The 57,671-nt window shown below is 37.9% G+C and carries 54 protein-coding genes and 2 pseudogenes (1 of these 56 running past the window's edge); 13 read left to right on the plus strand and 43 right to left on the minus strand.

What is annotated here, in order from left to right; genetic code table 11:
- Positions 1–194: 194 nt before the first annotated feature.
- The 4 genes from N178_RS25655 to N178_RS02710 form a co-directional block, all read right to left on the minus strand.
- Positions 195–362 (minus strand): Fur-regulated basic protein FbpA, encoded by a 168-nt coding sequence (locus N178_RS25655; RefSeq protein ID WP_080754423.1) that lies wholly within the window; start codon positions 360–362, stop codon positions 195–197.
- Positions 363–593: 231 nt separating this feature from the next.
- A complete protein-coding gene (locus N178_RS02700; RefSeq protein ID WP_045290264.1) occupies positions 594–2,087 on the minus strand; it encodes a sodium:solute symporter family protein in 1,494 nt (497 codons plus the stop codon).
- Positions 2,087–2,284, minus strand: a complete 198-nt coding sequence (locus tag N178_RS02705; RefSeq protein ID WP_045290266.1) for a DUF3311 domain-containing protein — start codon at positions 2,282–2,284, stop codon at positions 2,087–2,089. Before N178_RS02705 ends, N178_RS02700 begins: the two co-directional genes overlap by 1 nt.
- 321 nt (positions 2,285–2,605) lie before the next feature.
- Positions 2,606–3,460 (minus strand): STAS domain-containing protein, encoded by an 855-nt coding sequence (locus tag N178_RS02710; protein ID WP_045290268.1) that lies wholly within the window; start codon positions 3,458–3,460, stop codon positions 2,606–2,608.
- 234 nt (positions 3,461–3,694) lie between these two features.
- Between N178_RS02710 and N178_RS02715 the strand changes: the two genes are divergently transcribed.
- On the plus strand, positions 3,695–4,201 hold the full coding sequence (locus tag N178_RS02715) for a PCYCGC motif-containing (lipo)protein (protein WP_013083117.1): 507 nt from the start codon (positions 3,695–3,697) through the stop codon (positions 4,199–4,201).
- A 99-nt stretch (positions 4,202–4,300) separates the two neighbouring features.
- Here the strand turns inward: N178_RS02715 and N178_RS02720 are convergent, their stop codons facing one another.
- Together N178_RS02720 and N178_RS25660 are read right to left on the minus strand one after the other, a co-directional pair.
- The gene (locus tag N178_RS02720; RefSeq protein WP_013057008.1) at positions 4,301–5,278 is read right to left on the minus strand and encodes a ring-cleaving dioxygenase; all 978 of its coding nucleotides are present in this window, start codon (positions 5,276–5,278) and stop codon (positions 4,301–4,303) included.
- Positions 5,279–5,524: 246 nt separating this feature from the next.
- Positions 5,525–5,635: pseudogene (locus tag N178_RS25660) on the minus strand (acetyltransferase); the annotation flags it as partial.
- A gap of 216 nt (positions 5,636–5,851) precedes the next feature.
- Between N178_RS25660 and N178_RS27370 the strand changes: the two are divergent.
- From N178_RS27370 to N178_RS25665, 3 genes are all read left to right on the plus strand, one after another.
- Positions 5,852–6,055, plus strand: coding sequence for a hypothetical protein (locus N178_RS27370; RefSeq protein WP_237758377.1), 204 nt, complete (start codon positions 5,852–5,854; stop codon positions 6,053–6,055).
- Positions 6,056–6,214: 159 nt separating this feature from the next.
- Positions 6,215–6,751 carry a PIN domain-containing protein gene (locus N178_RS02730; protein ID WP_045290273.1) on the plus strand — a complete coding sequence of 179 codons (537 nt, stop codon included), beginning with the start codon at positions 6,215–6,217 and terminating at the stop codon, positions 6,749–6,751.
- Between the two features lie 127 nt (positions 6,752–6,878).
- Positions 6,879–7,106 carry a hypothetical protein gene (locus N178_RS25665; RefSeq protein ID WP_080890132.1) on the plus strand — a complete coding sequence of 76 codons (228 nt, stop codon included), beginning with the start codon at positions 6,879–6,881 and terminating at the stop codon, positions 7,104–7,106.
- 14 nt (positions 7,107–7,120) lie between these two features.
- Here the strand turns inward: N178_RS25665 and N178_RS02735 are convergent, their stop codons facing one another.
- The 3 genes and pseudogenes from N178_RS02735 to N178_RS02750 form a co-directional block, all read right to left on the minus strand.
- Positions 7,121–8,014: a helix-turn-helix domain-containing protein gene (locus N178_RS02735; RefSeq protein ID WP_045290275.1), complete on the minus strand. Its 894-nt coding sequence runs from the start codon at positions 8,012–8,014 to the stop codon at positions 7,121–7,123.
- A 939-nt stretch (positions 8,015–8,953) separates the two neighbouring features.
- Positions 8,954–9,211, minus strand: coding sequence for a hypothetical protein (locus N178_RS02740; protein ID WP_045290277.1), 258 nt, complete (start codon positions 9,209–9,211; stop codon positions 8,954–8,956).
- A 681-nt stretch (positions 9,212–9,892) separates the two neighbouring features.
- Positions 9,893–10,823 (minus strand): annotated as a pseudogene (locus tag N178_RS02750) (alpha/beta hydrolase).
- Between the two features lie 200 nt (positions 10,824–11,023).
- Between N178_RS02750 and N178_RS02755 the strand changes: the two are divergent.
- Positions 11,024–11,299, plus strand: coding sequence for a hypothetical protein (locus N178_RS02755; protein ID WP_045290279.1), 276 nt, complete (start codon positions 11,024–11,026; stop codon positions 11,297–11,299).
- Between the two features lie 33 nt (positions 11,300–11,332).
- On the opposite strand, the gene N178_RS02760 is transcribed toward N178_RS02755, so the two are convergent.
- The 3 genes from N178_RS02760 to N178_RS02770 form a co-directional block, all read right to left on the minus strand.
- On the minus strand, positions 11,333–12,181 hold the full coding sequence (locus N178_RS02760; RefSeq protein ID WP_045290281.1) for a YihY/virulence factor BrkB family protein: 849 nt from the start codon (positions 12,179–12,181) through the stop codon (positions 11,333–11,335).
- A 189-nt stretch (positions 12,182–12,370) separates the two neighbouring features.
- Positions 12,371–12,574 carry an alpha/beta-type small acid-soluble spore protein gene (locus tag N178_RS02765; protein ID WP_013056997.1) on the minus strand — a complete coding sequence of 68 codons (204 nt, stop codon included), beginning with the start codon at positions 12,572–12,574 and terminating at the stop codon, positions 12,371–12,373.
- Positions 12,575–12,701: 127 nt separating this feature from the next.
- Positions 12,702–13,562, minus strand: coding sequence for a dimethylarginine dimethylaminohydrolase family protein (locus tag N178_RS02770; RefSeq protein WP_045290283.1), 861 nt, complete (start codon positions 13,560–13,562; stop codon positions 12,702–12,704).
- A gap of 208 nt (positions 13,563–13,770) precedes the next feature.
- Here N178_RS02770 and N178_RS02775 point away from each other — a divergent pair, with 208 nt between their 5' ends.
- Positions 13,771–15,942, plus strand: coding sequence for an MMPL family transporter (locus N178_RS02775; protein WP_045290285.1), 2,172 nt, complete (start codon positions 13,771–13,773; stop codon positions 15,940–15,942).
- Between the two features lie 45 nt (positions 15,943–15,987).
- Here N178_RS02775 and N178_RS02780 read toward each other — a convergent pair whose 3' ends face one another.
- Positions 15,988–16,287: a YxcD family protein gene (locus N178_RS02780; protein ID WP_013056994.1), complete on the minus strand. Its 300-nt coding sequence runs from the start codon at positions 16,285–16,287 to the stop codon at positions 15,988–15,990.
- Positions 16,275–16,730, minus strand: a complete 456-nt coding sequence (locus tag N178_RS02785; protein ID WP_033578944.1) for a hypothetical protein — start codon at positions 16,728–16,730, stop codon at positions 16,275–16,277. Before N178_RS02785 ends, N178_RS02780 begins: the two co-directional genes overlap by 13 nt.
- Before the next feature lie 581 nt (positions 16,731–17,311).
- Between N178_RS02785 and N178_RS02790 the strand changes: the two genes are divergently transcribed.
- Complete coding sequence (locus tag N178_RS02790; protein ID WP_045290287.1) at positions 17,312–17,917, plus strand: RraA family protein; 606 nt, start codon at positions 17,312–17,314, stop codon at positions 17,915–17,917.
- Positions 17,918–17,939: 22 nt separating this feature from the next.
- Here N178_RS02790 and N178_RS02795 read toward each other — a convergent pair whose 3' ends face one another.
- The 5 genes from N178_RS02795 to proC form a co-directional block, all read right to left on the minus strand.
- Positions 17,940–18,302 carry a VOC family protein gene (locus tag N178_RS02795; protein WP_045290289.1) on the minus strand — a complete coding sequence of 121 codons (363 nt, stop codon included), beginning with the start codon at positions 18,300–18,302 and terminating at the stop codon, positions 17,940–17,942.
- 38 nt (positions 18,303–18,340) lie between these two features.
- Positions 18,341–18,538, minus strand: coding sequence for a cold-shock protein (locus tag N178_RS02800; protein WP_013056990.1), 198 nt, complete (start codon positions 18,536–18,538; stop codon positions 18,341–18,343).
- A gap of 362 nt (positions 18,539–18,900) precedes the next feature.
- Positions 18,901–20,163 carry a glutamate-5-semialdehyde dehydrogenase gene (locus tag N178_RS02805; protein ID WP_045290291.1) on the minus strand — a complete coding sequence of 421 codons (1,263 nt, stop codon included), beginning with the start codon at positions 20,161–20,163 and terminating at the stop codon, positions 18,901–18,903.
- A gap of 114 nt (positions 20,164–20,277) precedes the next feature.
- Positions 20,278–21,384 (minus strand): glutamate 5-kinase, encoded by a 1,107-nt coding sequence (gene proB / locus N178_RS02810; RefSeq protein WP_029714760.1) that lies wholly within the window; start codon positions 21,382–21,384, stop codon positions 20,278–20,280.
- An 87-nt stretch (positions 21,385–21,471) separates the two neighbouring features.
- On the minus strand, positions 21,472–22,317 hold the full coding sequence (gene proC / locus N178_RS02815) for a pyrroline-5-carboxylate reductase (protein ID WP_045290294.1): 846 nt from the start codon (positions 22,315–22,317) through the stop codon (positions 21,472–21,474).
- Between the two features lie 451 nt (positions 22,318–22,768).
- Between proC and N178_RS02820 the strand changes: the two genes are divergently transcribed.
- Positions 22,769–26,329 (plus strand): CheR family methyltransferase, encoded by a 3,561-nt coding sequence (locus tag N178_RS02820; RefSeq protein WP_045290296.1) that lies wholly within the window; start codon positions 22,769–22,771, stop codon positions 26,327–26,329.
- On the opposite strand, the gene N178_RS02825 is transcribed toward N178_RS02820, so the two are convergent.
- The 3 genes from N178_RS02825 to N178_RS02835 are packed head-to-tail and all read right to left on the minus strand — an operon-like array spanning position 26,326 to position 30,178.
- Complete coding sequence (locus N178_RS02825) at positions 26,326–26,946, minus strand: hypothetical protein (protein WP_045290298.1); 621 nt, start codon at positions 26,944–26,946, stop codon at positions 26,326–26,328. The genes N178_RS02820 and N178_RS02825 overlap by 4 nt on opposite strands.
- On the minus strand, positions 26,943–27,650 hold the full coding sequence (locus tag N178_RS02830; protein WP_310648984.1) for a cobalamin B12-binding domain-containing protein: 708 nt from the start codon (positions 27,648–27,650) through the stop codon (positions 26,943–26,945). The genes N178_RS02825 and N178_RS02830 overlap by 4 nt, the downstream gene beginning before the upstream one ends.
- Positions 27,644–30,178: an AAA domain-containing protein gene (locus N178_RS02835; protein WP_045290302.1), complete on the minus strand. Its 2,535-nt coding sequence runs from the start codon at positions 30,176–30,178 to the stop codon at positions 27,644–27,646. The genes N178_RS02830 and N178_RS02835 overlap by 7 nt, the downstream gene beginning before the upstream one ends.
- Before the next feature lie 301 nt (positions 30,179–30,479).
- On the opposite strand from N178_RS02835, the gene N178_RS02840 reads away from it, so the two are divergent.
- A complete protein-coding gene (locus N178_RS02840; RefSeq protein WP_080890134.1) occupies positions 30,480–31,502 on the plus strand; it encodes a LysM peptidoglycan-binding and 3D domain-containing protein in 1,023 nt (340 codons plus the stop codon).
- Positions 31,503–31,522: 20 nt separating this feature from the next.
- On the opposite strand, the gene N178_RS02845 is transcribed toward N178_RS02840, so the two are convergent.
- The 4 genes from N178_RS02845 to N178_RS02860 all read right to left on the minus strand — a co-directional run bounded on the left by N178_RS02845 (position 31,523) and on the right by N178_RS02860 (position 33,695).
- Positions 31,523–31,999 carry a GNAT family N-acetyltransferase gene (locus tag N178_RS02845; RefSeq protein ID WP_045290303.1) on the minus strand — a complete coding sequence of 159 codons (477 nt, stop codon included), beginning with the start codon at positions 31,997–31,999 and terminating at the stop codon, positions 31,523–31,525.
- Between the two features lie 2 nt (positions 32,000–32,001).
- Positions 32,002–32,208, minus strand: a complete 207-nt coding sequence (locus N178_RS02850; protein WP_045290305.1) for a zinc ribbon domain-containing protein — start codon at positions 32,206–32,208, stop codon at positions 32,002–32,004.
- 165 nt (positions 32,209–32,373) lie between these two features.
- Complete coding sequence (locus tag N178_RS02855) at positions 32,374–33,195, minus strand: MBL fold metallo-hydrolase (RefSeq protein ID WP_045290307.1); 822 nt, start codon at positions 33,193–33,195, stop codon at positions 32,374–32,376.
- Positions 33,196–33,485: 290 nt separating this feature from the next.
- Positions 33,486–33,695, minus strand: a complete 210-nt coding sequence (locus N178_RS02860) for a cold-inducible protein YdjO-related protein (RefSeq protein ID WP_014460174.1) — start codon at positions 33,693–33,695, stop codon at positions 33,486–33,488.
- Between the two features lie 144 nt (positions 33,696–33,839).
- Here N178_RS02860 and N178_RS02865 point away from each other — a divergent pair, with 144 nt between their 5' ends.
- On the plus strand, positions 33,840–34,289 hold the full coding sequence (locus tag N178_RS02865; protein WP_013083086.1) for a MarR family winged helix-turn-helix transcriptional regulator: 450 nt from the start codon (positions 33,840–33,842) through the stop codon (positions 34,287–34,289).
- A gap of 63 nt (positions 34,290–34,352) precedes the next feature.
- Here the strand turns inward: N178_RS02865 and N178_RS02870 are convergent, their stop codons facing one another.
- A complete protein-coding gene (locus tag N178_RS02870; protein WP_016764045.1) occupies positions 34,353–34,772 on the minus strand; it encodes an organic hydroperoxide resistance protein in 420 nt (139 codons plus the stop codon).
- Positions 34,773–34,928: 156 nt separating this feature from the next.
- On the minus strand, positions 34,929–36,137 hold the full coding sequence (locus N178_RS02875; RefSeq protein ID WP_033578936.1) for a DNA polymerase IV: 1,209 nt from the start codon (positions 36,135–36,137) through the stop codon (positions 34,929–34,931).
- Positions 36,138–36,301: 164 nt separating this feature from the next.
- Here N178_RS02875 and N178_RS02880 point away from each other — a divergent pair, with 164 nt between their 5' ends.
- A complete protein-coding gene (locus N178_RS02880) occupies positions 36,302–36,880 on the plus strand; it encodes a DedA family protein (RefSeq protein ID WP_014460178.1) in 579 nt (192 codons plus the stop codon).
- Positions 36,881–36,928: 48 nt separating this feature from the next.
- Here N178_RS02880 and N178_RS02885 read toward each other — a convergent pair whose 3' ends face one another.
- Genes N178_RS02885 through N178_RS02900 form a run of 4 tightly spaced genes read right to left on the minus strand, consistent with a single transcriptional unit; the run spans position 36,929 to position 40,690 of the window.
- Positions 36,929–37,408, minus strand: coding sequence for an RNA polymerase sigma factor (locus N178_RS02885; protein ID WP_028413409.1), 480 nt, complete (start codon positions 37,406–37,408; stop codon positions 36,929–36,931).
- Between the two features lie 16 nt (positions 37,409–37,424).
- Complete coding sequence (locus tag N178_RS02890) at positions 37,425–39,434, minus strand: DUF6449 domain-containing protein (RefSeq protein ID WP_045290309.1); 2,010 nt, start codon at positions 39,432–39,434, stop codon at positions 37,425–37,427.
- Positions 39,409–40,308, minus strand: coding sequence for an ABC transporter ATP-binding protein (locus N178_RS02895; RefSeq protein WP_045290311.1), 900 nt, complete (start codon positions 40,306–40,308; stop codon positions 39,409–39,411). Before N178_RS02895 ends, N178_RS02890 begins: the two co-directional genes overlap by 26 nt.
- A complete protein-coding gene (locus N178_RS02900) occupies positions 40,301–40,690 on the minus strand; it encodes a GntR family transcriptional regulator (protein ID WP_013083081.1) in 390 nt (129 codons plus the stop codon). The genes N178_RS02895 and N178_RS02900 overlap by 8 nt, the downstream gene beginning before the upstream one ends.
- Positions 40,691–41,030: 340 nt before the next feature.
- Between N178_RS02900 and N178_RS02905 the strand changes: the two genes are divergently transcribed.
- Positions 41,031–41,903 (plus strand): selenium metabolism-associated LysR family transcriptional regulator, encoded by an 873-nt coding sequence (locus N178_RS02905; RefSeq protein ID WP_045290313.1) that lies wholly within the window; start codon positions 41,031–41,033, stop codon positions 41,901–41,903.
- A 311-nt stretch (positions 41,904–42,214) separates the two neighbouring features.
- Here the strand turns inward: N178_RS02905 and N178_RS02910 are convergent, their stop codons facing one another.
- The 3 genes from N178_RS02910 to N178_RS02920 form a co-directional block, all read right to left on the minus strand.
- The gene (locus N178_RS02910; RefSeq protein ID WP_013056967.1) at positions 42,215–43,414 is read right to left on the minus strand and encodes an MFS transporter; all 1,200 of its coding nucleotides are present in this window, start codon (positions 43,412–43,414) and stop codon (positions 42,215–42,217) included.
- Positions 43,415–43,644: 230 nt separating this feature from the next.
- Complete coding sequence (locus N178_RS02915) at positions 43,645–44,022, minus strand: PH domain-containing protein (protein ID WP_045290315.1); 378 nt, start codon at positions 44,020–44,022, stop codon at positions 43,645–43,647.
- Positions 44,023–44,086: 64 nt separating this feature from the next.
- Positions 44,087–46,234, minus strand: a complete 2,148-nt coding sequence (locus N178_RS02920; protein ID WP_045290317.1) for a YhgE/Pip domain-containing protein — start codon at positions 46,232–46,234, stop codon at positions 44,087–44,089.
- 110 nt (positions 46,235–46,344) lie between these two features.
- On the opposite strand from N178_RS02920, the gene N178_RS02925 reads away from it, so the two are divergent.
- Entirely contained in the window at positions 46,345–47,520 is a 1,176-nt protein-coding gene (locus tag N178_RS02925) for an alanyl-tRNA editing protein (protein ID WP_045290320.1), read from the plus strand.
- A gap of 41 nt (positions 47,521–47,561) precedes the next feature.
- Here the strand turns inward: N178_RS02925 and N178_RS02930 are convergent, their stop codons facing one another.
- The 8 genes from N178_RS02930 to recQ form a co-directional block, all read right to left on the minus strand.
- A complete protein-coding gene (locus tag N178_RS02930; protein WP_045290322.1) occupies positions 47,562–48,485 on the minus strand; it encodes a 1,4-dihydroxy-2-naphthoate polyprenyltransferase in 924 nt (307 codons plus the stop codon).
- 342 nt (positions 48,486–48,827) lie between these two features.
- Entirely contained in the window at positions 48,828–48,962 is a 135-nt protein-coding gene (locus tag N178_RS27740) for a hypothetical protein (RefSeq protein WP_272946309.1), read from the minus strand.
- A 132-nt stretch (positions 48,963–49,094) separates the two neighbouring features.
- Positions 49,095–51,707: a helicase-related protein gene (locus N178_RS02935; RefSeq protein ID WP_045290324.1), complete on the minus strand. Its 2,613-nt coding sequence runs from the start codon at positions 51,705–51,707 to the stop codon at positions 49,095–49,097.
- Between the two features lie 238 nt (positions 51,708–51,945).
- A complete protein-coding gene (locus tag N178_RS02940; protein WP_045290326.1) occupies positions 51,946–53,307 on the minus strand; it encodes a purine-cytosine permease family protein in 1,362 nt (453 codons plus the stop codon).
- Positions 53,308–53,327: 20 nt separating this feature from the next.
- Complete coding sequence (locus N178_RS02945) at positions 53,328–54,776, minus strand: aldehyde dehydrogenase family protein (protein ID WP_045290328.1); 1,449 nt, start codon at positions 54,774–54,776, stop codon at positions 53,328–53,330.
- An 82-nt stretch (positions 54,777–54,858) separates the two neighbouring features.
- Entirely contained in the window at positions 54,859–55,842 is a 984-nt protein-coding gene (gene speB / locus N178_RS02950) for an agmatinase (RefSeq protein ID WP_045290329.1), read from the minus strand.
- 217 nt (positions 55,843–56,059) lie between these two features.
- The gene (locus N178_RS02955) at positions 56,060–57,442 is read right to left on the minus strand and encodes a sigma-54 interaction domain-containing protein (protein ID WP_045290330.1); all 1,383 of its coding nucleotides are present in this window, start codon (positions 57,440–57,442) and stop codon (positions 56,060–56,062) included.
- Positions 57,443–57,550: 108 nt separating this feature from the next.
- Positions 57,551–57,671 carry the 3' end of a DNA helicase RecQ gene (gene recQ / locus N178_RS02960; protein WP_045290331.1) on the minus strand. The gene runs 2,015 nt beyond the window's last position, so only the last 121 of its 2,136 coding nucleotides appear in the window; the start codon falls outside the window, past its right edge — the gene reads right to left on this strand; its stop codon occupies positions 57,551–57,553.

Here is a 57,671-nt window from a genome sequence, read left to right on the forward strand (position 1 = left end):
ATTCGCTTATTTCTTAAGTGTTGAGTTATAAGTTTGAGGAATACGCTTGGAAATAGCGAGGTTGTAAACGCACCGGAAGAAAAAGAAAAGTGCCTGCTTTCAAACAAAAAAGCCGCGGAGGAACAAACTGAACAGCTGGTGTTTGCACACATATACGAAATCAGCTGAATTTCTAATAATCTGGGAGATTTTAATTATACTTCTCTTACCTTTTGGCTTTGAAGATCGTGATGCGTTTGTTCTAGTTCACTTAAATTCAATTCGTACAAATGTCTCCCGTCTTCTGCTTTAAAGTAACCCGATTCAATAATTTGATTCATTAAAAGATCTTTCTTTTGCTCAAATGCTTTTTCAGATGTCATGTTATCATCTCCTTTTTTAGGTGAATATCTTTCATAGAAAAGACGTACACCGCTTGTGGCATACGTCTTGCTGCTTTTCACACTCGTTACCTATGTTTAAAAACAACGCAATCGTTACATTTTATCGAGAAGGCTGCTCTTTGTATGTCTTGCAGCCATATTGAATATTTTGGTGATGCACTATTTTTATACCCGTCATGATGTTCTTAAAACGCAATTGGAAAAAGATTTTCACAAAATTTGTTTTCCATCTACTGCCCCGCTTTCAAAATGCGGCTGTGCTGCAATTTTTTTCGTTGCTAAACTGACCACCATTAATACAACTAAATTAACAAATAAAGAAATAACGCCGACATTTGTATCTTTAATGATTTGTGGCAACGCAGGAAACAATGTGCCAAGCGTTGTTTCAGTAATCGTTATATACATCACAGACGCAATGCCGGCAACAATACCTGCACACGCCCCGTATTTAGTCACGATATTGTTTTTCATTAAACTAAAAATGAAAGCAGGAAACAGCTGCGTCACAATGCTATAGCCCATCAGTAAAAGCGTTACAATCGTATTTCCTCCATAAAGCGTAAAATAAACTGAAACAAGTGCAATAACCGGTATGAAGCATTTAGCCAGCATCGAAATTTGTTTGCCCGTCGCTGAGGGAACAAGAACGGCATAAACGTTTTTAGATAGTGACGTAGAAGCTGCCATCAAAAGCATCGATCCAGGCACAAGTGCTGTTAATAAACCAGCCGCGCCAATAAAGCCGACAATCCACGGATCAAATGTTTGAATGGAAAGACGAAGCAGTGACAAGTCCGCTTCTGCACCTTGTAGTCCAGGTACCTGCATAAGAGCAGTAAACCCTACAAAAAAGACAAAAAGCAGCATTAACGTATAAATAGGACTTATAATAGAATTCTTTCGAAATACATTCTCGTTTTCAGCTGAATATGTTGCATTAAACGTATGCGGCCACATGTAAAATCCTAATACGGTGAGCATGACTGTAGAAATAAACCACGAAATACTCAGCCCTGTCTTGGGAAGAGTGAGAAACGTTGGATTTGCTTGATGCACAGCCTCAAACATTGGCTGTAAGCCTCCGTAGTAATGAAACGGCATATATATTCCTAAAAATAATACGACAATAAAAATCATAATGTCTTTGACAATAGCCGTCCACGCAGAACCGTGTATGCCTGATATCATTAAGTAAACCGTTAATGATATGGCGCCAATCCAAATGGATGCGGTTGAAGAGATAGAGCCATAAGAAGCTTCAGATACAATAATACCTAAGCCTTTAAATTGTAAAATAATATAAGGAACAATTGCCAGCACCCCTGCGCAAGAAACAACGATGCCTAGAAACGGGCTGTTGTATTTTGAAACAAAAAAATCGGGCTGAGACATGAGCTTATGTTGCTTCGCATATCGCCATATTTGCGGACCAATCCAATACCCTAACACGTACGCTAAAGAAATATAGGCTAAAATATAAAATGCTGGCCCTCCTTTTCCATATGCCCAAGCGCTTCCTCCTAGAAACGTAAAAGTAGTATAGATTTCACCCGCCATCAAAAAGAAGACAAAAATAGTTCCAAAACCTCTGCCGCCTACGCTCCACTGTTCTAAATCCATTTTTTTGCCCCGCGTAGCTCGAATTCCAAGATAAATAGCTAAAAGTAAAAAACCAAAAATAATAATCAGAGCGGTATTCATTATTTATCTCCTCCTTTAACAGCAGGATCGAGCTTGTACACAATGCCCATAATAAAAGACGTAAGGATTACCCACATAACAATCCAAAAAAGAAAAAAAGGCATTCCTAAAATAAACGGCGTCACTTTGTTAACAAGTGGCAATAAACCTAATATTCCTACAAACGGAAGCAGGCAAAGAAGATAAATTATTTTCATAGAACTCCTCCTTAATCACACGGCTTATCGGTACTTATCTAGGACTTTAACTATTTCATTATGTACTTCTCTTATTCTTCTCTTTACACCTCCATTCTTGAGCTAAACGAGACGTTTGGCATAGAAAACCTCCGTTTGTTTGCTCCTTAGTATCTTCCATTTCTCCCCAGGTGAAAAGCAGTTTGTAAGACATGATTACAAACTTTTGAATGCAGCAGAATATTATTTCATATTTTCATATACAGAATATAGACAAACAAAAAAACGGAACTGAAAGTAAAGGGCTCAAACAGTTCCGTTTCGATCTAGCATTTCTATACTTTATTCTTTCTCTTTTTTCTTTACACCAAGCGAAGAGAGAGCTTGTTTTAAATGTCCAAACGTTTCAATTTTATTAAAACTAATTCCTACATTAACAGCCGTCTGAGCCATGTCAGGGCTCAATCCTGACATAATCGCATGGATGCCTAACAGCTGCAAAATGTTAATCAAATCAAAAAATTTGTGAGCGACATACGTATCTACATAATTTACACCTGATAAGTCAATGACTAGGTGCCTTATATGTTTTTCTGCACATCTTTTTGGAACAACCTCGATAATAGAATCACCTTTGATTTCATCAATAAGCCCTACCAAAGGCAAGACCGCGATGTGGTCTACAATTGGAATAACAGGAAAACTCGTTTCGTCGATTAGCTCTTGCTGAAGACTTATTTTTTGCCTTGTGATTTTATAATACTGTTCGGAAAATTCATTAATGAGTTTATCAAATGTTGTGTGATAAACTTCACTCCAAGACAGTATATCTTCTTTTGTAATAGATGAATGTATCAGGCTATATGCTTTGACATACGTCCAAATAATTTTTCTTGTTTTGCTTAGTGCTTCTACTACCTCGTAAATCGGCGTATCAAATTTAATTCTGCTGTTTACTACTTCCGTCGTCCATTTCATCATACGTTGTTTGAAAATCTCTTGATCTTCAAGAAAGCCGCTCGCAATTGTTTCGATCGTATAAAGATGCTGCTCGCGCAGCTTTTTCTCAACTGAAGCATCTGCGTCCTTTGAGTAAATTGATCCTTTAATATTACTTCTTTGGCGCAGCCATTCTTCACTGATAGAGGCTGAATTCTCTAAAATATATTCAAAAAGACGTTGATTTTGTTCACTCACTACTGTTTAACCTCCGTTCACTTTCTCCTTCTGTCCAATTACTTACAAAACGCACCTTATGTTAAATTCATGCTTCATATTTTTTCCTCGCCCACCTCTATCATACACGATAACCGCTCTGCATACTTATAGAGAATTAGATATAAACAAGCAAGTATTTGATTATCTACATAGATAAACTGCCGTGTATGATGCAACTATCATTTATTTTTACATGAAAGGATGTTAATTGTATTGAAAAAATCAATTATTTTGTTGGGAATTCTCGCTACAAGTATTGGATTATCCGCTTGCTCAAACAATACAACAACTTCTTCTGCTACAAATTCTTCTGCACATTCAGGTCATGAACATCATAAAGCTGCAGTTGCTGATATTCGCGAAGAGACTCCAGGAGCAGATGTTTTACCACAGTTTTTGAAGAACCAGCCTAAAGACATGAAACTAGTTTATCTGTCCGTTGCTAAAAATCGTGAACTACTTGAAAAAATCCCTTGCTACTGCGGATGTGGCATGGAAGCGAATCACAAAAATAGCTATGACTGCTTTATTTTTAAAAACAAAAGAAATGGAGCAGTTGTCTGGGATGATCATGGAACAAAATGCGGATTGTGTATAGAAATTGCAGCTAAAGCTATGCTCGACTATAACCGAGGCAAATCAATAAAAGATATTCGCAAAGACATTGATGAAAAATACAAAGAAGGCTATGCACAACCGACTCCTACTCCTTCCTTGTAAAACATTGACATTTTTTACGTTAAACATTCGCGACAGATATATGTAAAAGCAGAAAACATCAAAAAACACTCAAATAACTATTTGAGTGTTTTTTGTGTACTATTCTTTCACAAACTCTTTTGTACTTCTTACTGTATCAATCGGACGCACGAGCTTCTCAATTTCTGCACGTTTTGGCTCCAAAAATGGAGGCAGTGATAATTTTTCTCCGAGCGTTTCGTAAGGTTCATCTCCCATAAATCCTGGTCCATCTGTCGCAAATTCAAATAAAATTTGCGGAGCCACTCTTGCATACAACGATTCAAAGAAGTGACGATTCACATAACCAGACGTATGGAAACCGAAGCTTGGCATTCGGTTAATCCATTCTTCAAGAGCCTGTCGATTTTCCACGCGAAAAGCAACGTGATGAACAGTTCCAAAACCTTGCTGAGCCTGCGGAAGTTTTTCATTGTGTTCGACTACTACTTGCGCACCGTTTCCTCCTTCTCCTACTTCAAATAGGTGGAGATCTCCTTCTTGAGCAATCTCTTTAAATAAAAGGACTTTTTCCATCATTTCTTTAAAGTAATTAAACTCGGCAATACGAATAAAGATAGGACCGAGTCCCGTAATAGCGTATTGAAGAGGTACAGGGCCTTTTTGCCAAGGAGTGCCTGATTCAACTCCTTGATTTCCTTCATCGGAAATTAACTGATACTGCTGATCATCAAAATCAACAAACGAAAGCGTCTTTTTCCCAAATAGCTCTTGAATTCCCGTATGCTTTACTTCTAAGCGATCAAAGCGCTTTACCCAATAGTCTAAAGCCTCATCATTTGGAACGCGGAAAGATGTTTTTGAAATTTCATTTGTTCCGTGAAAACCTTTTGGAATGCCTGGAAAATCAAAAAAAGTCATGTCCGTTCCGGCGCTTCCTTTATCATCTGCAAAAAACAAATGATACGTTTGAATATCATCTTGATTGACCGTTTTTTTAACTAAGCGCATACCTAACACATAGGTGAAAAATTCATAATTCTTTTCTGCACTGCTTGTAATAGCCGTTACGTGGTGTATTCCTTTTAAGTGGTTCATTCTACATTCCTCCGGATAAATCGTCTAGTTTATCATTTATTATTTATCTTTAATTTAAATATCTTTAATTAAAGATAATATACCATGATTAATTTTCCTTTGTCAATAAAGTATGGATGATCTCGGAAGGAAATATGTAGGTTTTTACATTTTATCAAAATCTCATAAATGAAGACGGACCAAATCAGCAATAAAGCATCGTATAAACAAAGAGTTTTTACAATTCAAAAGCTCTTTGTTTATTCTTTAATCTTCAATACGTTTAATTGTAACTGCAGGATTGCCTCCGACTATCACGTTATCAGGAACATCTTTTGTCACAACGGCACCTGAAGCAATTACCGTATTGTTGCCTATTTCCTTCTTTAACCTATACTGATTCATTTCTCTCACACGCTATCATGTTTTTAACCCTTTGTCCGGTATTCGCTGAGATCATCACCCACCAGGCAAACATCAATTAATTCAATAACTCCCGGCAGCTAACTTTTTTAATCTTTTTATATAAAAGGAATAGTAAGAAAAAACTTCATCACATATACTATATAAATTTATATAAAAGGCAGGGATATCATGAAAGCACAGCGCTTGGTAGATGACCAAAAAGGAACGTACAGCAAGGAAGTTCAAAAGCACTTCAAAATAAAAATAAATGGAAAAATTTACACACAACCCTTGCCGCAATCACCTTCCTCACCCCCTGTGAATAAAAAAACCTTAAATATAAACCTCAAAATAAAGTTCTACGCACGTATGATAAAAAAGATCAAGTGGTAAACGGCACACAAGAAAAGCTCATAAAATCTGCAAAAACTAGATTAACTAAATATGAAAAGCTTCTATTAAGCAATCAGCTTTCAGAATCTGCGGCTCTTTACTCACCTTTTGGGTTAGAAGAGCTCGTACGAATGGCTAGTAGAGAGGAGTGAACGATTTGTGTTGGATGAAAAAGTAATTATTGATACAAACATTTGGGCTTCACATGCGCTTAATTATCCAGAAGTTGTGGAGTATATTAATGAACTTATTTCAAATAATGCAGAATTTTTAATGCCTACCGTTGTAGAAATGGAACTTCTGTCGCATTGGGAAGTAGAAACAAACCCTCAAGTCAAAGCAGTAAAAAATCATTATATTTACGATATGACAGATAAAATTGTAGACGTTACAAGTGAAATTGCACAGCTAGCAGCTCAAATTCGCAGAAAAGCTAAAATAGAATCCAATAAAAAAATTAAAGGCCCAGATGCGATGATTGCCGCATCTGCTTTTATACATAATGCAAAACTGATTTCCAACAACAATAAAGATTTTGCTTGGATTACATTTAATTTCAGCTACCGAGGCCAACCATTATCTTATGTAAATCCTATTAAAGACACGATTGCTTACGCTTCCTTTATTAAAAGCTTCGAACTGCCTACTTTGCCTCACGCATCAGATACCTTACAAAAAAATAAAAAGGACAACTAATTTCTTTTTTGTTAAAACACTCCTTATCTCCTGTCAAATTTTCAAAAGGGAAATTTGATGGGTACATACTCCAATTCTTTCTATAATGAATACAGTAAAAAGCATAAAAACTTAGGCGGTGAAAAGAGTGAATTATCAATATTACCCGGAACAACCTTTAGAAGAGTATCAATATGGCTATGATTATTATTCGAATCCCCATGAAGCTGACGAAAGATTCCCTTATGGTTATTATCCATATCCTCGCCCTCGTCCATTTTATCCTTACCCTTATCCTCGTCCTATCTATTACCACCCCCCTTACTTTTACCCTCGTCCTCGTCCGTTTTACCCACACCCAGTGTATTGGAGATAAAAAAAGAAGAGCGATCAGCTCTTCTTTTTTGTTTCTTGATATTTAGACATCTCTTCTTTAATAATAGTGACAAACGCTTCATTTTGCTCAATTTCAAAAACGGTAATAGCTTTTTCGAGGTAGGCTATTCCTTCTTTAAGCTCACCAAGCTGACAGAGTGCCTCTCCAATTTGATAGTGCAGTTCTCCCAATAAATAAAGCGTCTCATGCTGAATACACAGCTCTAGTCCTGCTTGTGCATACTTAACCGACTTTTCATAACGTTCCATTTGCAAAAGCGCACGCGATAATCCATATAAAATTCGAATTTTGACAAGAGGATCTTTTAACTTAGGAAGCAAAGCAATATGCTGCAATCCTTCCATAAACGTACTGAACGCTTTTTTTAAATGACCTTCTTCTTCATAAATAATGGCAATACTATTTAAAATAGCAATCTCTTTTTCTGAATAAAACTGTTCGCTCGTACGCGTGAACGCAATGGCTTTTTCCAATTTACGAAGCGCTTGTTCAAATTTATTTCCAATATAATAATCACATATGGCTTCGTGCCATAGGAAAAATTGTGCGTGAAAAGGATCTTGAAACATAGGATTATCTTTTTCTTTGTTCACCATATGTAACACGGTTTCATAATCGCGTTTTCGTATATAATGCCTAATGGTCGATTTAATTTCTTTTGAATAATCGTTGGGCGTTAGCTCTCCTGCTTCAAAGAAATAATTCATCGGAACCCCTAAGCGTTTCGATAAATGATAGAGAACTTCACTGCTTGCATGAATTTCACCTTGTTCAAATCGATGTAGCTCTTCTTCTGTACAAATTCCTTCTGATAACTCGACAGTTGTCATTTCCGCAATCTTTCGCAGATCTTGAATCAGCTGACCTACTTGTTTTTTATCATTCAAAAAATCACCTTACTTAATGTCGTCAATAAACTCTGTGAAAACAACGTTCCATTACGTTTTTATAAGTCTATTGTACCATTTAGGTGGTTTTTTTATCAATAGAAATAAGAAAATAATTCCAAAGGAAATTCTTGAAATTATAATTAAATTATTTCAAACAACCTCCAGCTTCTTCTTTAGTCATATCCCCTCTTTGTACAGCAGTCATAACTTGATCGCAATAGTATGATGTTTGACTATATCCTTCTTCATCAATTTCTTTTTGAATCTGTTCCTTTGCTTCATCGGAGAAATTAGCATCTTGTTCAGCAATGATTTGAGCTTCATATGCTTCTTGTTCTGCCTGTTCTTTAGCTAATCTTTCTTCTTCTTCCTTATTCAGTTCCTCCTCAATCTCAGCCTCTTCAGCCCATGTTTCAGCTTGATTTGCTTCATAATTATCGATTGTTTCTTGACTAACTGGAGATTCCGCTTCCTTCTTTTGCTCTGCTTATTGAGCTGATACACGTTGTTCTTCGGCAATCTTTTGTTGTCTTTGTTGTTCGGCTATTTCTACTTGTTGTTTAGCTTCCGCTTCCTCTTTTGCTTTTTGTTCTGCTAATTCTTTAGCCTTCCTTTCTTCTTCAACTTTTGTAGCGTACGCACGGAAATCTTTCTGTTCATCTTGAATTTGTATAGATTCAGATTTCTTATTTAATTCTATATGGGTTACTAGATTAAAAGGCTTTCCCTTCCTTATCTACTCTCTGTTCCTTGTACTCTTAATGATTATCTTTTTTGCACTTGTCACAATATGTATCATAAGCTAATTGACAACATTCCTCTGTGTTACATATCTTAGATGGCTTTTTAGGCATGTTGTTTAGCCACCTTTTTTACCCTTTATTATTTAGCACATATTTTAATTTGCATACTATAGATATAATAAAAAGCCACTCTTCAGAGTGACTTAGCATTAGATTTATTCTTTACTTCTTCAGGTACATAATCTAGGAGTGTGGATATTATCATATTAAAATGCCATGGAGTAAGGTTATTACCAGCCCTTTCTTTTAACTCAGTTCTTAGTTTTTCGCCCCATACTGGATATTTATTATTACTTTGTGCTTCCTCTAACATATGATCTACTACATTTATTACTTTATAATACTCATTTTCTTTTACACTGATATAATAATCTTTTTGTTCATAATCCATAACTCCATCTCCTTTTAGTTACTTATCATTTTCCCTTCATTAACCAAATCAAACTTGTTAATTACCTAAAATAAAAAGTCGACCCTATGATTGACTTTCTCCACTGAATTAAATATCATCCCTTTCAGTCGCTTTAAATACTGCTTTAATTTTGTAGGTATCTTTCTTACCTTTTACGGCAGTAACTCTTGTAATCAGTTCAATAATAACCCCTGAAACTGAATGGTATTGCAGGTCCTGAAATAGGCGTCTGCCCCCCACCCAAAAATTTTGGAGCTTTCGCAGGATACCCTAACGGATAATTTCCCCACCAACTGTCAACTTCACCACTAGAATTCAGTACATATCCAGTAGGACGTCCAAAAGAAGGCATGAAATAAGGGTAGAAAGCATAGTTAAAAGGAGTATAAAAATTAGAATAGAACATTTAATCACCTACTTTGTTTCAACTTGTAAAAACCTTCATTAAGATATGAAATCTTTTCTTTTATTGTGAAGCATCATTTTCAATAACTTCTATAACATTGTCTTTATTTATAACATTGAAATAACTTTAAAAGAGATAATAGGCTATTTTTTTGACACTCTTTTTAACCTTTTCTCCCTCCAAATACAGAAAAAACAGCACATCAATGTGCTGTTTTTTTCAAGTTACTATGCTTTATGACACTATATATATCCTTAAATAGAATCAAATACTTGACGCAGTTGAGCTGCGCTTTTATTGATCGCCTGCTGAGCAAGCGGGACAAATTCATGAAACCCTAAAAACCCGTGAATCATTGTTTCATAATTTTCGTAGGTGACGGGAACACCGTGATTTTTTAATGCGTCCGCGTAGTCTTTTCCGCTATCTCTTAGAGGGTCGTACTGTGCTGTAAGAATGGTAGCGCTCGGTAGACTTGATAGGTCGTCCAGTAATACCGGAGCGTTATAGGGATGCTGTTCTTCTTCTTTATTATTTAAGTACTGAAGGCGAAACCAATCCATAAGATCTTTTGAAAGAAGATATCCTTCGGAATTTTCCTTCATAGATGCAGGGTGCTGATTTTTAAATCCTACAGATGGATAAATAAGCAGCTGATGAACAATGGATGGACCTTGTCTTTGTTTTGCTAAAATGCTTACAACCGCAGCAAGGTTGCCACCGGCACTGTCGCCCCCGAGGCAATTTTGTTGAATCGATATTTAATTGAGACGCATGAGCTGCAATCCAGTCCAAGGCGTCATAGGCATCGTTCACCGCAGCGGGAAATTTATCTTCAGGAGCAAGGCGGTAATCAACAGACACTACAATACAGTTTGTTTCATTTGCATACGATCTGCATATGGAGTCATGAGTATCTAAGCTTCCTAATACCCAGCCACCTCCGTGATAATAAACAAGCGCGGGAAATGCCCCTGTTCCTTCAGGTTCATACACTCGTATAGTGAGCGTACGTTCATTTAATTGGATTTCTTTATTATATACTTTTTTAACTGCTTCTTTGGAAGGAGTTAAAGACATCTTTTCCATTTCTCTCAGCTGCGGGGGTGTAACGTCCTCTAAAGAAGGACGGGGCATTTCATTATATTGATTTAGAAATATTTGAATATGCGGATCTAACGGCATTCTTCTTCTCTCTCCTTTCAAGGTAACTCTATATGTAATGATGAATGAAATTTCAGAAAAAATCCAATATATTGTCTTCTCAGCAGGCTTTTGTTTGTTTTGATTAAAAATGGGTATAACAATTAAATAAAGAGGATGATATTCGTATATATTTTATTCTCACCTATATAAATATAAATACGTACAAAGGAGGCACAACGATGATTATTGTGTATATAAGCTTAGCTGTTGTTTTGGCATCACTTGCGTATCTTATTTACGCAGGCGTAGCATTTAATAAAAAAATCAAGCCAACTGTGAACTCTGTAAATGCCACTTCTCAACATCTTCAAAACGAAACTGATCATATCAAAGAAAAAACAAATCATTTAAAGGTAACGCAAGCAGCGATTAAAACCGATGTACAGTACAAAAAAGATTCGGTCAAATATACAGCCAACTCATTTAAACAGCTTGTTAATAGCTTTAAACGTTAAAAAAGGAAACCTCTATAAAGGTTTCCTTTTTTATTACATCGCCTGAGACGTATCTTTAGGAGGCGCAGCCGTTTTGTTTCGGTGATAAATAGCGTTAATCTCTCCTCCAATAACGAGAATTAACCCCGTTAAAAATAGCCAAAGCATCAGAACAATCACGCCTCCTAAGCTTCCATAAGTAGCAGAATAATTACCAAAGTTGCTTACGTAAAATGAGAACCCTAAAGATGTCAGCTGCCATAGCAGCGTAGCAGCGAGCGCTCCGGGCCATACGTGGGCAAAAGGAAACGTTTTGTTTGGAGCTAATCTGTATAACACGGATAAAACAAGTACCATAATGCCGACACCGATAATCCAGCGCAGAATATTTAAAATCACTGTTGTACCTGAAGGAAGAGAAAACCATTCGCTTATCCAATTTAACAAAACCCCTCCGAACACTGGTAAAAGAAGCGATACAACAATTGTTACAATCAATCCAATTGTTAAAAGAATGGACAAGCCTCTTACTTTAATAAACGAGCGCTGTTCTTTCACGTCGTAGGCTTGGTTCATTGCACGGATAAAGGCGTTCATACCGTTTGAAGCGGACCAAATGGTTCCTAAAATCCCTACAGTCAGTAACCCGCCGTTTGGTTGGCTCACAAATTGAGCTACGTTATCTTTAAAGATTGCAGCCGTTTCTCCCGGCATAACGCTTTGAAGAAGATCGATTGCCTCTTCCGGTTTAATCGATAGATACGGAACAATCGATATCAGTAAAATAAGCATAGGGAATAATGATAGCATATAATAATAGGCTTGCTCAGCCGCTAGTCCCGTTGCTTGGTCTTCTTGAATTTCTTTACCAAGACTTTTTCCAAATGATAATAGCTTTTTCATGATAAACCTCTACTTTCTCTTTTTTTGTTCTTTTCCCATTTTATGCACTTTTCAACCTTGAAAGTGGAGAATTTCAGGCAAAATCTCAAATTAAGCGACCAAGAGAAAGTAGAATGATGTTTCCTACACAAAAAAAGTTCCGGCTCAAAAGAGCCAGAACTTTTCATCAAAGTGTTTATGTAGAGCAGACTAGCGAATGTGTCCCTGTGCACCGCTTAATTGCTGCTGCGCCATTGCAACAAGATGCTTCGTCATTTCTCCACCAACAGAACCATTTGCGCGAGCCGTTTGTTCCGCGCCAAGCTGAACGTTAAGTCTTCCCGCGATTTCCGTTTTTAACTGATCAAGAAGCTGTTCAGCACCTTGAACTAAAATAGGATTACGATTTGCCATGTTTATCACTCCTTTCCTTCAACAGCTTATATAGGTTAATGTTCCTTTCACTTGAAATTTTATACAACATCCTTCAAAAAAAAGATCCCTGGCTATCGCCGAGATCTTTTTTTCTTTTTAAGCTTTTTTATACTCGTTCAAGAGGCATTGTACAGCAGCGGAAAGAACCGCCGGATTTAATAATTTCAGATATATCAACTTCAATTACTTTATAGCCTCGTTTCCTTAACTCTTCATTCACTTCTGTATTCATTGGAAGACTGATCACCCGTTGATTACCGATTGATAATACATTGGTTCCCATCGTAAACTGCTCTTTTTTTGTTACTTCAATTAAGTCATATTTCATGCGAAGTAAATTTAATTCTTTTTCATGTAAAGCTGGTGAAAATACGAGTGCTTCTGTAGGTGATAAAATATTTAACACACAATCAAGGTGAAGATAAGACCGATCAATAGGAATCGGAACAACCTCATACGCTGGAAGCAGCTCTTGGATATGCTCCACGCCTTCTTTACTTGTACGGTCGCTGAGTGCAATAAAAATAGCTTGTCCATCAATCAGCACGTCTCCCCCTTCAATAGGATGGTCCGGTACCTGATGAAAGGGAATACCTTGGTGCTGCAGCCAGTCTGCTAGCACTTGCTCTTCTCCGCTTCGAATTTCGCTGCCCATTTTCGTGACAATAATGGTATCTCCGAGCGTATAGCCAATATCCCGCGTAAATACTTGTTCTGGAAATGGCTCTTGTGCAGATAGCCCGATGACTTCCACTCCTTCTTTTTGAAGGCATTCGACAAATTGACGGTGCTGCTTTGAAGCCAAGCTCTCATCAATATTTTCGTCCGCATAATGCTTTTGTGTTTCATTAATAATTTCTTCAATCTTCATATATGTAGGCGGGCAAACAATCACACGTTTTAATGTATCATACTCATTTTTACACCCATAACGATTCGTCATTTTAGCTGGCTGTTTCATTTGCATCTTTTTATATCCCCCTTCGTGCATTTATGTACAGTGTTCCCTAAATCGCCTGAAACATAAACACGATTTTGCTAAGGAAACAACCCTGCGCCCCTATATAAAAAAGCTTTTTCAAGCAAGAAAAACAAAAAAACACAATACTTCTTCTAATTACAATAACTGTTAGTATAAAATAGTCTAGTAACTGTACAGAAAATTGGAGGTTAATATGAATAAAGTAGCGAACGCATTATATGCGGGCAGAAAAATTTTATTACTACTGTGGATCATCCTAATTGTCGGATTTGGCTTTTATGCGGCTAAGCTTCCTTCCGTGCTGGGAGGAAACGGATTTGAAATGAAAGGAATGTACAAAGATACAGAGCAGCTTTTAGTTAATAAATTTGATGTTAGCGAAGCTCAGATCATCGTTTTGTTTGAAAAAAAAGACGGAGTTTCTGACTCCAAATTCCAGCAAACGATCGCTCAGTATATGCAAAAAGCAAAGGACAAATCAAACGCGTCGAAAGTCGACATCCCAACGGCTTCTAACAAGATGATAAAAGGAAACACAGCGTACGGAATTATCCATTTTAATCACGATGATGGAACAATGGATAAACGAGTAGAAAAGATCAGAACTCTTTCATCTGAAGAAAAAGAAGTTAGTGTAAAATTAACCGGTCGTCCTATTATTGAAAAAGATATGAATACAGCAAGCCAAGCTGATTTAGCAAAAGCGGAAGCAATCGGCCTTCCTGTTGCTTTAGTTGTGCTTCTTCTAGCTTTTGGCGGCGTGATAGCCGCTGCAATTCCTCTTATGATAGGAATTGTAACCGTCGTTACCACCATGGGCGTTGTCTATTTCTTTCATCCGTACACAGAGCTGTCCATCTTCATTTTAAACGTGATTCCAATGATTGGATTAGCTCTTAGTATTGACTTTGCCCTTTTATTTATTAATCGCTTTAAAGAAGAAATTCAAGCAAAGTCGGTAGAACAAGCAATCAAAATCACCATTCAAACAGCGGGACGCTCAGTCATCTTCTCAGGATTATGCGTATTTATTGGATTAGCGGGAATGCTGTTTATTCAAGTTGATATTTTTCAAAACGTCGCTCTTGGAGGAATGGCTGTTGTTTTTATTGCTGTATTTTCAGCTCTTACACTGCTTCCTTCCATACTTGCTATATTAGGTACACGCATTAACCGTTTACGCATCTTAAAAGTCAGTGAACAAGGCGGTCAGTCTAGGTGGCGTTCATTCGCTACATTTGTCATGAAAAAGCCTGTAACTATGACGATTGTTTCTCTTATCATTCTATTAGTAGCACTTATTCCCGTTCGAGACATGCATCTAGAAATACCTTCTTCAGAAGCGCTGCCAACAAAATACGAGTCCCGTCAAGCTTTTGACACGTATAACGATACGTTTACAAATAAAAACACGGCCGACGTTTATTTTGTGTTAGAAGCTAAGCAAGATATGCTGAATGAGAAGTCTTTAAAAAATGCCTTTACTTTTATAAAACAATTAAAAGAAGATTCGTTAGTTAAGCAAGTCGATTCTATTTCTACCGCTTTAAGCGTAAAATCAAGTGATCAGCTTCAAGCTATGCTGGAAAACCCGCAGATAAGTGCGCAAACAAAGCCAGCTGTAGATTCGTTCATTAACGGACATTATATGCTCATAAAAGCTACGCTAGATACAGACCAAAACTCAGATCAAGCGAAAGATTTTGTTCGAAAATGGAAAGAGAAACGTTCACCTTTCACCGTTCATATTGGCGGCTATCCAAAATTTGAACAAGAAATATTCGATGAAATTTATGAAAAAGCTCCGTATGGCTTGGCTCTTGTTTTATTTTCAACGTATGTCATTTTAATGATTGCTTTTCGTTCTGTACTCATTCCTTTAAAGGCTATCATTATGAATATTTTAAGCTTAACGGCTACGTTTGGTTTACTTGTATGGCTGTTTCAAAATGGACATTTAGGTCTTACCCAATCCAATATTGCTTTAGTGCTGCCAGTCTTTGTTTTCGGCCTCGTATTTGGGCTTAGCATGGACTACGAAGTCTTTTTGATTTCGCGCATTCACGAAGTGTATCATCAAACCCGTGATAACAATGTGGCAACGGTAGAAGGCTTAGCTTCCACTAGTAAAATCATTACGAGCGCTGCTTTAATTATGATTGTGATTACAGGAGCCTTTGCTTTTACAGACGTAACGCCTGTTAAACAAATGGGGGTAGGAATTGCTTTAGCTATATTTATCGATGCAACGATTGTCAGAATGCTTCTTGTCCCTTCTCTTATGAAATTGCTTGGAGATGCCAACTGGTGGTTTTTTACTAAAAAACGCGATAAGTCTAGTTCCAACGAACAGGTAAAATCATAATAAAAAAACCCGCTCACTTGAGCGGGTTTTGCATTGAAGATTTCTTTATCGACTTAATTTAGCAAAAGCGATAATACCTTCTTCATCGTCTAATTCCAGTTCTAGTCCTGCTGCGTATGGGTCTACGTTCATTTCCGTATCCAGCCAAAAGCGCAGCGCTTCAATAATGTTCAAAGTAATATGAACCTGTTTACGATCATGCACATATGACTCTGCTGAAAAGCCGTAGTCATCATCATACATTAGCTCAATCTCTACTTCTTGAGGCTGAACTTGTTTTTTTTCTGCGATATACAAACACATCGCATTGATAATATCTTGTTCAGAAATTTTTATTGTCTCCAAGATTTCACTTCCTCATTTTTACGCTTGTTGCTACGTACGCTTTGGAATAACTTTACTACAAGAAGAATTAAAGCTACAATTACAAGCATGTTTACCATAAAGCCTAAAATTGGGCCTAATGGTCCTAAGCTAGATAGTAAGCTTCCAAATAATAAGCCAGCAATTCCTCCCATTAAAAGACCTTTCATCAAGCCGCCGCGCTTTGAGCCAGCCGCTGTACTTTTAGATGATGAGTTTTTAGACGTATTGTTTTGCTTAACTGAATTACTGTTATTGTTTTTAAATAAGCTTGATTGGTTATTGCTTCCACTGTCAAAAGAGCGCTTTCCTGATTTATACCCTTTTGCACTTGCTACGTTTGAACCGTCATGAATAAGTGATCCACCTACTGGTGAAAACACAACCGCTAATGCGATAAATGCGGCCAATAATTTTTTTACCATTGCTTTCCCTCCACTAAATGACTAACGTCACATATGTTTTTTCATATATGATTTCCATATATGTTCCTACGTTTCATCATACCAAAAGGTTTCACTTTTTTATATAAAAATGCATCAAGCTCCATCAAATGTTCACAGGATTAAACATTTGCACGTATTTCGTGTGTATATAAGACTATTTAAGTGTAAATCAAAGACATTCACAAAACTAACAAAGGTTCTTCCTTCATCCTCATTAAATACAGCTTATTTTACACTTTGTGGAAAATATTATCTAAAGCCACTTTTGCAGAGTTCTTTGGTTTCTCCCCTTCTTTCATAATGTTTTTATAGGCTATCTTCTCCTTTGTTACTAATTAAAGGATATATGTGCTTATATGACGAATACCATACGAGAAACAGCGCCTCAAAGATATAATACAATGCATTAAAAATTGGCTCTGAAAGATTCTAGTGCTGTACGTTTGCAGTTAATTAATTGGTGGTCAATGCTTCACGTTATCTACTTGCCTTCTCATAAATAAGAGCTTTCTCTTATATGAATATGTATAGATAGACTAAAGTTAAAAAGGAGAGATACGATGTTGAATGAACAGCTCCCATTATCAACAGCAAATTTATCAGATGCAATGGAAGGTGCCAACCACTTGGACTTTTCCATTAAGCCATTGCAGCGTCATTACAAACTATTTGGGCCGGCTCTTACCGTAGATACGCCTGCTGGCAATAATTACTCGGTGCTTGAAGCGATTCGACTAGCGGAGCCCGGAAGTGTGCTCGTTATCGATGGAAAAAGCTACTGTAACCGTGCCTTAGCAGGAGATTTCGTAGTAGCCATGGCGAAGCTTGTTGGAATAAACGGTATTGTACTAGATGGTGTTATACGAGATCAAGAAGACATTGAAAAACTCGATTTCCCCGTATTTTGTAAGGGCTCTACGATCGCAGCAAGCAGCAAAAAAGAAAAAGGAACAGTAAATGAAACCATTTCATGCGGGGGCGTGAAGATTCACCCTGGCGATTTTATTGCAGGTGACGACGGTGGAGTCATTGTCATTCCTAAGGATGAAGCCGAAGAAGTTTTAGCAAAAGCACGAGAAAAATGGCAAAAAGATAAAGACAGAGAAAATGAAGTATTAATTAGCAAAGAAACGGTATATACGTATTTAGATAACGCCCTAAAATAAAAGACCTCCGCTTGGAGGTCTTTTATTTGTCATATTGTAAAATTTCTAATCGATTTCCGAACGGGTCGTGGACAAAAAAACGCTCTCTCCCTGCAATAGGCTCTTCTTCAGAAAGAACGCATCCCCAATGTGCCAACTTATGTCTAAGCGTCTTGATATCTTCCACGACAAAAGCAGGATGCGCTTTTTTAGCAGGTATGTAGTCATCTTGAATACTGATATGAACTTCTTGAGTCCCACATTGAAACCATATGCCGCCTCTGTGCCTTAAATTTTCCGGCTTAAGAACAGTTTTCATCCCTAAAAGATTTTCATAAAAATTTCTTGCTTCTTGCTCGCATCCTTCTGGACCAAGAAGCTGAACATGATCAATTCCCAGAAACATCCACAAACTCCTTTCAAAAAACGTCTTCCTAAAAGTTATTAATCAATGACTCTAGGATTATGAATAACCTGGAGTTCTTTTACAGCTTGCTTCATTTCGCTTTTGCAAATTGGACAAGTTGGCTGATCTCCGCTTTTAAAGTTATCTCGAACCCAACAATTACACGTATCTGATGTACATTCCCAAACTTTTGTTTCTTCAATAACAGCCGGCTCTAAATTTTTACGATTATACATACACATCGTCTCCTTTAAACAGTACTTTTTAAGTGGATAATAAATGAAGATTAACTTAGCGTGTAAATGCGGTAAATGGTGCAAGATAAAGTGATACTATACATCCGTAAATCAATCTTTGAGGAATACATACGGCGTCTTGAAAGACTAAAATAAAAATGAAGTTATAACAAAGCAGATAGCAGTTGCTTTTCTTAAAACAACGGGATAGTCTGAAAAGAACAAAAATGAAGATCACAAAAATTATATATTTTACTATTATAACAGAGTTTATAATTTTTTACAAATCAGCTCCCATTTACTTGTTTTTCTTTTCATAAAAAGAAAAAAGCGAGCACATAATTCTGCTCGCTTTTGATTTCTTATCGAGTTTGTCCGTTTCCACTCATAATATATTTAATTGTCGTAAGTGCAGGAAGTCCCATTGGACCGCGTGCATGAAGCTTTTGAGTCGAAATCCCAATTTCAGCTCCAAATCCTAAAGCCCCTCCGTCAGTAAAACGCGTAGATGCATTATGATACAGTGCAGCTGCATCCACTAAAGACATAAAGCGTGAAACGGCTTGTTCATCTTCTGAAATGATGGCTTCAGAGTGTTTTGTGCCATATGTTTCGATGTGGTCAATCGCTTCATCTACACTCTCTACTACTTTCATCGCGATCGCTAAGCGCAAATACTCTTCAGCCCAGTCTTTTTCAGCCGCTGGTTTTGCTCCAGGAATTTCAGCTACTGTCGCTTTGTCACCATATACTTCAATATTATGATCGTTGAATGCTTGAATTAATTCATCTTTATGAGAAGCAAGCCAGTTTTTGTGCACAAGAACCGTTTCTGCTGCGTTACACACGGCTGGTCGATCTGTTTTAGCGTTAATCAAAATTGGAATGGCCTTTTTAACATCAGCTTTTTCATCGATATAGATATGGCAGTTTCCGACTCCCGTTTCTAACACGGGAACCGTTGCGTTATTGACGACTGCTTGGATCAATGAAGCCCCTCCGCGCGGAATCAGCACGTCAATATGCTCTTTCATTGTAAATAATTCTTGGGTAGCCGCACGATCTGTACTTGAAATAAACTGTACCGCTTCTTTAGGAATTGGCGTTTCATCAAGAGCTTTATGAATAATGTCCACGATAGCTTGGTTAGATGAAATAGCTGAAGAGCCGCCTTTTAACACAATGGCGTTTCCAGATTTCAACGCTAGCCCTGTTGCATCTACCGTTACGTTTGGACGTGCTTCATAAATCATTCCGATAACGCCAAGGGGCACACGTACTTGTTTTACATCTAGACCGTTATCCAATGTCCAGCTTGATAAAATATCGCCTGTTGGATCATCTAGCTCAGCAACTTCACGAAGGCCGTTTGCAAACTCTTTTACACGTTCCGCTGAAAGAGCAAGGCGGTCCATAAGCGCTTCGTCAAAACCTTTTTCTTTCCCGTTTTTTAAGTCTACTTCATTTGCTTTTAAAATATACTCCGTGTTGTTTTCAAGTGTAGAAGCAATGGTTAACAGCGCATCGTTTTTTTGCTCTGTTGTTAGTAAACTTAATTGCTTAGCTGCTTTTTTTGCTGAAATAGCTTGTTCTTCTACTGAATACTTTTCATTTGTTTGTAACACCAAATCACTCCTGGATTCGTTTTAGTTTTGTTTGATTTTAAAGTGTGAGGCATAAGAGGTAAATGCAATCATGCAAAGAAAAGGAAGGGCTCCTTTTCTTTACAGCATGCTTGCTTACAAACCAACCGGTACTGGAATTTCTAAGTGACACACTAGACCTTCGCTGTCTACAATCGGTTGATCAATTGGCTCGTTTAAGGCAAGTTCATCAGATGAATAATTTGTCACGCCAAGAGCCAGCTCATTTTCGTCTTTGTCTAGAATACGTACAACTGCTCGTTCACTAAAGTGGCCTTTAATATATTTAACGTGCTCGCGAAGTAAAGGCTCTTTATCTTCAATAATTGCACGCTTCGCGGCATCTTCGACTACTATTTCCCCTTCAGGACCAGAGTTAAACGCAATCCACTGCTTTTTCTGATTAAGGTTCGCAGAATCATCTTCAGATTCAAAATACGTTCCTGTTGCATCGCCGTCAACCGCTTGTGTTAAAATGTTTGGCACGCCAGCTCTTCCTAAAAATGCTGGAATTCCTGACGCCATAGCGATTTTGAACGCGTCAATTTTCGAGCGCATACCGCCTGTTCCAACTGAACTTCCTGAATCTCCTGCAGATTCTTCGATGTCTTGCGTGATTTCCCCTACGTGAGGAACTAATTTTGCATTTGGATCCTGGCGAGGGTCCGCGCTGTATAAGCCATCGATATCCGATAAAATAATAAGCAGGTCGGAATCCACTAGTCCAGCAACTTTAGCTGAAAGTGTATCATTATCGCCAAATTTTAATCGATTGATGGTTACCGTGTCGTTTTCATTGACAATTGGCACAATGCCGCGTTCTAACAGCACGTTAATTGTATTTCGTGCATTGTTGTAACGATTTTCGTCTGAAAAATCGTCTCTCGTAATTAAGATTTGAGAAGCAACGTATCCATGTGATAGAAACAGTTCTGAATAAGCCTCCATTAACAGTCCTTGACCGATTGAGGCAGCTGCTTGTTTTTCAGGTAAAGAGCTAGGTCGCTCTAAGCAGCCAAGCTTGCGGTATCCTGCAGCTACAGCTCCTGATGAAACCAATAGTACTTCATGGCCGCTATCTTTTAAGTCTACGACTTGATCCACAAGGCGCTCAAGCTTCCGTCTGCTGATTTCACCGTGTGAACTTGTTAATGAACTACTTCCAATTTTAATTACAACCCGCTTCTTATTGTCGGGACTCATCAAATCACTCCTAGTGTGTTCTGTATGTTTTCTTGTTTATGATTATTTTTTTGTGGTGAGGAATTCACGAAGAAGATAAGTGACGAATTAATTAGTACTTGCCACTTTTTGTAGTTGAGCACTCATTTCTTTTGAACGCTTTGATGCTCCTTTGACTGCTTGCATCATTGCTTCTCCGCCGCCGCCGTGTTTAGCTAAGGCGTCTAAACCAGCTGCTGTTGTACCGTTTGGAGACGTCACATTTTCACGAAGCTCCGTCGGCGTTTCATCTCTTTCCATCATCATTCTTGCTGCACCGTAAATGGTTTGGGCGCCAATTTCACGTGCTAGCTCAGGATCGAGACCTTCTTCTTTAGCTGCTTTTTCGATATGCTCCATAAGGAAATAAAAATAAGCGGGGCCACTTCCGGCAATTCCTGTGAAAATGTCCATTTGAGGCTCATCAATCACGTACACTTTTCCGATTGCAGAGAGCAGCTCTTTTGCTGTTAACACAGCATCCATTGCAGCATATTGACCTGGTGATATAGCCGTTGCTGATTGCTGAATCATACTTGATGTATTCGGCATAACTCGAATGACCTGCTGTTCATCATGCAACAACTCTTCCATGTAAGAAGACGAAATCCCTGCAAGAACAGATAGGACAAGCTGGTCTTTGTTGATTTGAGGCTTTAATTCGTTTAATGCCTCTTCAGCGCCTTTTGGCTTCATCGCTAGAATAAAAACGTCAATGTCATCTGTTTTCAGCTCGCTGCGCTTTACTGCTTTGATACCATATCTATTTTCAAGTTCCTGCAGTCGCGCATCATTGCTTCGATTCGTTACGATAATATTTTCAGCGGGTAATTTCTTTGCATTGACCATACCAGAAATCATCGCTTCTGCCATTGATCCAGCACCTAAAAAAGCAACTTTTTGTTTTTGATCCATCAAATCTCCCCTGTCATTTGTTCGTATTTTTGTTCTCGTTTCTTTCAACGGTTCCTATAGTAACATGCTGAAAAAGAGTGTCAAGTTGAATTTAACCGTTTTTTTCCTCCTTGAGCGTATAACCTTATGCGTATGTAAGCGCAAACAAAACTTTTTTAAATATTTTTTTCTGCAAAAAAAACGATTTTTTTTATAAAAATACGTTTATATAAAGAAAATCGGGGCATACTATGTAGTTTGGACTTTAAAATTTTTTTGCGAAAAATAGAGGAATTTTGAAAACGTTATTTGAACAATATAATAGGTTTGCTAAAATGAACCTATGTACCAGCATCTTGGTTTTTTAAAAAAAATTTACTTTTTGATGTAAACCACACCGTGCTGTCGACATTAAAATAAACAAAACGACATACAATCTAGGAAGTATCGAAACATTATTGGAGGTTCTATTATGAAGAACAACTCGTTTTCTACCGTTCCATCGTCTTCAGAAGGAATAGAGAAACAGGATTTACACGTTGTGGGAATTGGCGCTTCTGCCGGAGGGTTAGAAGCTATTGAGCAGTTTTTCGCTAATATGCCTTCACCAAATGGAATGGCGTTTATTATTGTGCAGCACCTTTCCTCTAAATATAAAAGTTTTATGCCAGAACTTTTAGCAAAAAAAACAGGAATGAATATCAAACTGACACAAGACGGGATGACTTTACAAGAAGACACAATTTATTTAAATCCTCCCCATCATTATGTGACCGTTGTGGATCATACTCTTCGCCTTCGTCCTTATGAAGAAAATGATCAGGTGAAGTATCCGATTGACGCCTTTTTTCATTCTCTGGCTGCTGCAAAAAAACACCGGTGCACAGCCATTATTTTATCAGGAAAAGGAAATGATGGAACAGGAGGAGCAAAAACGATACGAGAATATGGCGGAACTGTACTTGTACAAGATGAAAGCACAGCAAAGTACAGAGATATGCCTCTAAGCGCTATTGATGCACACCTTGCTGATTATATTCTTTCTCCTGCTGATATGCCTGACCTTGTGCAAACGCATGTCAGCCAAACTGAATTTACATATAATGAAGAAACGCTGCAATACATTTATTCATTAATAAAGAAGAAAACAGGCATCGACTTCTCTATGTACAAAAAAAATACGGTGCTGCGACGACTTGAAAAGAGAATGGCTTTACTCGATCCTCCCTCTCAAACGATGGAAGAGTACCGGGACTATTTATGTAAAGAAGCCGAAGAAATCGTCGAACTGCAGCGGGACTTGCTGATTGGAGTGACGCAATTTCTTAGAGATAAAGAAGCATTCTCTATTATTGAAGAACAGGTCATCCCTCAATTAGTTGAAAGAAAGATTCATAGCCAAGAAGATGAAATCCGCATCTGGGTAGCAGGTTGTTCTACTGGTCAAGAAGCATACACGTTAGCTATTTTGCTTCATGACTATTTATCAACAATCAACCGTTATTTCGATGTCCGAATCTTTGCTACGGACATCGATCGTCATGCAATCAAAAGAGCGAGTCAAGGCATTTATGAAGAAGCGGAAGTTCATTCCTTCTCAGCAGCTCAGATTAATGAATATTTTGAGCAAACAAAACACGGTGGTTATCAAGTTAAAAAAACAATCCGCAAAATGATTGTTTTTGCCCCGCATAATATAGGAAAAGACTCGCCTTTTGTAAACGTTGATTTAATTAGCTGCCGAAATATGATGATTTACTTCCAAGCTGAACTGCAGCAGCGCATTTTGTCTCTTTTTCATTTTTCTTTGACAGAAGAAGGCGTACTTTTTCTAGGTCCTAGTGAAACAACAGGAAATTTGTCTGATTTGTTCCGCCCTATTAACAGCAAGTGGAAAATATTTAAGCGTTCCGGACAGCCCAGCCGACAAATTACGGGAGCTTTTAATCTTTCAAAATCCAACTTGCATGAAGGTGATTTTTCTAGCGTACCGCTGCCAAGTCAACTTTATAAGCCGCTTCCTTCACTCAAACTAGATGAGATGTATCAGTCAATGATTGATCACTTTATGAGCCCTTGTCTTGTATTAAATGAATACAACGAAGTGATCTTTTGTTCAAAAGAAGCGACTCAGCTTATTAACGTTCCTGTGGGGAAAATTAATTATACAATTTTCAAAATGGTTCCCGTTCACGTCTCTTTAGCTATTGGAGCAGCTATTAAACGCGTAAAAGAGCAAGGTATGAGCGTGTGCTGTCAGCACATTGAGTTTGTCATAAACAACGTGCAGCGCCGTTTTAATATTACGATATCTGCTCTTCCAACAAATCACTCTCTTTACTTACTTATGTTTGATGAACAGACAGATAGTGCCATTATTGATAAGGAAGAGCCCATGTTTCTTAATCAAACAAGCTCTATTAGTGAGCTTGTAGTAGATTTAGAGCAAGAGCTTCATTACACGCAGCAGCATTTGCAAACGACGATTGAAGAGCTAGAAACAGCAAATGAGGAGCTAAAGTCCACGAACGAAGAACTGATTGCTTCCAACGAAGAGCTGCAGTCCACAAATGAAGAATTGCAGTCTGTTAATGAAGAGTTAATTAGTGTTAATAACCAGTACGAGCGAAAGATTGAAGAATTAACGGACTTAAACAACGATATTGATAATTTATTAATCAGTACAACCATTGCTACCATCTTTTTAGACGAGCAGCTGAATATTAAATTATTTACGCCGGAAACGAAAACAGTGATCAACGTTCTTCATCAAGATATCGGAAGACCTTTCTTTCATATTTCGCATAATTTTAGATATGACCATCTAATCGAGGACGCAATGCACGTTTTAAGAACAAATAATACCCTTCAAAAAGAAATTCAAAGCTACGATAACCAATGGTATAGCATGAAAATGATGCCTTATCGTACGAACGAGAATTTAATTAATGGTGTAGTTATTACGTTTATTAACATTACAGAAATTAAACGATCAAATGAAGAATTGGCTATTACATCATTTGCAGTAGCTCACAGTCCTACAGGCATCTTTATTACCGATCATCAAGGTAAAATTAAGTACATTAATCAAAAATTCATGGAGCAAAAGCATGCGCCGCAGGAAGTATTTGGACTGCACCTCTATGACTTATATACAAAAAAGCTAGGCGTTAAAAGATTCCCTAAGATTTGGAATGAAGTATATAGAGGAGAAAAATGGAACGGAGAAATTTCCTACGTTCAAGAAGACGGAGAAACCGTTTGGGAACAGTTAGCCTTAATGCCTGTTAAAAATGATCAGGACGAAATTATCCATTACATTGGGTTAAGCGAAGACATTTCACAGCGCAAACAGTCGGAAATGATGCTCAAAAATTCAGAGATGCTGTCAGCACTTGGACAGCTGGCTGCCGGCATTGCCCATGAAATACGAAATCCTCTTACATCATTAAAGGGCTTTTTGCAGCTTATGATGCAAGAAGAAACGTATAAAAAAGAATATATGGATGTCATGATGTCCGAGTTTAACCGCTTAGAACTGATTATTAGCGAACTGCTCATTCTAGCCAAACCCGAAGTCGTAAAATATGAAAATAAGCAGATAAATTTAATTCTTCAAGACGTATGTACACTACTGCATACACAGGCCATTCTTAAAAATATTACTATTTCAACAGATTTTGAAGAAAAATTACCTGTTGTTCATTGTATTGAAAAAGATATGAAACAAGTATTTATCAACATGGTGAAAAATTCTATTGAAGCGATGGATGACCCCGGGTCTATTCTAGTGGTATCTAAATTTGATCCAGATACAAATCAAATAGTCATCCAAGTGATAGATGAAGGAAAAGGCATGCCGAAAGATCGATTAACGCGAATTAGCGAGCCTTTCTATACAACAAAAGAAAAAGGAACTGGATTAGGATTGATGGTGAGTCACAAAATCATTAGTAATCACAAAGGAAGCATTTCGTATGATAGTGAAGAAGGAAAAGGAACAACGGTAGAAATTCGATTGCCGCTTTCTTAATGTACTTTGTTCTTCTGTCTTAAACAGTCAAGCTCCTGATTAATTAAATCTTGAATGTCAAACAAATGTGTAGAAACCAATTCAATATATTCTCCTTTTCCTGCTTCAATTACGTCGGAGCGGATAATACTCAGAAGGTCTTGAATGGTTAGCACATTTGTTTTCATTTCTCGAAAATGACGCTGAAGATCAACTAGCTGCATTTGTTTCGCCGTTTCTACATCTGTTTCCCTGACTGAAAAATCTTGGTTTACTTGTGATGAGTCTTGCATAAGCATAGAGCGAAACTGTTGAAGAGTTGATTGAACACTCGTCATATGCTCGTGAATAGGATAGCAGAAAACTGCGTGCAGTGAATGATAGGCTTCAGGCTTAAAATGAAAATCAAAAAGAGCAACCGGGTTAGAAAACGTGCGCATATTTACTTCGATTTGCACTTCTTCCTTTCCCTGGAGTGCTCTTTTTACTTTTTCTTGACTGTCTTCATCAATTAGGTCTAAAAAGTTCTGAACAGGCGGGAAATTTTTTGTAACGCTTGGTGTAAATTCAATTATTTCGTTGTCTTTATTAAGTAAAAACATTGGAACCGGAATGTGTTGAATCGGCAAACTGATCATATTTCTTCCCCCATTGCTAACATTTTATCTTGCAGCGAACTTTCTTTATTATTGATTAGAAGCCAGTCTTTAAAAGCTTGAATATGAGTAATGAATATGGTTTTTGAAGATCCTGAAGCCGACAAATCGTGCTTATTGAGAAGCCTGCTGCCCACTAATACAAGAGGACTTTGCGGCATATTTTCAATCTCAGCAATGTATTTCTGTAAATCCGGCAGCAAATGCACTTGTGAGACGGACAAACATACTACATCAGGGTCCCACTTCTCGATACTTTTTAAAGCGAACGGCAGCGGCAAATTGGCTCCTAAGTTTTTAACTTCCCATCCATGTTCTCTCATAAGTCCTGCAATCATTTTAATGCCTAAGTAATGCTCTTCTCCTTCAATGCAAAAAAGAAGGGCCCGATTACGCTGAAGCAATTGCTGCTGTGAAAGCTGAAAGCGAGTTAACACATAGTCACAGGCTGCAGTAGCCAAATGCTCGTCCGCGACTGAAATTTTATTTTCTTGCCACCTTTTCCCTATCTCATACATCGCTTCTGTCAGAAACGTATATACGTCGGTTGAAGAATGGCCTTCTTCTATATATATAGCAATGAGCAGCCAGCTTTTTTGAACGTCTCCTTCTAGCAAACAATCAGCTAAAGCCGCTGCATTACGAGAGTAAACGATAAGATCACGCCCTTTTCTTAAAGTTACAATAAGTCTCTAGGCAAAACTTGCTTTTTGCAAGATGGACAACATGCGTAGACGCCTTTATTTTCATCGTAATCTACGTTTAGCGGCTGCTTGCATGCTCTACATACAGCATGTACATAGTTTAAATATTTTTTCACTAATAAACGTGTTGCCCCACTTGTTTTCCCGCAATAATAACAAATAAACCTCACTTTTCCTTTTTTTGTTATCTTCACTTCTCGCATATGCTGACAGGACTCACAGCGATCCCAGCTGCGAAGGTAATCGCTCAAAGAATATTGTGGTTTATTTGTTTCTATATACATTTTTGTTTCTTGATTTCTTATTTTATCTTCCGTAAAGTCAATTGACCGAAGAAGCTGTTTAGCACCTAGCTTTGACTCAATTCTAGCTGCCATAAACGCTTCATTCTTTCCGCCATAAGGCATATTGATCCATATAGTGGATTCATCGATAATAAGCAGTGACATCGGAACAGGAGATGAAATGATATGAGCACCGTCAATTCGAACTTCTTTTGGTTCACGAGTAAGAACGGTCACTTCCCCTTTAAACGAATGTAACATATCCCGTATTTCTTGAGAGACAAAGGAAGCATAAGGAATACACAATAAAATCTGCTGCTGAGCTTGATATAAGTCTTTTTTTAACTGACTGCTGTTCGATGGATGGTACCAAATCAATTTAGGATGCTGAATGACTTCTTTTAAAAATTGCTGAGGTTGGGATACTTTTTGATTTTCGTTAAAGTGGTTGACCAACTTCCATAACGCTCGCTCTTTTGGTACACGCTGCTGGACAAACGACTCGTCTGAAAGCATAAGGAATTTTCCTTTTGAACGGGTCACCGCTACATTTACTAATCGGTCGCTATTTTCATTTATTAAAAGTAAACCTGGTTTTGACTGCGGCTTTGTATCGACCGTATCAAAAATCATGATATCTCGTTCCGCGCCTTGAAATTTGTGTACGGTTGCTGCAATTATATCGCTAGCTGGTTCAATATCTTGAAGAAATGCATTGACCAATTTAGCTTGAGACTTATAAGGAGTCACATAGCCAATAGTAGCCGAAGAAGCTTTGCGTGCCCGCAGCATCAAACTTACCGCCAAAACAGCCGTTATCACATTATAGCGTGAGCCGGAAACAACATCTCGCATAGCGGAAGAATGCAACTGACCAATGTTAAGCATAAGCGCTGCTTCATGAGCAAACGGCCGGCTGCTTGCTACTGCTTCTCGACTTGTTGTGACAGATGGATGATCCCCTACTCGATTGCTGTAAATATAGCGATTTGTAAAAGCTGAGATATCTTTATGCATTCTTCTTTGCTTCGTCAACATAAAAAGATGCGGGTGTATTTCACCGCTTTCTACTTGCTCGACAAGACCCGTCTGCTCAAATAAATCTCGCTGCAGCCACTTCTTCACTTCAGCATGAGAAGATTGAGATACCGGGGGAAGCTGTTTAAAATCGCCGCATACGACAATTCGTTTTCCCAACGCAGCTGCAAAAGCAATTTGCGGTGCATATGCCATGCTAATTTCGTCTACCACAACCATATCAAATTCACTTTGATAAAGTAATCGGTCAATAGCCGCTTTTGATAAAGTAGTGCCTACAATATACGCTTGATCAAAAACATTTTTCTCCGCTTCAATCCACTTGTTACGAAGGGCGTTTAGCTTTTTGTTCACTTGCTGAAGCTGGTGAGCTCTATTAGGATACCTGCTTAAGTAAACTCGTTCTTCTTGTAGCTCCCGCATCTCATGAGCTAAATCCGGATCATCTTCTTCAATGACTTCTTCTACTTTTATATTTTCTAAGCCGCTGCTTTTTGTTGCTCCGTATCGAATGAGTTTTCCTTTTTTCCAAGCTTCTTTCTTTTTTAACTGACGTGCAGTTTCTTGCAGCAAACCGTCCACCGCTGCATTACTATGAGATAATAAAAGGATCCGCTTTGATTTCCGGTAATAGCTTGCCGCGATTTTGGACAGCGTATATGTTTTTCCCGTTCCAGGAGGCCCCCAAATATAAGTAGTACGATTATAACGCGCTCGCAGCAACACTTCATGAAGAGCGTTCTTAGACGTATACTCCTTATGACGAACAGGACTATCGCCTCTCATAAGACGTTTGATTCTCACTATTTTTTGCTTGTAATCTTTCGCTTCCGTGAGTCTATCAATAAGAGCCTGCAATAATTCCCATGGTTCGTTATATATATCAAGTTCGTCTACTTCTTGTCCAATAAACGCATCTATTTTAAGGTACAAATCAAACCCTTCTGTTCCGATAACTTCTCCTTTACTTTCTTTATGCTGGTGAACAAGGCGTACCTGAGCTCCATCAAAAAGGTATAAATCGGCTGTGCGTTCAAACCGGTAAAGATACGCATCTCCCTGCTGCCCTAAGTACTCTCCTTTTCCTACCGTATACTTTTCTCCGCCGTGTTTCTTCATATAATTAATCTCAATTGAAAGTGCGTGCACCCATGCTTTTAAATATGAAGAGATAGAGCGTTTTTCCATAGATGTCTAACTCCCTTTTCATCCGTTCATTTCTAACTTGTCTATTCTATCATGTCATTTGAATATAGCATAGCTTCTTTCTTCTTCATTTTTATAAAAGCAGAACACCTTTTTTACTATTCTATCTCTCCAGACAAATTAAGACTTTTTTCATCATAATTGTAAAAAAACCGCGTTTTTTCTATAACTTTAGACGTATTGTTACAAACTTGTAATATAAAACCTACCATTTTGTCATGAGTTTGTTACATATTGCTGATAGAATAAGAGACAACTATTGGAAATAAAGGAGAATTATTAGATGAAAAAACACATTTTTACATTAGGGGCCACAGCTTTAGTATCAATTGGAATTGCAGACGCAGCATCGGCTGACACAGACACGCATAAAGTAAAAGCTGGAGAAACGTTATTTAGCATCTCACAGCAGCATAATGTAACAGTTGAAGACTTAAAAAAGTGGAATGATCTTTCTTCCACATTAATTTATGCAAACCAAACATTACAAATTGGATCTACATCTACTGACTCTTCATCTAGTTCAACTCCAACTACAACATCTTCAAATCATACATATACAGTAAAATCAGGTGACACGCTTTACCGTATCGCTAAAAACAACGGTACTTCTGTACAGCAGCTAAAAGATTGGAATAACTTATCTAGTCATTTAATTTATGTGAATCAAGTATTAAAAATAAGCGGAACAGGAACAGTTTCATCATCACCTTCAGCACCTGTACAAGAAAAAACAAACGAAACGCAGGCATCCCCGGCTCCTAGCAACAGTAAAAGTTACAAAGTTCAGCCTGGAGATACAATGTGGAGCGTAGCACAGCGACACGGCATTTCAATTTCTCAATTAAAACAGTGGAATAACTTATCGTCTAATACGATTTACATTAATCAAGTGCTACAAGTAGGCGGACAAGCTGCAGTTCAAGCAAAACCATCAACGTCAGCGACTACTGCTCCTTCGACACCGTCGACTTCAACGCCGGCACCTGCTCCAGCGCAAGAAAGTAAGTCGGTTTCGAAAGAGATTACAGTTGAAGCAACAGCTTATACTGCTTACTGTGCGGGCTGCAGCGGAATCACTGCTACAGGCATCGACCTAAGGTCAAATCCTAATCGAAAAGTAATTGCAGTTGATCCTCGCGTGATTCCATTAGGTTCTCGCGTATACGTAGAAGGTTACGGAGAAGCAATTGCTGGAGATACTGGCGGTGCGATTAAAGGTACTCGCGTTGATTTATTTATGGCATCTCAAAGCTCAGCTTTAAATTGGGGACGCAAAACGGTAAAACTTCAAATTTTAGATTAATCACTAAAAGCAGAAGCATGTTAGTCGCTTCTGCTTTTTAATTTTTTTTCAAACATAATCATATCGATAGCTTGCAGGCCATTCTCGTAAATCGGTGGAACGTACTGCAAAAAGAAATTCTTTTTGACACCCCTTTGATAAAAGCCTGCCTTTTTATAAAATGCTATGTTTTCAAGGCTGGAGTCCGCTGTTCCTACAATCATTTTAGAATATTTGTTACGTTCATACAGTACTTCTAACTTTTTAATGACTTTGCTGCCGATTCCTTTTCCTCTGTATGCTTCTTTTAAACCGATATTCTTTACTTCTACTGCCCGTTCCTCTTCATCGGGGAGGCACTGCACAACTCCTATCTCCTTCTTTTCATACACAATGGTAAATAAGGAACCTTCATTTATATACGACTTCACTACTTTTTCGTCTTCATCCCCTATTAATAGCAGGTTCAAATAGGAAGTGCGCCGGTCTTTATCAATTTCAATAAGGTCGATACACATTTTCATCCTCCAAAAAATAAGTCAATAATATTGCTGCCTCTTGAAGATGATTTATTATATAGCTCTGAATACCCGCAGCTCGTGCAATATACCACCGTAAAGTGATTGTGCTGAACATCTAAGTATCTAGACAGCCCCGTTCCCGTTGTAGCAATTTCTTTTGTTTTTGCTTCTGTATGTCCGCATTTTACACAACCGTTTTTCCCCATTGTCATACTCCTTTATAAATAAAATAACTTCTTATTTATATAAACGGATATAAAAGGAAAAAGTTTCATTAAATTGATAAATAAAGGGAAGTAAGAAACCGCATCTCCAACAGAAGATGCGGTTTCTTACTTTTAATATCGACAGGATGACTGTACACTCGATTTCTATAACAGCAATTCTCTTTTCATAATTTCAACGTTTTTCTGATGACATTGTGCCGTGAAATCAGATGGAAACGCCAATTTATCGTTTAGCTTATCGAGCGCTTCTTTACTGTCTTCTTTCACTGCAGCGTGCAGTTCATCTAAATAAGAGCTGGCCATCTCCACTCGTCTTTGAATTTCAGCTCGGTGATGTGTCGTTTTTCCGTGTCCGGGAACTAGCGTTAGATTTTGGTGCTTAGCTAAAATGTGTCGCGCAGTAGCAAGAGTGTCGCGGTAATCGTTTACACTTTCATATATGTACGGATATTCAAAGTCCGATAAATAATCCCCTGCGATCCATATTGAATTATCGACAATCATAAATAGTCCATCGTTTGTATGACCTTTTGCAAAATAACAGGTAATAGATGTTTCACCTAAGGTAATGTGCTGTTCATTTTCGGTTACCACAATATCCAGCTCCGGGAATATAATATCATGAGATCTTTTTATATAATAGTCATGATCAAACTGCTTAATCATTTGAACTTTTTCTTCTTTGTCCGGATGATTTTTTAAAAATTTGCTGCCGATAAAGGTGGCATTTAATTCTAAGAAAGCGCCATACCCAATGACATGATCAAAATCTCCGTGAGTAAAAAATACATACAGCTTGCGATGATTTAAGATCTCTTGAACATGCTGTTTAATTTCATTAATTTCGTGAGGAAGCCATGTTGGATCCACAACAATGACACAGTCTTTTGTTTCAATCACTGCAGATGTTGTTTGAAATAGCGCGCTTTCAAAAACCGTCATTTGCTCCGTTTTGTATTGAATCATAGAGAACAGCTCCTTATTTTTTCTATCACCTTTATTATAGCGGAAATAGAAAGATCAGGGCGCGTATGACGATTTATAAAACGAAACTATGCAAGATGTGATAAAATGCGGAACCAGCCAAACAATGAAATCCAAATAGGAATACTAAATAAGGTTCCCCAAAATAAACCTTTCAAAAAGTTCCCTTGATTCATTCTGATATTCCTCACCTTCATCATATGTTGGTTCTTAGTCTAGCTCAGCTTAATGAAATTTTAGTGAAAAATAAAAAAGAAGCAGCTGCTTCTTTTTTATTTATTATAAAATTGGTGGTCGTACTTAATTTTCGGCAGCTCGCGTACTTCCTGCGACATTCCTGTTCCGCACATCGGACAGTTATAATCAACCGTAACAAAATCTTCTCTCATCCACCCATTACATGATTCAGATTGACACGCATATACAGTCGTATCCATCATTTGATCTACTTCTTCTTCTACGGCTTTTTTTGCAAAATACATGTGCACAGCTCCCTTTTTTTCTTAGTATATGTAAAATTCCCATTTTTTATTTACAGCTTGATCACTTTTTCATCCAGCGTTATTGGACACCCCTATTTAATTGTGTATAATTAAATAAAAAGCAATAGACTGGAGGCAACATGAATGGAACAACTTTATAAGCAGCTGCAGCTAGAAAATCAGCTTTGTTTCTCAATTTACGCCACGTCTCGAGAAATTACAAAGGTGTACAAGCCGCTGCTCGATAAATTAGGAGTAACCTATCCGCAGTATTTAGCCCTTCTTGTTTTATGGGAACATGAAACACTCAGCGTGAAAAAAATGGGCGAACTTCTGTATTTGGATTCAGGCACCCTTACTCCTATGCTAAAAAGAATGCAGGATCAAGAATTAGTGATTCGTCAGCGTTCTCATGAAGATGAACGCGTTGTTTTTATTAGTTTAACCGAAAAAGGAAAAAAATTACGTGATAAAGCTTGTCATATTCCAGAAGAAGTTTTTAGCATGACAAATAAGTCACAGGGAGAATTAGAAAAGCTGAAAGAAACGCTGCAGGAGTTACTGCAATCACTGCATACGTACAATCAAAAATAGACCATATAAAATTGCACATAAAAAAAACGCCTGGATGTAAGAAAAATCCAAGCGTTTTTTTATTTACTCAACCGTTGTATTTAACGTTACGTTAACATTTCCGCGCGTTGCTTTAGAATACGGGCAGAATTGATGTGCATCTTCTACTAGCTTCTCAGCTACTTCTTGTGAAACGCCTTTAATATGAGCGTTTAACACCACGCCAATTTTGAAGCCATCATCAGTGTGGTCTTTTAGTAGACTTACTTCTGCAGTAATAGACGAATCAATGTCTTTTTTTTGTTTTTTAGCGATTAAATTTAAAGCGCCGTCAAAACAAGCAGAATATCCTGCTGCAAACAGCTGCTCGGGATTTGTTCCTTCTTTTTTGTTATTTGGAGAAGGATTTACAAGGGTTAAATCAATAATACCATCATCTGATTTAACTCGACCATCTCGGCCTCCAACCGCTGTTGCTTTAGATGTAAATAGTGCGTCTGACATAAGATCACCTCATAGATTATTTTATGTAATTTCATTGCAGACAATTAAAAAAGTCGCAATCAAATTCATTTTGTAATCACTTTGATTACCGTGATAGTAATGTACTTCCCCTTCTATAATGAGTGTAAACCTATTATTTTATACAAAAAAAGAGAGTTACCTCTCTTCTTTTCCTCTTTGTTTTTTTAAACCGCTTTGAATAATGTTATCTCCATATTTTTCACGCAAACTTTCGACCGCTTTGTATAAAGGCTCTTTTTTTGCTTGTTCTCCGTATGTAAACAAATCCAGCTGTTCTTCTTCTTGGAGCTGGTGACTCACTTGAAGAGCAGCTACGCCCAATAAACGAATCGGTTCTCCGTTCCAATGCTTTTGAAATAATACCGCACTGTAATGAAAAAGATCGTTTGGCTCGCTAATTGTTTTAGAAATAGTTTGGCTTCGAGTAATGGTTTTAAAATCACTATATCGTATCGTTAACTGAATCGTTTTGCTTACAACTTTTTTCGCTTTCATACGAGAACTCACTGAGTGCGATAGTTTATTTAAAATAGGCAGAACTTCATGTTCATCTACTGCATTTTGAGATAGCGTCGTAGAGTTTCCAATTGATTTAAACTGTGATTGGCGATCAGGGTTCACCTGTCGATCATCTTGGCCCCACGCTCGGTCTCTCATAACTTCTCCTTTTACTCCGAGAGTTTGTTTAAGAAGACCGGGAGCGGCATTTGCTAGATCACCGATCGTCACCACCTTAATCGCATTTAGCTTTTCAGCTGTCTTCTTACCGATTCCGTGCATTTCCTCTACGGCTTTTGGCCAAAGAACTGTTTGGACATCTCTTTTTCGAAGAACGGTAATTCCTAAAGGTTTTTGCATATCACTTGCCGTTTTGGCTAAAAATTTATTCGGTGCGATTCCAATTGACACAGGAATTTGCAGCGTCTGTATTAAATGCTGCTGAATGGACTTTGCTATGTCAAGAGGAGAGCCTAATTCAGCACAGTTTGTAATATCCAAATAGCCTTCATCAATTGAAGCGGGCTCTAAAAGAGGTGAAATGGTTACTAAATAATCAAACATGTTTTTGGACACTTGGCGATATAATGGAAAATTAGGCTTTATAACAACCAGCTCGGGGCATTTTCTTTTCGCTTCCCAAAGAGGCATAGGCGCATACACTCCGCGTTTACGAGCAATATAGTTACAGGTTACAACAATTCCTCTTCGTTCTTTTGGATTGCCAGCAATAGCAAGAGGCTTATCTTTGAGCGTATGATCATGTGCGGTTTCAACAGATGCATAAAAAGCATTGGCATCAATATGAAGAATAACTTTGCCGTTTTTAGGGTACATCATTTTCATACTATCACCTCTTTCTGTATAATTAATCCCCGAAAGAAGAACGTACATTCTTATTTATTATAACTCTTTTTTCCTAAGTTGTGCGCACCTATACTTTATTTTTATTTTGAGCGAACACTGTGTGTCACTCTCTCGTATTCTAATGAAGAAAGGAGGAAGAAAATTTGATTGATCAGCTTATCGGAGCCATTAACCAATTAGGCTACGGATATTTCTTTTTTATCATTTTAGTCGGAGCAAACCTTACTCCGATTCCTGACCCAGTATATATTATGCTTGCAGGCAGTCAGGCTACGTCTCCATCCGTTCAGTATATTCCAGCTTTTATACTTACGTACAGCGGCATGATGCTTAGCTTATACCTTAAATTTTTGATAGCCAGCCTGTTTTCAGCTCAGGCGCTTGCGCTATTAAAACGCCCGCGATGGGAAAAGAATGTCATGAAAGTTGAGCGAACGATTCAAGAATATGGATCTCACGCCATCATCGCAAGCTACTTTTTACCAGGAATGCGACATGTGATGCCTTTTTTTCTCGGAGCAAGCGGAATGAAGCATCGTCATTACATTAAAGTCTCATTTTCTTTTGGTTTCATTTGGACGCTCGCTTTATTTATTTTCGGTTCCTTTTTTAATACGACATCTTCTTATACTGATGTGATTGAGATCACTTTAGCTTTTTGTGCGATCAGTTTGATTATCTATGCCGTCCAAAGAAGAAAAATACGAAAAAAACAGCAGTAGTTTGTGTAAAAAAGTTCTTTTTCACAAACTGCTGCTGTTTCATTTATATTAAATGACTTCATTATATCCCTTTACAAAGTATTTGCGCGCGCGGTAAAGAGCTGATTTTAACGTAGTCATCTGCATATTTAATAACTCGGCAATTTCTTCATATTTAAATCCTAATCCATATTTTAATAGAAGCAAATTGCGATACTTAGGATTCAATTGATTTAAAATCGCCTGACATTCAGCCGCTTCTTCATTTCTGAGCACCTGCTGAATAGGCGTATACATAACGGGTTCTTCTTTGTAAGAAGACGTATAGCGGTCTTTCACTATTTTACGCCTTCCTAAATCACAGCGTTTATTTAATGCGACGCGAAACATCCAAGCTTTTATTTTTTCAGGATCGACCATTTCTTGTTTTTCTAAATATTTTAATGCTACTTCTTGCGTAATATCTTCGGCGTCTTGTCTATTCACACCATTTTTTAATAAATAAGCCAGCACCTGATTTAAATAATCTTGTAATTCCTCGCCGCACATAATAAGTTCTCCCTTGTTATTTTAGTTTTTCTTTTAGTTCGATTGGCAGTTCATTTTCATTCAACATATAAACCTGAGGAGTATCTACTTGATCTTTGTAATAAAAAGCAACAAGATAATCTCCCGTGTCTCGTAAGTTCGCATGTTGAAGAAGTGTTTCTACCTGCTGATTGTTGTTTACTTTAATTGCTTTCTCATCCTTCGTTAGAGATGTAAACTCTTCTTGAAGACGATAATCGTTTTTAAGATGAGAAGAATTTTTAAACACTTCGGTTTTTTCTACGTCCTTTGGCATGAGACGGGCACGTTCATATAAACCCTCTTTTTTCAGCCATGCTTCTACTTCGCTATAAGACTTATCCCAAGATGCAGTTTGTACGTACTGTCCTTTTCCATCCATAAACTCAATTGAAGCCCAGCTTTCTTTTGTGCTGTACATTTCATCAAACGTTTCGTTCATCATCGACTGTTTGACTACGTGTATAAGTTCTTGTACTTTATCTGGATTTGTAATGTTGATTGAATTTGACTTTCCTTGAACAGAAAAACTCACGCTTTTAATTTTATCCGTGTTTTTTGTTCGTAAAAGCGGATGGAAATTTTCTTTGTATTCTTTTGTTTCTGCAATTTCTTTATAAAAAGCTTTATAGTCTGAAAATGGAATAAAGTATTCTCGGACCATTTGTTTTCCATTTTTTAATTTATAAGCAAATACAGCCATTTTCCCGTTTCTGCTTTCTATTTCACTTTGTTTATCAGGATCCAGCTTCTTATTTTTAGATGCTGTCATTTGTTTTTGCAGCTGACGAACACTCTGAATCGTTTCTTTACTTGTATAGTAATATGGAGCTTCATAATAGCCATTCATTCCATTTGCATAGTTTTCAGGTTTATCAGTCAATGGATATATATCTTCATCGAAATATACACTTTCAATCTCTGAAGCTGCTGGTACTTTAGTAGAATAGCCGAACACATCTAGATGAATGATAAAGCCCACAATAGCTGCAGCTATAACAAACCCTAGATATCCTTTCCATTTCGTAAAGATACGCCACGTTTTATTTAAAATGATTTGAGCAACTGTATAGCCTATTAATGAACCAATAATATAGCCCACGACCATCCATGAAAATTCACCTTTCATGCTAATAAAGTAAAATCCGCCTAACATGAGTGAACAAGCAGTTACTCCGTATACGAATACCGGTTTTAACCAGCTAACTGAAATGGTTTGCGTAGCAGCTTCTACTTTTCTTTTTTGGTAGGTAATTAAAGCAATGATGTAAAATAAGACAATGAGTCCAATATAAACAAGTGCACTAGTAGAAAAGCTTTTATGAGCTACCATTTGCGCTACGTGTGAAAACGGAACAAGGCTGTCAACATTTTTGTTCACATAATAGTCATACGCATAGCCGTACCAGTAAAACTTTACATTGGATATAGCTAAATAAGAGATTCCGCCGGGTAGAAGAAATAGAACGTATAAAAAAATTCCCTGGAGGACAGACATGCCGGTGAACATTCCCGCTAAAACAGTTCCAGTCAGCACAAATAAGTTAATTAAAATACTGTAACCGACCCAGCTTAGAACATCTCCTGTGGTATAAACATCCTCAACGGTTAACACTCCTTTAACAGCAAAAGTAACGACTCCCGTAATTAAAATAGGAACAACTAAAACCAACGCGCCCAGAAGCATATTTTGATGAAACAGCGTAGAACGCTTAATTGGTAAACTATGAATATAGTCAGCCGCAATCTTCGTTTGTATATATCTAAATAGGAAAATACCAAGTAATACTGGTACAACAAACATAAACACAAATTCCAGCCCATCCAATACGTTAAATAACGTATCTGGTTTCTCTATATAAGGCTCTACCTTGCCTGTGAAAGTAAAAATCAGTTGTAAAGGTAAAGCGAATAGCAGTACTAGCAAGTATACAAGCCCAATCCATCCCACGTTTCTCATGGATTGAATCCACATGCCGCGGTTAAACGATGATGTTTTCGATTGCATAACCCACATCCCCCATTTCATAAATAAAGATTTCTTCCAGCGTAAGTGGCAAGATGTCAAAAATTAAAGGCTTATACGATCGAACTTTGTTGACTAAGTGATTTTCTTTTCCACGAACAATACAAAGTAAGACGCTTCCTCGTTTTTCTTGATATAAAATGTCTAGCGTGTCATAAAGCGCTAGCGGCACATCTCCTTCAAATGCAACTTGAACTTTGTGCACATCAGACTTTAAATCATCCAGCTCTTTTTCAATTAATAATTGACCGTGATGCAAGATGCCTACATGATCACACAGATCTTCCACTTCTCGCAGGTTATGTGACGAAATTAAAATCGTCATTTCCCGTTCTGCCACGTCTTGAACAAGAAGGTTTTTAATTTTTTGACGCATTACCGCATCTAAACCGTCGAGCGGCTCATCTAAGATAAGTACATCAGGCATAGCAGATAGCGCTAGCCAAAAACCTACTTGACGCTGCATTCCCTTGGACATTCTATGTACCTTTTTATGTAATTGAATTGGGAAAGCTTCTTTTAATTTTTGGAACCTCTCTTCGTTCCAAGTCGGATAGACGCTTCTATAAAAAGACGCTAATTGCTTAATCGTTGTTTGAGGGAAAAAATAAAGAGAATCTGGCATAAAAATAAGACGTTCTTTTAAACCAACGTTTTCGAATACTCCCTCGCCGTCTATTGCGATTTTCCCGTGATCCTGCTTGTAAATACCTGCAATGATTTTTAATAGCGTTGTTTTTCCTGCCCCGTTGGAGCCAAGCAGTCCGTAAATAGATCCTTTTTTTATAGAAAGCGTGACGTCTCTTAGAGCTTCCATTTCTTCAAACTCTTTTTTTATCGCCTTCAGTTCAATCACTATCGCTTCCTCCTTTTACTGCTTTTTCAGCCTGTGAAATAAGTGATAGAATTTCATCTTTGTCCATCCCTAAATACATAGCTTCTGCCAACAGTTTTACTAATTCTTCTTTCATCTTTTTCACCTTCTCGTTATTTAGTGTATCAACTTGAGGCGTTACAAAGCTTCCTTTGCCTGGAACTGAATAAATATAATTCTGATGTTCTAGTTCACGATACGCTTTTTGAATTGTATTTGGATTAATCGTTAATTCTTTTGCTAGCAGCCGAACAGATGGAAGCTTTTGATCAGCCTTAAAGACTTCATGGATAATAAGCTCTTTCAATTTATCTACTAATTGCTCGTATATCGGCTTGCGACTACGAATATCTAGATCAAACATAGTCTGCCTCCCTTCATCTACCCAAAATCATGATGTGTGTACTAGGTGTATTAACTGTATTACTCATCGTATTACAGTTAATATTATAGTATGTTTTTGGAAAAAACAAGTACTTTTTTTACTTTTGTTACAAATAGATGACAAATAAGTGTTTAATAGCATTATAGAATAAGTGTAAATAATTAGTTTTAATTCTAAAAATAGCGTGTACTGCTTTTGTTATAAACCTCTAAGTCGACAACTTATTTTACTTTTTTAACCAAGTGCCTCTAGTTATTACAATAGTAATGTTTTATAATGTTTATAATTAATTTTTTTAATACAAAAGGAGCCATATTTTATGTACTATGATGCGTTAAAGACGTTTGTTTCTGTTGTAGAAGAGCAAAGCTTTACAAAAGCTGCGGAAAAATTAATGATTTCACAGCCAAGCGTAAGCGTACACATCAAAAATCTCGAGAAAGAATTTCAAACGTCTCTATTTTTGCGTTCACCTAAGATGTTAAAAATCACACCCAGCGGCGAAATTTTATACGACCGTGCTAAACAAATGATTCAAATATATGAGCATACGAAACGAGATATTTATGAACACCATCATCGTGTCAAAGGAATGCTAACGATTGGCGCCAGTTTTACGATTGGCGAATATATTCTTCCTTCCTTTTTAGCAAAGCTTCGTGAACAATATCCTGATATTGATGTAGAAGTGACTATCGGTAATACAAAGGAAATTGCTCAGCTTGTTCGTCATTTCAAAGTAGATGTAGGACTTATTGAAGGTCACACGGAAGAGTCCGACTTACATATTCAGTCCTTTATGGGCGATGAACTTGCCATCGTTGCGTCAGTGGATCACCCTTTAGCTCAGCTTAAAAAAGTAGAAATCGATGATTTACAAAATCAGCGGTGGGTAGCGCGTGAAAAAGGCTCGGGAACAAGAGAATATTTAGATCACGTTCTAATGTCCAACGGTTTAAAAATGAAAAGCATGCTAACGATCAGCAGCAATCAAGGCATTAAAGAAGCCATCGTTCATAATTTAGGGATGTCTGTGCTTTCGCTTTGTGCTATTAAAGAAGATGTAGAACAAAGGCACCTATCGATTCTCAACGTTAACACCGCTCCTTTTAAGCGCCGTTTTTCTTATATCTATCCTGCTAACAGCGCTCATAAAAAAGTAGCGGAGCTTTTTATTCAGCTTTTAAACTAAGAAAAGAAATTCCGACATAAGTAAATTACTTCAATCTAAAGACTAAAGTAGCTAGTATAAATCACTTGCGACACCGCAGTTGATTTCCGTGCAAGACTTCGCTTTCCCGCAGGAGTCTCCGTCTTGCCCTCCAATCAACAACTAGAAGCAACTACATACATAAAACTAGCGCTCACTATCAAAATCAAAAAAATCCGAACGCGTTTGATTCTTAATCAAGAATCAAACGCGTTCGGATCTTCCTTTACCTAAGATGCTCTTGCTCCAGCCTCTTTTTAAGATAATAGCCATACATGTCTTTTCATTCTTTCTTAGTGGACATGAGTCTGCTGAGCCGGCATTTTTGACAAACGAACAGCTAGGAAAAAGGCTGTTGTAAGAAATACACCAATTAGAGCAATCACACCTTTCCAGCCGTACGCACTCCAGCATAATCCAGCCACCGTCCCGCCAACACTTGATCCTGCATAGTAAAAAAACAAATACAAAGACGAAGCCTGAGCTTTGTCATGAGTGGCTCTTCTTCCTACCCAGCTGCTTGCAATGGAATGACTTCCAAAAAAGCCAAAGGTCAGCAGCAAAAGCCCGGTAATTTTTATCCATAAAACCGGATGCAGCGTAACGATTGAACCTATAAGCGTAACAGCAATCGTACATAACAGCACTTTCTTCCGACCATATCGATCCGCCAGCGTCCCCATCCAGACCGAGCTGAATACTCCAACAAAGAAAATAACAAAAATAAAACTTACAAGCGTATGATTCCAAGAATACGGAGGAGCGGATAAAGCGTATCCAATATAATTGTATAAAGCTACGTTACTTCCAAGCAGCGCAAAACCAATAGCAAAAAGACACAGCATCCCTTTATCTTGAAGATGACTGCGAAGAGAGCCGGTAAGCTGCCTAAGTTCAAATGACCGGGAAGTAAAGTTCTGTGAATCAGGCAAATTCATAAAAAAAACAAATGTGGCCAACAAGCTGATTGCGCTTACAACGTCAAGAGCTACCGACCAGTTAAAATACTCCGTGAGCACTCCTGTCATAAGCCTTCCTGCTACGCCTCCAAAGGCGTTTCCGCTTATATAAATCCCCATCGCTTTTCCTAAACTCCCGGGTTCAATTTCTTCTCCTAAGTAAGCCATGGCCACAGAAGGCAGCCCTGCTAACACGATTCCTTGAATAACGCGAAAAACTAACAGCGTTTCAAAGGTAGAGCTAAATGCTGTCATGATGCATAGCAATGACGCAAAAATCAACGATAGGCCCATCAGTTTCTTTCGTCCCCACACTTCCGATAAAGAACCTAAAAAAAGCATACTAACAGCAAGCGTGATGGTTGTTAACGAAAGAGATAAACTCGCAAACGCCGGGGATATCCCAAATTCTCTAGAAAATTCGGGTAAAATGGCCTGTGTACAATATAAAATCGAAAATGTGTTGAATCCTGCTGCAAAAAGCGCAACATTTGTTTTGCGAAAAGCTGATGTTCCAATTACGGTATAACTCACAGTTGGTCACTTCCTTTTTTCTCTAAAAAAAGCATATCACGGTTTTTTTATTCTGTATAATTCATTATGTAAATCGTTTTCATGCATTTCAGTAATGAGTAAAATGACAATAGGAACTGACAACAGCCTAATTATTTTCAAACAGCTGCATGCGAGAATGAAGATGTTATCCTCTCCCGTTTCACAAAAGCATAAAAAAAGTCGAGCCAATTTTTCATGGCTCAACTTTTTTAATCTAATACATAAGATGCTAATACTTTTTGCACGTCGTAAACGCTTTTATCTTTACGAAATTCTTTTGAGATTGGCGCGCTAGAACCTGATACCCAAATATTTAATTCCGCATCCAAATCGAACGTTCCAGCCGTTTCTACGCTAAAATGGGTAATCGTCTTATAAGGAATGGAATGATAATCTGTTTTCTTTCCCGTCACTCCTTGCTTATCAACGATAATTAAGCGTTTCGTCGTAAACACCATTAAATCGCGAATGACTTTATACGCTTGTTCCACTCGCTCGTTGGCAATTAAAATGTTTTGTAAATCTTTTTCAGTTCCTCTTATATCTGCTTCTGATGCATTTCCTAATAGTCCATCTAATATACCCATGCTTATCACTCCTTTCTATCTACACTACCGCATTTTGTTCTGTCTGGAAACCTAAAACGTTTTTTTAATGAATTAATTTACTTTCACGCGCTTTTTTGGTTAATTTCGCACTCGTTTTACTAAGAGGCTTATGAAGAAAAATGCCAACGAGCAGCACGCCAAGCCAAATGCAAAGAAGAACCGTAACGTCTTTTCTTACAATATCCGCTAACATGCCTCCTACAACTTCTCTCATCATGCTTATTGCATAGGTAAATGGTAAAAACGGGTTGATTGCTTGAAAAAAAGCAGGCACAACTTGAATCGGAAATGTACCGCCTGCAGCGGAAAGCTGAAGTACAAGCAAAACAATCGCCATCGCTTTTCCTGCATTGCCAAATATCGCAACAAGCGTATAGACAATCGTCATAAACACGAAGCTGCACAGCAAGCCTAAAAAGATAAAAGGCACTTTATCTACGACGTACGTTTTGATTAAAAATAAATCGCCTAGCGTCACAATAAAAGCTTGCACAAGAGCAATGGACAAAAACGTTAAAAGTCTTCCAAGATAGACTTCATAGCTTTTAAACCGCTCTTCATCCGCTACTTCTACACTTAAAATCGAAACTAACAGCAAAGCCCCGACCCACAAGCAAAGCGTTGTGTAAAACGGCGACATAGCCGAGCCGTAGTTCGGAATGGGATAAAGCCTTTCTTCTTTTAAAAGAACCGGTTTAGCAAAAAAATCACTTTCTTTTTGCACATCGTTTTTTAGCAAATTAATAATATCTTCAATGTTTTCTTTTCGCTGAAATTCTCGTATCTTATCCGCTATATTATGTACATTTTGCTCGATTCGCGGAAAGTCTTTTGTTATTTTCGCAAGCTCCTGCTGCCCGAGCAAGATGCCACTCGCTGTTTTAGACAGCACATTCGAAACATCCGGCATGCTTTTATTGGCTTCCTCAAGCAGTGAGTTTGCGCTTGCCGTTTTATCTTTTGCCTCTTTGATTGCTTGTTCAACAGCGGGCACAATCGTAGAAGAATACGAATTCGTTAACGTATTTAATCTTGAAACCGCTTGGTCGGTGCGTGAGCTGAATCTATCAAGCACGCTTTGATTTGGAGCATCTCCATTTTGTGTTTGTTGCTGCAGACTGTTTACATCCGACAGCTGCTGCTGTAAAAGCGTGTTTACATCTTTTACGTCATTAATAACAGGTGAAAGAACTTCTTGTTGAGATAACGCATTTAAATCTGTAAGAAGCGTAAGAACCTCTCCTGTGTCAGCAATTTGTTTTGTTAACTGCACTTTTAGCTGTTCCGCTGCTGCGCTGACTTCAGCCGGTGCGATGTCTTTTTCCATCAGCTGATTCTTCAATTCTTGAACTCCGAGAGCTCGCTGTTGAACACGATGCAGCGTTTCGTTGATCGTCGGTTCTGCTGTTTTTAACACTTGATCGCTTTTAGTTAAAAAAGTATTTAGCTGCTGAGTCATCTGTGCGCCGTCAGCTGTTAGTCTCTCTACTTCAGGAAGAGCGGCCTGAGCTTTTGAGACAATAGCTCCAGCTTTTTGAGTGGTATCATTCGCTTCATTAATTACTTTTTTGATTTCAGGAAGACGATTTTCAAGCTCAAAAATTCGTTGTTCAACTTGTTGAATGGTCGGCAAATCCCGCTGCAGGGTAATACCTAGTTCGTTAAACACAGAAAAAATGGCTCCATTCGCTGTTTTGACGAATTTTTCACTAATCTGTTGTGTTAAGCTGCTGGCTCCTTTGCTTGTAATTTTAGGCGCCACGGCGTTTATTTTTTCGTTTACTTTGTAAATAATGACCGGCTTTTCCAAACGATCTTGAAGAACGGTACCAAGCTTTTGTGAAAAATCTTTTGGAATAACAATACTTGCATAATAGTCTCCGTGCTTTACTCCGTGATCAGCTTTTTCTTTTGAAACAAACGTCCATCCAAGCGTTTTATTTTTCTTTAATGTTGCAATAATATCTTTTCCCACGTTCACGTGCTGCCCTCTTATCGTAGAACCTTCGTCTTCGCTTGTTACTGCAATGGCAATACCTTCAGTCCGTCCGTAAGGGTCCCATGATGCTTTTATATTAAACCATGCATAAAAAGACGGCAGAATCATCAGCGTCAGCACAATGATAATCATCGCCCAATTGGTGAAAATTCTTTTTAAATCGCGCGTATAAATATAAACAGTATTTTTCATATGTCCCACCCAGTTTTATTGTTACAAGTTAGCTTATCCATGTTCGAAGAAACATATTTCTGATACTATAGAAAAAGTTAGATATGGTTTTAGTAGAAAGGATGATGAACATGACAGAAAGACTTTATTATAGCAATCCCTACACAAAAACGTGGGAAACAGAAGTGACAGAGACGCGCGCTCTTTCAAATGGCTACGCTTTAACGTTAAAACAAACTGCTTTTTATCCAGAAGGCGGCGGACAGCCTTCTGATTACGGTACTATTGCCGGAATTGAGGTAAAAGATGTTTATGAAGAAAATGGAGAAGTCTATCATCTCGTTGATACGCTCCCTGCACAAACGAACGTCACGTGTGAAATTGACTGGAATCGCCGCTTTGATCATATGCAGCAGCATAGCGGACAGCACTTACTTTCAGCTCTATTAATTGATACATATGATATTCATACCGTTAGCTTTCATTTAGGAAGCGAAGCTGTCTCTATTGATTTAAATGTGCCTCAGTTATTTCATGAGCAGCTATTACACATTGAAAAAGTTGTAAACGACGCTATTTACAGCAACCGCCACATTAAAACGTACGAAGTGAAAAAAGAAGATTTGCATACTCTTGCGCTTCGCAAAGTGCCCGAGCTAGAAGACGAAATTGTACGCATCGTAGAAATTGAAGGTATTGATGTTTCTGCCTGCTGTGGCACTCATGTGAACCAAATTGGAGAACTGGGCCTTATTAAACTTACAAAAACAGAAAAGCAGCGCGGCAATACACGCCTCTTTTTTAAATGCGGTATGCGTGCATTAGCTGATTATCAGCAGTCTCAAGAAATCGTAGCGGAACTTAGCAATAAATTCAGTACAAGCCGTGAGTTAGTTGTAGAACGAATTAAAAAATTGGAGACTGAACAAAAAGAACTGCAAAAACAACTAGAAGAATTAAAAAATGAAAATGCAGCTTATTTAGCAAGTGAATTAGAAGCCAAAAAAGAAGGATCATTTCTGTACCATCACTTTGAAAACCGTACATTAAAAGATGTGCAAGCTTTGACAAAGCAGCTGCTTCAAACGCCTGATACAACGCTTCTTTTTGCTTTTTCAAGTGATCAAAAGGTCTTACTTGCCCACAGCGGCAGTGAGGTAAAATGCGGAGAGCTTTATAAAGAGCTTCTTCCTCTTTACGATGGAAAAGGCGGGGGCGGACCAAAACAAGCCCAAGCCAGCTTTTCATCTTCTGAAAATATGAACGCCTTTATTAGCGCAGTAAAAGAAAAAATAACTCATGCATAACAAAAAGCCTGTCTTTTTAAAGACAGGCTTTTTCCACATAATCAGCTTACTAAATAGCCAATTAATAACCCAATTGATAAAGTAAATCCAAAAAACGTATTTGTTTGAGCAGTTGCTTTCATCGCAATAAGCTCTCCGCGTACAAATGCTTGTACGGCTTGAATTGGCTTAGGTGCACTAAGAAACACTAAGAAAATCCAAGGGCTAATATCGAAGAATACCACTAATGCAACGGTCCAAATATACGCAATGCCGAACAAAGCAGCTAAAAATCTAATCGCATTTTTAGAACCTAATAAAATAGCTAGCGTACGTCGTCCGCCTTTTGTGTCTTCTTCTATATCGCGAATGTTGTTAGACAAATTAATCGCCCCTACTAAAATCGCAATCGGAAGTGATACAAAGATGCTTTCAGACGTTACGGTATTTGTTTGAATAAAAAATGAAATTAAAACGAACATGGCACCCATGCAAAGACCTGAAAATAATTCTCCAAACGGCGTATACGCAATCGGAAGCGGTCCGCCCGTATACAAATAACCAATCGCCATACCTACTAACCCAACTAAAGCAAGCCACCAGCTGCTGTTTGCACATATATATACGCCTAAAATAAGAGCAATTCCATAAGAAATCAGTGCTAAATTTAATACCGTTTTCGGTTTCATTCCGTGTCTGACGATAGCTCCTCCGATACCTACGGAGTCTTCTGTGTCTAACCCGCGTTTAAAATCATAGTACTCGTTAAATAAGTTTGTCGCAATTTGAATCCACAAACATGAAAAAAGCATCGCAAGAAACATCCAAACGTTCACATGGCCATAAAACATGGCTAGAACTGTTCCAATCAAAACGGGCACAAACGATGCTGTTAGCGTATGAGGACGGGTTAATTGCCACAAAATCTTCCCTTTGCTATACTGCTCGACTGCAGCTTTGTTTTCTCTGTTATGACTTGTCATCATCCTCTTCCCTTCTATTACGAACCGTATCTCTATTTAAAAGTGCTGCTTTTAACATAACGAATGATAGCAAACTTACTCTAATACAATACACGTCCGCCCAACAAAAAAATCACGGAACTCTTTAAAATATAAGTTCCACCTTATATCATAATAATTTATCGCTCTTTTTACAAGATGACCGCTTATACATTTCCGGCTTTTTTTCTACAAAAATCTGCTTTGACGCAGAAATTTATAATAAAAAGATGAAAAGCTTATACGAAAAGTGAGGTTGAGACTTAACTAAATCAATCTCATCTAAAGATGAAAAAATGGGATAAATGATTTAGTATGGGGTGCTTGTTACATCGCTGCTGATTTCCGTGCAAGACTTCGCTTTCCGCGGGCGGCCGCTGAGTCTTCTCGTCGCTTACGCTCCTGTGGGGTCTCACCTGTTCCTCTTTTCCAGCAGGAGTCTTCGCCTTGCTCTCCAATCAACAGCTAGAAGCCCCTACATACATGAAACCTACGTTCACTATCGCAATGAAAAGATCCGAGCGATTTATCGTTCGGATCTTTCTTCAACTAACATAATTTTGTACAAGCCTCTTTTTTTATCTCTATATCTTATTAATTAAAATCGTAGTCGTCCTCATGTCTTCTGCGAAATCTTTTATGAAAACACGAATCGCATATCGCATGATCATGATTCCAAGGAAGGTCTTTAGAACACGCACTGCACGTTCTTTTAAATTTTTTCATATCTTTTCTTAATACGTTATGGATTTTATCTGTAAGCTCTTCTCGAACACGCTCCCAGTAAATAGTTTCTGGCCTTCTGTCCATTCGATATAAAAACAAAAGATGCAGGCCAATCGCCTTATAAGACAGCTCTAATTTTTCCAGTGAACCTTCTATTATCCTTGGTTCAGGTAATTCTTCTCTGTTAACAATCGCATTCATGCTAGCCACCCACTGTTTTTTCAAAGAGCTTTCTTTGGCTGAAAACGGCAGCTGCAAGTAACCGTATAAATCAACAATGGGCATTTTCGCTTCAATCAGCGTGTCTTTCACTTCCTCATAAAGCTCACGTTCTTGTGCCAGATTTGATTTTTGTGTCCCTTTTGGATTTTTAAATTTAGCCCACATGTCAAAAAACGTTCCGAGGTCATGTTGATATTCTTTAAATCTTCTGAGCATATCTGAAGTAGGCGCAATTGAAAATTTACTGATTTGCTCGTCTGTTGAAAATAACAGTTCTCTCATTTGCTTTGCATCTTTAGCGAATGCAACTTCTCCAACATTGTAGAGCCCCTTCCTTCCAGCACGACCTGCAATCTGCTTTAACTCCTGGGAAGTCAGTAATCTCCGTTTTTGCCCATCAAATTTCATGTTTTCTAAAAGCACAATTCGTCTAATTGGAAGATTTAATCCCATTCCAATCGCATCCGTAGACACAATGACAGTTGTTTCTCTATTAATGAACTGCTCAATTTGTTTTCTTCTCGTTTCAGGCGGCATACTTCCATAAATCACGCTCACTTTGTGACCATCTTTTTCTAGCTTAGCCGCTGTCTGGAGCACTTTTTTACGCGAGAAAACAATTAAAGCATCTGCGGGTTTCACTTGTTCAATTTTGAACTTTCGAAGATCTACTTTTAAAGGTATATCTCTTTCATACTCATAAATTTCTGAGATCACACCGTCTAACATCTCTTCTAACATACTTCGAATGCTTAAACTTCCGATCACATGAACTTGTTTGGCATTGGCTCGGGTGATGGCTTTATACCATGAAAACCCTCGGTCTCTGTCTTGAATCATCTGTGCTTCATCAATTACGGTTACATCGCCATGTTCTAATTCGCTAAACATCTCTACGGTACCGGCCATATGCTGAGCGTCTTCAACAATCTTTTCTTCTTCACCTGTTTTTAACGAACAAGCAACTCCATCTTTGTTCAGCTTTTCAAAAACTTCTAAAGCTAACAGGCGAAGCGGCGCTAAGTAACTACCCGAAGCAGCTTTTTTTAATGACTTTAATGCTGTATATGTTTTTCCTGTGTTTGTATCACCGAGATGAAGAATGTATTCCGTTTCTTTTCTTGGATCCATTTCGTATTCTGCACCAAAAATATAATTTAACTGTCGCTGTTCTTCTTCAATCAGCTTTTTCTTTTCTTCACGTTCACGTTCTTGTTGTAATCGTCTTTCTTCCAGCTGTTGTGCATATCGCTCTTTATGCTCTTCAATCGTTAAGTTGTCCTCTGAAACTTCTAGTACATCGGAAAGCTTTTCTTCTACGAGCATTTTTTTATATTCATAGACCAAATCCGATAAATTACTTCTGAGTGCTTTTATAATATCCATTCGTGTTACCGAAGCATTTGTATAAGATTTATACTCTTCTTTAAATAAAGCAGGAAGGTCATCCATAATCATAGTTGGAATGATTTCATAAATCTTATCGGTGATAAATACCTCGTATACATCCTCATACGTTTCAAACAAGATAATCGTTGAATATCTGTCTAATTCTGAGCTTACGCTGCCCGTGAGCTCTTGAAAAAAGTCATGAACCGTTTCATAATCATGACGTGTTAAATCACCGTTTTCTATTAATTCATCTTCAAGCTCAGTATGCGGCGCATAGTTTTCAATATACTTTGAGTTTGTTTCAATGTCTTTTGATAGCTGTTGTGAAAGCTTTTCTCTTATATGTAGGTAATACAGCTCTTTATTTACTTCCAAAATAGGAGCCGCTTCTAAATTTAACTGTAATTGATACCTGGCTTTTCGATCATTAATACTTTGCTGTCTTTCTTTCTCTTTTCTTTCTTCTTCTTTTTTGGCAAATTCAGCTCTTGCTTCTCCGTATAGAGATAGCCACTCTGCTTTATTGCCATTTCCGTATTGCTCTTTTAACCAAGAAAAAGCATCAAACTCCAGACCTTTTCTCGTTTCTTTAGCAAATAACTTATCTATAGCTTGAGGTTTATACCCTCTTATCTCAAAGCCTCTTTCTGTTAAATACGCTTTTCTGTTTTTCTTAGATACAGAAGAAACAGCTATTTTTCTCCACGCAGTCCCCCAGGCTTTCTTAATAAAAGAATGCCTGTCTGTTAAATACGCCTCTAAATCCAGACATTCGTCTTGTTCACCTAGTACGCTTTTTATATCCTGTAATAATGTATGTTTAGTTTTTTCAATGGCCCTGCCTTGAATAGCCTCTAATTCGAGCATAAAATTCTCCTTTGGAAAGTTTTCCTACATTTATTATAGAAAAGACCCCTTATAGAATCAAATACATTGTTATTACTTTATTTGAGGCTGGATTAATAAACTCTCTTCTTTCTGCTTTTACTTATTTCTCAGCTATTTTATCTACTTGCCTTTTTATCTTCTCTTCAACACAAAAAGCTCCTTTGAATAGAAGCTTTTTGACATTTTTTCAGATAATTCAGTCTACTTTAAATATCTATCAAGTATTTCTGTCAATTCCCTTTGAATAAGGGATTGAGAGCTGTGAAAGCTTGGTTAACGATACATGTAAAACACCTGTAAATAAAAAGGCCAAGATCGTTGCACCTGTGGCTATCGGGTGAACGTACGTGAAATAGTAGGCAAATACAGCACCCACTATGTAAGATACATACACATGAAGGTTAAATCCTTTTGTATACCAGTACAGTTTATTTTGTTTTTCTAAAATAGCTGAAATATCATAGTGTTTTTGGCGAATGATATAATAATCCACAAGAACAATCGCAATAATGGGAATAAATAAGACACCGATCATAAGCAAAAAGCTTTGAAAATTTGTCATTAACCACTCTTTTAGTAAAGAACCTAGGACTGTGACAACTCCCATCGTTAGTGCCGGTACCCAAAAGCGTTGCTTTGGAAAAATAGATAAATAAGACATTGTCGCGCTATACAGTACCATTACATTCGTAGACAGCACCGATAAAAAAATCACGATCGCTGCTACTAATCCTAATAGCGGACTATATGCGCCAATTAAATTTACTGGGTCATACGTTTGCGTCATATTTCCGAGAATCGAAAAACCGGAAACCGTTGCCCCTAAACCCATCGCAATTAAAGTCGCCACGTTATACCCTAAATACGTTCCCGCAATTCCCGTTTTTTCAGATTTACAGTTTCGGTTATAATCGCAAACAATGGGAATCCACGTAAAAGCTGTAGCTACTACAATATCAAAAGCTAACATCCCTGTAATGCCAGGATTTTCGTTCGCTTTCATTTGAATTAATTTGGCTGCATCGAATTCGATAAACAAATAGCTAAACACAACGGTTGCTAAAATGACCATAAGCGTAGCTACTAATTTTTCCGTTGCTTCAATTCCTTTGTGTCCGTATATAGAAATCGCTACTACCAACACTTGAGTAAGAATTGTAAATAGATTGATATTGCTGTAACCGGTCAAAAAAGTAATGGCATGATTTAAACTTAGCCCTGCCATGTAGGCTTGAATCCAGGCCCAGCCGATTAATGTAATAAGATTAACAGCAGCAGGAAGCATAGCTCCTCTTTGTCCAAAAGCAGGTCTCATTAAAACCATGGTTGGAAGACCGGTTCGAGTTCCGATATTTCCCATCAGCACGAGCGGTATAGCACCTACTAAAGAGCCAAGCACGATAATAAATAATGCCTTTAAAAATGTCATATCGGGTACAAACAGCATTCCCGTAAAAACGGTCGTTACTACCACATTGGCTCCTATCCACATGGAAAATGTAGAGAAGAAGCCCATACTTCTTTTATTGACTGCAATCGGCTGCACATCATCATGGGCAAGACCACTTTTTGTTGTCATTTTCTTTCCACCTTTCACTTTTATTGATACCAATTGGATCGAGCTAGCTTGGAATTTGTATTCACATGTTTTATTTCAGTAAAAGCAGCTAAGCCATATGGACCTAGCTCCCGGCCAATGCCACTTTCTTTAAAACCGCCCCACGCCGTTTCAATATGAGGCGTATGGTAGCCGTTGATCCAAATCGTTCCCGCTTGAAGCTGTTCAGCAACTCGCTCTGCTTTCATTAAATCATTCGTTAAAATTCCTGCAGCTAAACCAAATTTTGTGCCGTTAGCAAGGGCTATGGCTTCTTCTTCACTTGAAAAAGATTGAACGGTAATAACCGGACCAAATATTTCTTCTTGGACGACTTTCATATGCTGCTCCACATCAACAAGCACAGCCGGCTTTATATAGTTGCCACCTTCGCAGTCAATTAACGTTCCTCCTGTTAATAAATTCGCGCCTTCTTCTTGACCTAGCTTGATAAAATTCCGTATTTTGTTCAGATGCTCCTTGCTAATAACCGGACCCATCTCCGTTTCTTCTCTTAACGGATTACCAATTTTTATAGCAGCAACAGCCTCCGTAAGAGCAGAAAGAAACGGCTTATAGATAGATTCATGTACGAGTATACGCGATGAAGCTACACACACTTGACCTTGGTTAAAAAATGAGCCAAACATTGTCCAATCTACTGCAATATCAATTTCACTGTCTTCAAAAATAAGAAGCGGAGATTTCCCTCCCAGTTCAAGCGAAACTCTTTTCATCTCTTTTGCGCACTGCTGATAAATACGTTTGCCTGTTTCTGATCCTCCTGTAAAAGAGACTTTGGCTACGTCAGTGTGTTCAACAAGCGCACTTCCCACTTTACCGTCTCCCGTAAGTAAATTAAACACGCCTTCTGGTATACCAGCTTTTTTACATAGTGAAGCTAACTTTAAAAAAGAAAGCGGCGTTAATTCTGACGGCTTAAACACCACCGTATTCCCAGCTGCTAATGCAGGAGCCAGCTTCCACATGCCAAGCAGCAAAGGAAAATTCCAAGGAACGATTAGCGCGCATACCCCAATAGGTTCTTGAATGATTTTACTGTTTGTGCCGTCGAACATGTTCTTTGTCCACGGCTGATTTTCTTCTATTAAATTTGCGTAATATCTTAAACAATTAATCGTATCTTCTATATCTAACTGTGATTCTTTTATTGGTTTTCCTGTATTTAACGTTTCTGTTTCGGCAAATACACTCGCTTCATTTTCTAATAAATTTGCTAGTTTTTTAAGCACCTCTACACGCAGTGACTTATTTTTCTTCCATTCACTCTGCTCAAAAGCCTGCTTTGCTTTACCTACCGCTTCCTCTACTTGTTGAAGCGACGAATCAAACACTTCCGCTATGATCTTATTAGTCGCTGGATTGATAATTTCTCTTTTTAATGTTTTTTCCTGTTTCTTATCTATTTTTACATTTGCTTGCCCGTTCATACCCAAACACTCCCTATAGAGAACTCGTATATAAAAGTGGAAAGATACTAGTACCTTCCCACTTTTACCGTCTTTTTTATATTTAGTCGCGTGCTTTCACTAACAGCGCTTCTTCTTCTTTTGCTTTTTTTCTTAGCGCAATAAGCGTGATAAATTCATAGACAATGTTAGCGGCCGCCGCTGCTGTAATTTGACCATGATCATAAGCTGGCAGTACTTCCACTAAATCAAAACCGACAAAATCAATATTTGTTAAGCCTCGAACAAATTGAAGCGCATCGTCAATACTGGCACCTGAGACTTCAGGTGTTCCTGTTCCCGGCGCGTAAACTGGATCTAAAAAGTCAATGTCAAACGATAAAAACACAGGTCCTTCTCCTACACGCTCATGAATAATATCTAGCATTCTTTCAACGCCGATTTTTTTATATTCATTTGTCGTATACAGAGCCAAACCTAAGTTCTTTGCATCTTCTAAATCTTCAATGCCGTACAGACCGCCTCGCATGCCGATTTGAATCGAACGCGATACGTCTATTAACCCTTCTTCAATTGCTCGTCTGAATACTGTGCCGTGATTGTATTTTTGTTCGAAATAACTATCCCACGTATCAGAATGAGCATCAAACTGGATAAGCGCTACCGGTCCGTGCTTTTTCGCAATCGCACGAAGTTCACCAAGCGTCATTGAATGATCGCCTCCTAGTGAAATAGGAATAATTCCTTCATTCACAACCGGCGCTAGCCCTTCTTCAATTTTCTTATATGTTTCTAAAATATATCCGGGAACTACTGATAAATCGCCGTAGTCCACGCCCGAGATGTAATCAAAAATATTAATCTTTTGTTCTGGATTATACGGGCGAAGCAAAATGGAGAAATCTCGAATAGCTTCTGGCCCAAAACGTGCTCCTGTTCGAAAAGATTGACCTGAATCAAATGGAATACCCGTCACAATAAAATCCATATCTGCATTTACTTGTTCTACATACGGAAGTCTCATAAACGTTCGAGGTCCGCAAAAACGCGGAGATTCAAATGAATTTTTCGGCTGATATTTTGGCATGATTTATTCCTCCTAATAGGTTTCATTCATTAGCGCGGCATCATTATTTTAGATACTGACGCTTTTTATTTAGATACTTTTTATTAATGCAAAATGCATGCCAATTTTTATCATCTTATTTCGCGCAATTATGGACGATTTTTAATTCATAATAGAATCAAAACAAAAAAACTGATTCAGTATTGAATCAGTTAATTCATTTTGAATTAAAACTTCATTATTTAATATTGTACTTTCGTAAACGTCTTACGACCGTAGGCTGGCTGATTCCTAATGCATTTGCCATTTCATACGTTGTTTGACACTGACGATAAGCACGAATTAGCCAGTTTTTCTCCACTTCTGCAAGTGCTTGCTGAAGCGTCATTCCCTCAGAGGTTAACGTGTCCAGAGACTCCCATTCTTCTTTTTCACTGCTGCTATTTTCTGAGTAAAACGGGAGGTCTTGAGGCAAGATGCTGTTTTCATCCGTTGTTAACACAAGGCGTTCAATTGTATTTTCAAGCTCGCGCACATTTCCAGGCCACGGATATTCAACTAATATATTTAATGCTTCTGCATAAAAAAATTTCTTCATGTTATATTTTTCATTTTGTTTATGTAACACATGATAAAGCAGTGCCGCGATGTCTTCTTTTCTCTCGCGAAGCGGAGGAATAGTAATTGGAATAACGTGTAAACGATAAAATAAATCTTCGCGAAACGTTCCTTTTCTGACCATTTCTTTAAGCGGCTGATTGGTTGCTACAATCAGCCTGAAGTTTACGTGTTTGGCTCGTTCACTGCCGATTTTGGTGACTGTTTTTTCTTGCAGCACTTTTAACAGCTTTACTTGCATATCAAGAGGAAGTTCCCCTATTTCATCTAAAAAAAGCGTGCCGTTATGAGCTAATTCAAATTTCCCTATTTTCCCTTTTGTACTTGCACCTGTAAAAGATCCTGCTTCGTATCCAAACATTTCAGATTCGAACAAACTAGCTGGAATGGCTCCGCAGTTAATTTCAATAAACGGCTCTTCTTTTCGTTCACTTCCATAGTGTAAAGCACGGGCAAAAGCCGTTTTACCAACACCCGATTCACCTAGTAACACAACCGTTGCATCGCTGTCTGCCACGCGATTAATAACCGACCATACCTTTTTCATCGATTCACTTCGTATGACCATCTCATTTGACTGCTGTTCCCGAAGCTCTTCCACTTCGAGCTGATATGTTTTCATTTTCACTTCGAGCTGCTGATAATCTTCTTTTAAGCGCTGAAGCTCTGTTAAATCATGCGAAAAGCTAATGACTCTTTTCATACACTGATGTTCATCATACACGGGAATACCGGTTGCCATTACAACTTTTCCCGTTTCTGTTTTTTGCATCAGCTGTACTTCTTTCTTTTTCTTTAGCACTTCAATCGTAACGGAAGGTGAAAATATCCCGCGTTTTTGCAGTTCGTATACGGTTTGTCCCACTAACTCTGACACGTCATACCCGTATATATCACGGCAGTTTTGACTTGCTCGTAAAACAAGTCCTTTTTCATCGGTGATCACGATATTGTCGTGAGAAGCATGCAAAATTGCTTCAAGCTCTCGTTCAATCATTCCCATTCAGTCCTCCTTTTTGTGTAATCTGATTTTTCTAATATTTATATCTTTTATTTTATCAGTAAACTCGCTTACTCAACACAAAAAGCTCCTTTAATAGGAGCTTTTTGTTCAAGATATCTGCTTCATTTTTTGTTTAAACAGCGCTACTTTTATCATGAAATAAGTGAGATTTTCAGGTAATTCTTCTTTGATTGGCTTTAACTTTTCATCGCCTACTGAGGAAGCAGCT

Origin of the sequence: Priestia aryabhattai B8W22, assembly GCF_000956595.1 — a bacterium.
Classification (GTDB): domain Bacteria; phylum Bacillota; class Bacilli; order Bacillales; family Bacillaceae_H; genus Priestia; species Priestia aryabhattai.

Excerpts from the sequence above, each read along its gene's own strand:
- N178_RS02890 (WP_045290309.1), bottom strand. The coding sequence starts at position 39,434 with ATGCAATCGAAAACATCATCGTTTAACCGCGGCATGTGGATTCAATCC.
- N178_RS02955 (WP_045290330.1), bottom strand. The coding sequence starts at position 57,442 with ATGGGAATGATTGAACGAGAGCTTGAAGCAATTTTGCATGCTTCTCAC.
- N178_RS02840 (WP_080890134.1), top strand. The coding sequence starts at position 30,480 with ATGAAAAAACACATTTTTACATTAGGGGCCACAGCTTTAGTATCAATT.
- N178_RS25655 (WP_080754423.1), bottom strand. The coding sequence starts at position 362 with ATGACATCTGAAAAAGCATTTGAGCAAAAGAAAGATCTTTTAATGAAT.
- N178_RS02935 (WP_045290324.1), bottom strand. The coding sequence starts at position 51,707 with ATGCTCGAATTAGAGGCTATTCAAGGCAGGGCCATTGAAAAAACTAAA.
- N178_RS02855 (WP_045290307.1), bottom strand. The coding sequence starts at position 33,195 with ATGATTCAATACAAAACGGAGCAAATGACGGTTTTTGAAAGCGCGCTA.
- N178_RS02900 (WP_013083081.1), bottom strand. The coding sequence starts at position 40,690 with ATGTTTGATCTAGATATTCGTAGTCGCAAGCCGATATACGAGCAATTA.
- N178_RS02940 (WP_045290326.1), bottom strand. The coding sequence starts at position 53,307 with ATGACAACAAAAAGTGGTCTTGCCCATGATGATGTGCAGCCGATTGCA.
- N178_RS02875 (WP_033578936.1), bottom strand. The coding sequence starts at position 36,137 with ATGAAAATGATGTACCCTAAAAACGGCAAAGTTATTCTTCATATTGAT.
- N178_RS02720 (WP_013057008.1), bottom strand. The coding sequence starts at position 5,278 with ATGAACCACTTAAAAGGAATACACCACGTAACGGCTATTACAAGCAGT.
- proC (WP_045290294.1), bottom strand. The coding sequence starts at position 22,317 with ATGGATCAAAAACAAAAAGTTGCTTTTTTAGGTGCTGGATCAATGGCA.
- N178_RS02915 (WP_045290315.1), bottom strand. The coding sequence starts at position 44,022 with ATGGGTATATTAGATGGACTATTAGGAAATGCATCAGAAGCAGATATA.
- N178_RS02760 (WP_045290281.1), bottom strand. The coding sequence starts at position 12,181 with ATGAAAAAGCTATTATCATTTGGAAAAAGTCTTGGTAAAGAAATTCAA.
- N178_RS02755 (WP_045290279.1), top strand. The coding sequence starts at position 11,024 with ATGATTATTGTGTATATAAGCTTAGCTGTTGTTTTGGCATCACTTGCG.
- N178_RS02820 (WP_045290296.1), top strand. The coding sequence starts at position 22,769 with ATGAAGAACAACTCGTTTTCTACCGTTCCATCGTCTTCAGAAGGAATA.
- N178_RS02885 (WP_028413409.1), bottom strand. The coding sequence starts at position 37,408 with ATGTGCGGCGAGGAATTACAAGATTATTTAAATCAGGTGCTGGCTTAT.
- N178_RS02700 (WP_045290264.1), bottom strand. The coding sequence starts at position 2,087 with ATGAATACCGCTCTGATTATTATTTTTGGTTTTTTACTTTTAGCTATT.
- speB (WP_045290329.1), bottom strand. The coding sequence starts at position 55,842 with ATGCCAAAATATCAGCCGAAAAATTCATTTGAATCTCCGCGTTTTTGC.
- N178_RS27370 (WP_237758377.1), top strand. The coding sequence starts at position 5,852 with ATGAAAGCACAGCGCTTGGTAGATGACCAAAAAGGAACGTACAGCAAG.
- N178_RS02705 (WP_045290266.1), bottom strand. The coding sequence starts at position 2,284 with ATGAAAATAATTTATCTTCTTTGCCTGCTTCCGTTTGTAGGAATATTA.
- N178_RS02905 (WP_045290313.1), top strand. The coding sequence starts at position 41,031 with ATGTACTATGATGCGTTAAAGACGTTTGTTTCTGTTGTAGAAGAGCAA.
- proB (WP_029714760.1), bottom strand. The coding sequence starts at position 21,384 with ATGAGTCCCGACAATAAGAAGCGGGTTGTAATTAAAATTGGAAGTAGT.
- N178_RS02825 (WP_045290298.1), bottom strand. The coding sequence starts at position 26,946 with ATGATCAGTTTGCCGATTCAACACATTCCGGTTCCAATGTTTTTACTT.
- N178_RS02765 (WP_013056997.1), bottom strand. The coding sequence starts at position 12,574 with ATGGCAAATCGTAATCCTATTTTAGTTCAAGGTGCTGAACAGCTTCTT.
- N178_RS02850 (WP_045290305.1), bottom strand. The coding sequence starts at position 32,208 with ATGGGGAAAAACGGTTGTGTAAAATGCGGACATACAGAAGCAAAAACA.
- N178_RS02920 (WP_045290317.1), bottom strand. The coding sequence starts at position 46,234 with ATGAAAAATACTGTTTATATTTATACGCGCGATTTAAAAAGAATTTTC.
- N178_RS02945 (WP_045290328.1), bottom strand. The coding sequence starts at position 54,776 with ATGAACGGGCAAGCAAATGTAAAAATAGATAAGAAACAGGAAAAAACA.
- N178_RS02795 (WP_045290289.1), bottom strand. The coding sequence starts at position 18,302 with ATGTTTCTGGGAATTGATCATGTTCAGCTTCTTGGTCCAGAAGGATGC.
- N178_RS02785 (WP_033578944.1), bottom strand. The coding sequence starts at position 16,730 with ATGGTAAAAAAATTATTGGCCGCATTTATCGCATTAGCGGTTGTGTTT.
- N178_RS02930 (WP_045290322.1), bottom strand. The coding sequence starts at position 48,485 with ATGATGACAAGTCATAACAGAGAAAACAAAGCTGCAGTCGAGCAGTAT.
- N178_RS02770 (WP_045290283.1), bottom strand. The coding sequence starts at position 13,562 with ATGCAAATGAAACAGCCAGCTAAAATGACGAATCGTTATGGGTGTAAA.
- N178_RS02835 (WP_045290302.1), bottom strand. The coding sequence starts at position 30,178 with ATGGAAAAACGCTCTATCTCTTCATATTTAAAAGCATGGGTGCACGCA.
- N178_RS02800 (WP_013056990.1), bottom strand. The coding sequence starts at position 18,538 with ATGTATAATCGTAAAAATTTAGAGCCGGCTGTTATTGAAGAAACAAAA.
- N178_RS02775 (WP_045290285.1), top strand. The coding sequence starts at position 13,771 with ATGAATAAAGTAGCGAACGCATTATATGCGGGCAGAAAAATTTTATTA.
- N178_RS02740 (WP_045290277.1), bottom strand. The coding sequence starts at position 9,211 with ATGGATTATGAACAAAAAGATTATTATATCAGTGTAAAAGAAAATGAG.
- N178_RS02845 (WP_045290303.1), bottom strand. The coding sequence starts at position 31,999 with ATGTGTATCGACCTTATTGAAATTGATAAAGACCGGCGCACTTCCTAT.
- N178_RS02870 (WP_016764045.1), bottom strand. The coding sequence starts at position 34,772 with ATGTCAGACGCACTATTTACATCTAAAGCAACAGCGGTTGGAGGCCGA.
- N178_RS02865 (WP_013083086.1), top strand. The coding sequence starts at position 33,840 with ATGGAACAACTTTATAAGCAGCTGCAGCTAGAAAATCAGCTTTGTTTC.
- N178_RS02860 (WP_014460174.1), bottom strand. The coding sequence starts at position 33,695 with ATGTATTTTGCAAAAAAAGCCGTAGAAGAAGAAGTAGATCAAATGATG.
- N178_RS02790 (WP_045290287.1), top strand. The coding sequence starts at position 17,312 with ATGTTGAATGAACAGCTCCCATTATCAACAGCAAATTTATCAGATGCA.
- N178_RS02925 (WP_045290320.1), top strand. The coding sequence starts at position 46,345 with ATGACAGAAAGACTTTATTATAGCAATCCCTACACAAAAACGTGGGAA.